A 57,671-nucleotide genomic window follows, 5' to 3' on the forward strand; every position below is an offset into this window, starting at 1 on the left:
GCTCAACGACTCGGCCATCGAGTTCAACCTAATTCACCCGTACGCTTGGTTCGCGAGCGACATAGCTGCGGGAGGATGGGGTGATCTCATCGATCCCGCCTTCGTTGATGCCCACGGAGGAGTTCAGGCCAACCAGCCCAACTCCTACATCAACACCAACGGGGCCATAGGCAGCGGCCCATACGTCATATCCTCGGTTGGCTCAGAGATGTCAAGCATAACCCTCAAGGCAAACCCCAACTACTGGGCAGCCAAGGCCTCAAACGTACCATCAGTCATAGCTCCGGCTAAGATCGAGAACGTGATCATAGAGTACGGTGCCTCTCACTCCGATAGGCTGGAAGAGTTCGACACGAATCAGGCCCAGCTCAGCTACGTCTCCATTCCCTACTTCGGCGACATATATGACGGTTACCAGTACGCGCACGAGGTGCCGTTCAGCGCCATAATAAACAACAAGGGGCTGACGCCGGGAGTTGGATACATAGCGCTTAACAACCAGGTGTTCCCGACTAACATAACGGACTTCAGGCTTGCCCTCGTCCACGCCGTGAACTATACCGACATAATCAATACCATATTGACATTCAATGGAACTGCGTACGGTGCAATGTACGTTGGCCCCATATCGCCTGGCATGCCGTTCTACGATCCAGAAAACTACAAGCCGTATTCCTATAACGTCACGCTGGCTGAGCAGTACCTAAACGAGGCCGGACAGCAGGGCGACTTCTACGTGACCTTGCCAAACGGCTCGACCCTTGGTAACTCTAACGGCAAGGCACTTCAGCCGCTCACCATATACACGCTGACGCCGGTAACCCCCACCGAGGAGACGGAGTTCGAGATAATACAGAAGGACCTATCTCAGATAGGCCTGAGCGTCTCGCTGTATCCGGTGGAGGCGTCCGTAACCGATACCTGGACTACGGCAAGCGGGACCCCAGCGCTGGTCATGCTCGGATGGTTCCCAGACTGGCCTGACTCCGTGTATCAGCAGCTCATCGTTCAGACCAGCCCAGAGTACGGCGGCTTGGCCGGAAACCTCGCTTGGATGAACAACACCCAGCTCAACACGCTTTACAACACCCTGCCGTGGGAAACCAACAAGGCTGAGCAGCAGCAGGGGGTGGCCCAAGCCTACAGCATAATCTACAACCAGGCGCCATACGTCTGGCTCCCAGAGGGATACACTTACTGGTTCCAGCAGCCGTACCTACACGGTGTTGTATACAACCCGTTCGTTGGGTATAGGTACAACACCATGTACTACTCTAACTACACCATAACATACAACGTGACAACATCGTAGGAGGTAATGAAACGCATGCAGTCTAACTTCATTTTTTTCCTCATTAGAAGAATCATCAATGCCTTGGTTACCTTGGTGCTCCTTGTGCTTCTCGTGTTCGTCATAATACACGTAATCCTTCCCACGCCGCAGGCGATGGCCAAGGTTTACATAGGAAGTCAGCACTACACAACGGCTGAGCTCAACTCCGTCATCGAAAGGTACGGGCTGAATGAGCCGCTTTACGTTCAATTCTTCAAGTACGTGATCGACGTGTTCACCGGTAACTTTGGACTTGATAGCCTATACAAGGTTCCTGAGATGCAGCTGCTCGATAAGTTCATACCAATTACTTTGGAATTTGTTCTCATAGCGATCGCGCTACAGGTGGTCATAGGAGTGTTTGCGGGTGGTTTTGCGGCCATGTACAGGGGACAGGTGCCGGACTGGATAATAAAGGTGCTTTACCTCGTAGCGTGGGCTGCCCCCGTTTTCCTCCTAGCCACCTTAATGCAGTTCGCTTTCGCCTACGACCTGAAGGTCCTTCCGGCGCTGAACATGGCGAACCCCGTTCTAGTACCTCCAAAGCCCATAACCGGATATCCACTCATTGATGCCGCCATCGAGGGCGATTGGACTTACTTTGACTCGCTGCTTACCCACATGGTTCTTCCGGTGCTTGCCATAGCCATAGCGGGCTTCGGCCTAACGACTAGGATCATGAGGAGTAGTGCGGTGGAGGTTTTCGACAAGGACTACGTGAAACTTGCGTACATGAAGGGCCTAAGCAACGGGAAGGTGCTCTTCGGAACCGTTTTCAGGAACGCACTCATACCCATAGTGACGCTGACAGCCATTCAGTTCGGCTTCGCGGTCTCTGGAGCTGTGGTCATAGAGGACGTTTTCCTGTACAAGGGCATGGGCTTCTTCCTTTACCAGTCCGTCACGAGCATGGACTACGTGGCGATAATAGCTACCACCATAATAGTGGGCATATCGGTGATAATAGCGAACTTCGCGGCCGACCTCCTTTATGCCGTGGTCGACCCGAGGGTAAAGCTGGAATGAGGTGACGAGATTGAAGACAATGGACATAATAAAGAAGGCGCTTGGCTTCAGGGGCGACGTTGATGCGCAGGCTTCAACTAACAGGAGTTCGCAGAACCTCTCGACGTTTTACTACCTTAGGCACAAGAAGGAAGCAATTGTGGGGATGACGATAATAACGGTGTTCGTGGTCTGGTCCGTAATAGAGGGTTCCCTTCAGCTCATAGGGGATTACCTGAGGAAGCCTTCACTGGGCTGGGTGCTGCTTCCTCACGATCCCATAGCCTCTCCAAATATAGCGACGAGCCTCTTGCCTCCATCGCTCAGTTACCCACTCGGCACGAACTTTGAGGGACAGGATATACTTTCGAGGCTTATGTATGCGGCTCCAAAGGACGCCATGGCCGCCTTCCTGGTAGTGGTCTCAGCGGTGATAGTGGGAGGATTGCTCGGAATTGCGGCTGGCTACTACGGCGGGTGGATAGACGAGATACTCATGAGGCTTACCGACGCGTTCCTTGCCATCCCTGGGCTCATACTGGCCATAGCGCTTAGCATACTCATAGGCCCGGGCTTTAACTCGGTGCTTATCTCGCTTACCATAATATGGTGGCCCGTTTACGCTAGGCTGTTCAGGGGGCAGACGTTGACGCTGAAGTACAGGGGATTCGTGGAGATTTCCAGGCTGTTTGGGGTCAGCGAGTTCAAAGTGTTGTTCAAGCACATCTTCATGAACGCAGTAGACCCAATAATAGCTTACATGGCCCTCGACTTCGGTACCGTTATACTCACTTACTCGACCCTTGCGTTCTTGGGAATAGGTGTTCAGCCTCCCTATCCCGAATGGGGATCGATGGCATCCAATGGTCTTAGCTTCTTCCCTAGGGCATGGTGGTACACGTTCTTCCCTAGCCTCACGATACTTCTTGTGGTGATAGGCTTCATACTCTTCGGAGACAGCTTCCAGGACGTGATATCAGGGAGGGTTGTGGATTGAACGCTCTCGAGATAAGGGACCTATCCGTTTACTATAGAACGCCACTGGGAAAAGTCAAGGTGCTTGATTCTCTGGATGCCGACTTTCCTGAGTCGAAGACGACGGGCATAGTGGGCGAGAGCGGTTCGGGTAAATCTACGCTCGGCTTCGCCATCACGCGGCTCCTGCCTCCTACCGCGGTAGTGGAGGGAAGCATCAAGTACTACGGAGACGACCTCATGAAATTGCCAGCGAAGAAAATGAGGGAGGTCAGGGGTACTGGAGTTTTCATGATAATGCAAGACCCGTTCAGCAGCCTTAACCCGGTGAAGAGGGTTGGCGATCAGTTGCTTGAGGCCTTACAGGTCAGATACGAAAGAAGGGGAGAGGGCTTCGACTACGCAACCGCTAGAAAGGAAGCCCTAAAGAGGCTCAGCGACGTGAAACTCCCGGATCCCGATCTCGTGATGAGCAAGTACCCATATCAGCTATCTGGAGGGCAGATCCAAAGGGTTGTCATAGCTATGGGTCTGCTTCTGGAGCCCAAGGTAATAATAGCCGATGAGCCAACTTCCGCTCTTGACGTAAGCATACAGGCCCAAGTCATCTCGTTGCTCAGGGAGTTGCAGGAGAGCTATGGGATGACGCTGCTCTTCATAACGCATGATTTGGCCGTTGCCACCGCGGTTTCCGATAACGTTATCATACTTTATGCCGGAAGGATAATGGAGCAGGGCAGCATGGCGGACGCCATAAGGAAGCCATTGCATCCTTACACTCAAGGATTACTTAAGAGCTTCCCATCTGGAAACTACAAGGAAGGCAAGCTTTACTCGCTAAAAGGCCTGCCCCCATCGTTCTTCGACCTGCCGTCTGGATGCAGGTTTTCCGACAGGTGCCCGTATGCCTTTGACAGGTGCTATAAAGAAGAACCGCAAGTTTATCGGGTGGAAGATAGAAATGTGAGGTGTTTCCTGTATGACAAGCGTTGAGAAAGAAGAGGCAACTGAGGAGTACATGGTACGCGCTGTGGACCTTACTAAGTACTTCCCGGCGGAGAAGGTAGGTCTGCTGGAAAGGCTAACCGGGAAGAAAGAGAGATACGTGAGGGCCGTAGATCATGTGGACATGCTGCTAAGAAAGGGGCTCACGACAGCCCTTGTAGGGGAGAGCGGATCCGGCAAAACGACCATAGGTAGAATGCTGGCTACGCTGGAAACCCCTACCTCAGGTACCGTTTACTATGGCGATCTAGTCTTGAGTAAACAAACGTTATCCCAGATACGCAAGAGAGTTCAGATCGTATTTCAAAACCCATATGAAAGCCTAGATCCTAGGATGTCGATAAAGGAGATCGTCGAAGAACCGTTGGTGAAAATAAAATCGGAAGAAAAGGAGAAGCGGGTCAAGGAGGTGCTATCGGCAGTGGGCCTTAACTACGATGACATATACTACAGAAAGGCGAGAGACCTCTCCGGAGGCCAAAGGCAAAGGGTTGCGGTGGCCCGTGCCATGGCCGCGGATCCCGAGTTCATAGTGCTTGACGAGCCCACGTCAGCGCTCGATGCAAGCGTTCAGTCCCAAGTCCTAAACCTATTGGTTGACCTTAGAGAGGAGTTTGGGTACACTTACCTGTTCATAACTCACAACATGATGGTTGCACGTTACATCTCAGACTACATATACGTTATGTACGCAGGAAAGATCGTCGAGACGGGTAAGACGGAAGAGGTGTTCGAGAATCCGCTCCATCCATACACGAAGCTTCTGCTTAAGTCGGTGCCGCACCTAGAGCCCGGAGCCAGGTTAGAACCCATGAGCGGGGAAGCACCAAGCCTGCTCAATCCTCCTTCTGGGTGTAGGTTTAACCCGCGTTGCCCCTTCGCGACCGAGAAGTGCAGGCAACAGGAGCCGCCACTAGTAGACGTGCAAGGGCACAGAGTTGCGTGCCATCTTTACGATAAGTGACTTTTCCTTTCGCGAAATCCCTTTTATGCCGCTGCGCTTTTTTCCTTTGATATGGAAAACAGGTACATGGGGGTTTCTTCCCTCAGCTGGGCGCAATACCTGATGGAGGATGTGGAAGTTACGCCCAAGAAAAGCGGCACGTTCAGCCTTTCCAGCGGCCAATCTATCACGCTGGAAGAAGGGAAGAAGACTACCATAAAGAGATGGGCGGCTCGTGAACTTGCCGAGTTTCTGGAGGTTCATGAGGAGGCGCTGTCGCCCAAAGAAGTGGCGCTCAGCGCATGGAAGGAAGAAAACGATGCCAGGAATCTGAAAAAGATAGATCCACTTTTCTACTCGAGGGCTTCAGATAGCATGACTAGAGGGGGCGAAAAGGAGCTAAGGGCATCCATAAGCGAGCTCCTGTCGGTTCGCAAGCGGAAGATCATGGAAGCGGCTGTCACGGGAAGAGATGATGCCGAGTTTTACGACTCTATGACGGCCGAGGAGCGCAAGTTCTACGATGACTTGAAAAGATGCGTTGATGGTTGGCAGGAATTCCTGGTTTTGGTTCTCTCGGGGATTTCTCCCGTTGAAGGAGGTGGCAAAGTCGGCCGAGAAGCAACAGCAAATCGACGTTGAGGAGGCATTTGGAAACTTCTTGAGGGAATTTTCTGAGCCTGATCCAAAGGACCCGCAGAAAAACGTGGAAAAGTACAGGGATCTTGTGAGGGGCGTTGTCGCCAATAAGTCGAAGAGCCTTGTGGTCGAGTTCAAGGATCTGGTGGCCTTTGATCGCTCGTTGGCATCCGTCATAACTTCAGAGTACGATGCTCACGGTGAGGAGATTGATGCGGCTGCGACGAATTTGCTGGCAGTCGAAAGCCCTGATTACGCGAGCGCATTAAGAACGCTCAAAGTCAGGTTCAGAGACCTACCTGAAAAGACACCCATGCGGCGCCTCAGAAGTGACGTGCTTGGGAAGCTCGTTGAGTTTAAGGGCGTGGTCGTAAGAGCGTCAAGGGTTTCTCCATACGTTCAGAAGGCCGTTTATCAGTGCATGAGCTGCGGGACCACCGTTGAAATAACGGAGGGAAGGCGCATGAGGCCACCGGCTGTTTGCCCCAACCCCTCATGCCCTAGCCATCAGACAGGCATAACGCGCTTCAGGTTCCTTCTGAAGGAGAGCGTTCTGGTTGACAGGCAGAGGATAAGGGTTCAAGAAGAACAAGAGGAGGTCCCACCAGGCCAGTTGCCCACGTACGTGGACGTGGAGCTCTTCGATGACGTGGTTGACGTGGCTAGACCTGGGGACAGAGTTGACATAGTTGGCGTGCTGGAGGGAGAGCCAAGCCCCACGGATCCGCAAGATCGCATATTGGACACTTACTTTGTGGCCAATTACATAGAAGTTGTAGATAAGGGTTTTGAGGAAGTCCAGATAACCGATGAGGACGTAAAGCGCATAAAAGAGCTGGCGGCACTTCCCGACGTAAAGGAGAGGATATTATCTTCTATTGCCCCTCAGATATACGGCTTAGGCTACGTTAAGGAGGCCATAGCTCTCTCAATGTTTGGTTCTCAGCCCGTTTACGCTCCCGATGGTACTAGAATAAGGGGAGATATCCACATATTGCTGATAGGCGATCCGGGTGTGGGAAAGAGCCAGCTTCTTCAGTTTGCCGCAAAGCTCGCCCCAAGGGGTATATACACTTCAGGAAAGGGAAGTAGCGCTGCTGGATTAACCGCGGCCGTGGTCAAGGACCAAAAGGGCGAATTCATGCTTGAAGCTGGGGCCATGGTCCTCGCTGACGGTGGGATAGCTTGCCTGGATGAGGTTGACAAGATGGACGAAAACGACAGGGTGGCCATACACCAAGCCATGGAGCAGCAGGTCACTTCCATAGCCAAGGCGGGCATAGTGGCCTCTTTGAACACGAGGGCCTCGGTGATAGCTGCAGCAAACCCCAAGCTTGGGCGCTACATGGATGACAGGACGGTAGGGGATAACGTGAACTTGCCGGTTACGATCCTCTCGCGTTTCGACCTTATATATATAATCAAGGACAAGCCTGACTCGCTCACGGATAAGATGCTCTCAGATCACATACTCAAGGTGCACATGGTGACCGAGCAAAAACCAGCCATACCACCTCAGCTTCTGAGGAAATACATAAGCTACGCGAGAAGGTACGTGGCCCCTACCTTAAGCGAGGAAGCTGCGAACGCGCTGCAGGAGTTCTTCCTTAAGATGAGGGAGAGAAGTGTCTCATCAGATTCTCCTGTGGCCATAACTCCGAGGCAGTTGGAAGGGCTGATAAGGCTTACGAAAGCCGAAGCCAGGCTCAGGCTTAGGGACATGGCCACCGTTGAGGATGCCCAGGAAGCCATAAACCTGACCAAGATGTACCTGAGCCAGGTCGGTATCGATCCCGAAACCGGCATGCCGGATATAGGCCCGGTGACCACTGGCATGACGCACACCCAGCAGAACAGGGCATCCCTGTTCTTGAAGACTCTTGAGGAAATGCTTGACGAAAGCAAGGGCGAGGACGTTGAGCTTGAGAAATTCAAGGAGGAATTGGCCGAAAAGGGAATGGGAGAGGCCGAGTTCGAGAGGCTTTACAGGTCTTTCCTAAGGGATGGCGAGATCTTTGAGCCGAGTCCTGGAAAGGTTAATTACGTAGGGAGGAGAAAGAAGTATGAGCGAAGGTCTCTGGGTAGAGAAGTACAGGCCAAGAAAGCTCGCCGATATGGTTGATCAGGAAGAGGTAGTAAGGCGCCTTCAGATGTTCGTGAAGGAAAAAAACATGCCGCACTGCCTTTTTGTGGGTCCTCCCGGCACAGGAAAGACTACGGCAGCGCTTTGCCTAATAAACGAGCTTTTCGGCGATTCCGTTCGCGAGAATACTCTGGAAATGAACGCGAGCGATGAAAGGGGAATAAAGGTTATACAAGACCGCGTCAAGGAGTTCGCTCGCTCGGTTTCACTCGGGGAGATCCCGTTCAAGGTCATGATACTTGATGAGGCAGATAACATGACCACCGATGCCCAGGAGGCGCTGAGGCGCACCATGGAGTTATACTCCGTGTCTTGTAGGTTCATACTCATCGGCAATTACTCGAGCAAGATAATCGAGCCTATACAGTCCCGCTGCGCAATATTCAGGTTCGGTTCGATTCCCGAGAGCGCCTTTGAGGCGCGGCTTGCAGATATAGCAAAGAAGGAGGGAAGGGAACTCGATCAGGAGGCTGCTAAGCTCATATATGATTTTGCAGAAGGCGATATGAGGAAGGGAATAAACATCCTTCAGGCGGCTGCGGTTTCAAAGAAAATAGGTGTTGAGCAAGTTAGGCAAGTCGTAGGGGCGCTTGAATCTGGAGGTGCGTCGGACGCGCTTAAGCTGGCCATAGCTGGTGAGTTCTTAAAGGCGAGGTCGAGGCTCAGAGATTGGATGGCTTCCCAAGGCCTATCTGGAGTGGACGCGGCCAGGCAAATACACGATTCGTTGATAAGGATGCAGCTTGGAGAGGAGCTAAAGGCCCAAATACTCGAAGCGCTAGGTGATGCCGAGTTCAGGATAATAGAAGGCGGAGATGATCAGATACAAATGGACGCCTTCCTCGCGAAGGTGAGTGGCCTTGCCTGGAAGAAAAGGGCCGCGACTGGGACTCGAACCCAGAAAGTCGGCTCCACAGGCCGACGTGTTGCCCTTACACCACCGCGGCCACTATAACCTTGTTTCAGGGAAAAAAGTTTATCGGTTCCGCTGATTACCGGGGAGTAACAGCTTTTCTATCTCCCCTATTATTTCATCTGGATCAAGATCCTTAAGCGAGATTATGGTGGTCTTTCCGCGCCTTCCCTTCCCGCTCTTTGCCTTGTTTATGAGGCCTATGGAAGCCAAGGAGTTCATCGTTCCCCACACGGTCGTGTGGCGTTTTGGTATCTCGTTGTAGCGGTTGCATAGAATCTTGTACATGTTTTCGGCCTCGCTTGTGGAAGTGATCTTCTCTCCCCTGACTTTTATGGCCTTAGCAACGGCCAAGAGGAACAGCTTTTCGTGCTTGGATATGTTGTTCAGCGTGTTGTGATAGGCCACGTTTGCGGTTGATATCACGTTTTCCGCAAAGCCAAGGTCGACCCTTTCGATCCTGGCCCTTTCGGCTTGTCTGAATATCTCTCCAAGCAGCGTTATGGCTTTTTTCAAGTTTCCAGCCCCGTACTCAGCGACTTTGTCGAGAATGGCATCGTCATATGATCCCGGCCTCACTCCCTGCTCGCACCTATGCGCGAGTATTTTGACGGTTTCCTCGCGAGTGTAAGGTGGAAGCTGGAGCGACATCATGTAGTCTGCGTCCTTCAGAAGAGGGGCCCTACTATTGATTATCATGTTGAAGCTCGCCCCAGGACCATCCGAGGGACCAAAGATGTCCTCTATTAGATCGTTGAAGTCACGCGATTTGGCCAGCGGTGCGCTGAAAAAGGCCTCGCCGTGTTCCACGTGGATCAGGACTTGCGAGTTGGTTTCTGCTAGGTACCTTATGAGCTCGGCCTGCATGTTCCTTCTTGAGGCGAGCCGGTTACCACCGAACACAATCACCTGCCCGTAAATGTCTTTTATTATGGAATACGGGCTCCTATCGTTTGCTAGGTCGATGTTGGCGGTTATAACGCGTCTGTTTCCCTCCACTTTTGACCTTACGTTCAGGTGCCTGCTGAAGAGGACCGATAGCGCGGTCTTTCCAACGCCGGCCGAGCCCGTGAGAAGCAGCCTGAAAGAGCGCTGGTAGTCGTCCTCCTCTCTCGACTTCCACGTCTTTACAAGCCGACCAAGGTAATCCTCCCTTCCCAGCAGCCTGAGAGGTACATATGACTGATCGAATACCTCCGGCCTTATCAGTATGTTACCGCCGACTTGCGTGCCGGCGTATTCTTCGACATGGACACCTTCATCAGAGGAAGTTTGGGAGGCCACAGACTAACCTGCTGCTTCGCCATTAAATTTTATCCCCCGAAAGTATAACCGTTGCTCTCATGGAGATAGACCTGAAAGTTGCAGCTCCATCCGCAATGGTGGTATTTCCGGAGGGGACGACCGCGCGTTTAATAAGTTTTCGGAGCCTATGGTGAAAGTATGCTAGAAATCCATATAGCTGTGGAAGATCATCTCTTGTGGTAGAAGGGCTTCATCCTTTAGTTGAAAAGCTTTTCAGGGAGAGGTTTGGCCAGTTTACTCCCCCTCAGCTCGCTGCCATGCCTAAGATATTGGCTGGCGAGAACGTTTTGCTCATAGCCCCAACTGGAAGCGGCAAGACCGAGGCAGCTCTCATACCTGTCCTCTCGGGCATCGTTGGCATGGGAAGAGGAAAGAAAGGGATCAAGGCGCTTTACATAACCCCTTTGAGGGCGCTCAACAGGGACATGCTGGAGAGGATATCCTGGTGGTCTGCGAGGCTTGACATAAGGGTCGCCGTGAGGCATGGAGACACGTCACAGGCGGACAGAAAGCGTATAGAGAGAGAACCCCCAGATCTCCTCATAACCACGCCCGAGACCCTTCAGGCCATACTCACAGGTAAGGTTCTGATGGCGGCCATGGCATCCCTCAGGTGGGTTGTGGTTGACGAGGTCCACGAGCTTGCTTCCTCGAAACGCGGGGCTCAGCTGGCGGTTGCGCTCGAGAGGCTTAGGGCGGCCGTTGGGGACTTCCAAGTCATAGGGCTTTCCGCTACAGTTGGTACCCCTGAAGAGGTTGGTAAGTACGTTTTTTCAAGGAATATTGATGTGATAACATGGGCTTACGATCGCGAGAGGGATTATCGCGTTACGTATTACGACGGGCTTGAGGCAGCAAGCAAGCGCATGAAGAGGATACGCGAGGCGGTAAAGGATCATAGAGTTATCGTGTTTGTAAATAGTAGGACGATTGCGGAGGAGCTCGGGTACGGGCTTAGTGATGTCGTAGGTCTTGCCGTGCACCATGGCTCGCTTTCGCGTATAGAGAGGGAAGATACCGAGAGGGCGTTCAAGAGTGGTTCGCTTAGGGCTGTTGTTGCCACATCAACGCTTGAGCTTGGGATAGACGTGGGAGAAGTTGACTACGTGATTCAGTACATGTCTCCAAGGCGTGTTATCGATCTGATTCAGCGCATGGGAAGGGGTGGACACAGGCTTGGGACGGCCTCGAAGGGGGAGATCATCGCGGTTTCTGTTGAAGACGCGCTTGAGTCGCTTTCTTGTATATCGCTTATGTCGAAGGGCTATTTGGAACCTCCTGTTTTGCCTCGGGGGCCGCTGGATGTCGCTGCTCACCAGTTGCTCGGCATAGCGCTTGATCGCGGAGGAACGTCAGAAAAGGACTACGCGTTTGGCCTTCTTCTTCGCACGGGTCCTTTTAGGGAACTGCCACACGACAGGTTCGAAGAGCTGCTGAAGTTCATGGAAAAGATGAGGCTGGTAAGGCTTGACGAGAAGGCTTACACCGTAACTGGAAGGGGTAGGATAAACTACCTGAAGAACCTTTCCATGATAAATGACGAGAAACTCTATTCGGTCATTGACGTGTCGACTGGAAAGAGGATAGCTTCCGTTGGGATGGAGTTTGTTGTGACGCGCATGTACGTTGGCATGGATATAATACTGAAGGGAAGAGCTTGGAGGATATTGAGAGGGCCGCTCAACGATGATGACCGGATAATGGTTGAGCCATCGTCGGGTCAGGCGGCAGTTCCCGGATGGGATGGGGAGATGGCACCTGTGTCAAAGGAGGTGGCAGCGGAGGCGCTGAGGCTCAGGAAGGAGATTAGCGCGAGCTCTGGAGTTCCTGAGTCGTTGCGCCGCTCCCTTAACGAGGAAAACGAGGCAATGAGTTCTATGGGAATGGAACTACCAGATTTCTTCGTCCTGGTTTTGGAGGCATGGCAAAATTATCTGATAGTTCATTACCCGCTTGGGGACATGGGTGCGAGGGCTCTGGGTTTTTACTTGGAGTCGGTACTGGGGAAGTACGTTAGATATTGGTGGTCTAATGCCTACAGGGTGGTCTTAGAGCTGGCTGTCCAAGGAGAAGAACTGATGGAGGACGCGGCTGAGGCGCTGAAAGCTGGCGAAGATGAAGGCGAGCGCGTGCTCATGAGTTACTTTAAGGTGAGGTTTCCCTTTGCGTATCAGATGAAGTTCATCGCTGAAAGGTTTGGAGCGCTTGAGAAGAGAACCCCTCGCGAAAATCAGGTGTCGATGTTTCCTGCGATCTACGCAGGAACGCCAATATATGATGAAGCCTTGAGGGAAGGGTTGGAAACGAGGATTTCTGTATCGGATTTCAAGCAGTTAATGAGGGCTATCAGAAGGGGTACCGTTAGGGTGAGCATTAAGAGAGGAGAGGCGCTTAGCCCGTTGGCGTCTGCTTCGGTTCGCGCTATATCGCTTTCGGAGCTTCCCTCAGCGGGGACTCCGATTAGCGTGTTCAAGGCGTCTCTTGACGCTACTCAGATGGCATTGGTATGTCTTGGATGCGGACGCAAGGTGTTGGAATGCAAGGTAGGGGAGTACAGGCCAACCACGTGCCCTAGTTGCGGGTCGCCGTTTCTTGCACCTGTTTTTGGATCAACGAGGCTTGAAATGGCCACAGCGATCTCGTCCAAGAGGGCGAGGGGTGAAAAGCTCAGCGAAGATGAATCAAGGGCTTTTGCGGAACTTAAGAGGGCAGCCGATATACTCGTTATATATGGGATTAGGGGTGCTAGGGCGTTATCGGTGTATGGGATAGGGCCTGAGACGGCTTCAAGGATACTCTCTAGGTTACCAGATGAGGAGACCTTTTTGAAAAGCCTTATGGACGCTAGGCAGAAGTACCTGGAGACGAAGCCATATTGGTAGAAGGGCTTCATCCTTTAGTTGAAAAGCTTTTCAGGGAGAGGTTTGGCCAGTTTACTCCCCCTCAGCTCGCTGCCATGCCTAAGATATTGGCTGGCGAGAACGTTTTGCTCATAGCCCCAACTGGAAGCGGCAAGACCGAGGCAGCTCTCATACCTGTCCTCTCGGGCATCGTTGGCATGGGAAGAGGAAAGAAAGGGATCAAGGCGCTTTACATAACCCCTTTGAGGGCGCTCAACAGGGACATGCTGGAGAGGATATCCTGGTGGTCTGCGAGGCTTGACATAAGGGTCGCCGTGAGGCATGGAGACACGTCACAGGCGGACAGAAAGCGTATAGAGAGAGAACCCCCAGATCTCCTCATAACCACGCCCGAGACCCTTCAGGCCATACTCACAGGTAAGGTTCTGATGGCGGCCATGGCATCCCTCAGGTGGGTTGTGGTTGACGAGGTCCACGAGCTTGCTTCCTCGAAACGCGGGGCTCAGCTGGCGGTTGCGCTCGAGAGGCTTAGGGCGGCCGTTGGGGACTTCCAAGTCATAGGGCTTTCCGCTACAGTTGGTACCCCTGAAGAGGTTGGTAAGTACTTAGTCGGCTCTCGCCAAATAAGCGTGATAAGGGCGGATACCGATAAAAGATACGACATAAAAGTGGCTTATCCCATACCTGGCCCCGAAGACGAGGAACTCGCGTCGAAACTCTTTACCCTTCCAGACGTAGCGGCACGGCTTAGGTTTATGAGAGAGATCATGGAAACTGCTTCAACGGTCCTTCTATTTACCAACACGAGGTCGGTTGCTGAAACGCTCACAAACAGGTTTCGCATGTGGGATCAGGCGCTTCCAATAGGCGTCCACCACGGTTCTCTTGCAAGGTCGTCAAGGCTGGGCGTGGAAAAAGCCATGAAGGAGGGAAGCCTTCGTGGCATAATATGCACATCATCGCTTGAGCTTGGAATTGACGTTGGTTCGGTTGACCTAGTCATACAATACAACAGCCCGAGGCAGGTTACGAGGCTAGTTCAAAGGGTTGGGAGGGCAGGCCACTCCCTCGGAGCGGTATCTCGTGGGTACGTCGTAACAATGGATGAGGACGATACACTTGAAGCGGTCGTCATAACAAGAAGGCTCATGCATGGGGAACTTGAGCCAGTTAGGGTGCTTGACGCCCCTTTGGACGTCCTGATGCATCAGCTTGCCGGATTGCTCATATGGAGGAGGAAGTGGAAGATTAAGGACGTGCTAGACTTTCTGAGAGCGAGTTATCCCTTCAAAGACCTAAAAGAGGAGGATCTGAGGGCGGTTGTAGACTACATGAGCACGAGGCGCCCACGCTTGGCATATTACTCAAGCTCGGATGACAGCGTGGTTAAGCCGGCTAATAGAAGCGCTTTCTACTCCTATTATTTTGACAACCTCTCCATGATACCAGAGGAGAAGCAGTATCTAGTAGTTGATGAAAGCGGGGGGAAGGAGGAGCCCGTGGGCGTCCTCGACGAGGCATTTGTAGGAGAGAACGGCGTGCCTGGCGTGAAGTTTGTCGAGGTGGGGTCGGTTTGGGAGATAACGCAGGTTTATAACGATAAAGTATACGTTAAGAAGGCAAGCGATCCCCTTGGGGCAATCCCAAGCTGGGAGGGCGAGGAAATACCCGTTCCCCAGGAGATAGCGCAGGAAGTGGGGTCCGTCAGGAGGGCAGTTGAAGAGGGGATCAAGAACGGTAAGAAGCTTGAGGTGATAGTCGATGAGCTGTCGCGGATCTATCCCTACGCCGAAAAGGATGTCCTGATAAGGGCCGTTTCGGACGTGGTAGATCAGGTCGCCCAGGGATTGCCAGTTGCTACCGACAGGCGGGTACTCGTGGAGGTCTGGAAGGACTACGCGGTGATTCATACTCACGCGGGTCTTTTGGAGAATCGCTGCTTAGCGAGGGGGTTTGCATACCTGTTCTCCAAGAGGACTGGGTTAACTGTCCAGGTAGCACAAGACGCTTACAGGTGGGCCATAAGGGCGCCCGAAGGAGCGTTGGAGCCTGAGGAAACGTTGAAAATGTGCAAGGACGTAATACGCGACTTGGCTGGGCTTGAAAAAGCTCCTTTCATGGACCTAGCAAAGGATGCGCTTGCGTCTACAGGCCTATATAAGAGGAGACTGGTTAACGCTGGGAGAAAGATGGCGGCCATAGCGAAGGACGCCGACCTGAGCTCCGTTGGTTTGGACGAGATAGTTGCTCAGCTCAAGGGAACCGTCGTGGACGTTCAGGCCACGAGGGATGTGTTTACCTTTGACGTCAGCGTTGACGGAGCGCTGGATTTCCTGAAAGGCGTTAAAGACGGCGAGAGGGAGGTTGTAGGTGTTATCGTGAGCGAGCCCACGCGGCAGGGTCTCAACTTTCTTGAGCAGGGGATGAGGAAGGAGGACGTGGTTGCCCCGGAAAGGCTCAAGAGATTGCTGGAAGCAAGCGTGCGCCAAAGGCTCAACTTTGAGCCCGTAACCCTTGCGTGCACTTCTTGTGGTCAGTACGTAGAGACCAAAGCGGTTGCTGATCTGCCCGAATTTCCCTCCTGCCCCTATTGCGGCTCAAAAAGGATCGGAGTGAGCAAGGCCGGGGAGGACGCCGTCTGGAAGGCCATAACGGGTGCAGGCGAACGCAGGGTTTACGCGGAATTGAGAGCAAGTGCAGACCTAGTGGAAAAATACGGTAAGAAAGCGGTGATGGTTTTGGCAGGAAAAGGCGTTGGCGCAGCCGAGGCACAGAAGATCCTATCTTCAGCACAAACCGAGGAAGAGATCGTTAGAGGTGTTATGGAGGCTGAGAGGGATTCTCTGAAGAGGCGGTTCTTGGCGCAGAGGAGATAATCCTTCTAGCAAGCTCTGCTAAATCTATCTCTGCTTTGGTTCTCCATCCAATCTCGTAAGCTCCGCCCTTTCCCAGCTCCAGGTAACCCTCTTCTAGAAATCCCGTTAACAGGGACCTGGCTCTACGTTTAGGAAACTTGCTCTCAAGAAAGGATTCAACTTCGGCAGGAGGTGCTCTGCCCCCGTGGGCCGTTAGGAAAGCCAAAGCCATGGCCAAACCCGCGAGCGAGTCAATCCTCATCCATCCGAGGCTTGGCTCAAGCTCGAGAGGGGGATTTCCCTTGATTGTTACGAGGAAGCGAGGCTTTCCCTCATGTTCTACTTCCTTCACTGTGAGCCCCAGCGAGTCCAGTTTTTCGTCAAGGGCCTTTAACACTGCCCTATAATCTGATCCGATAACCCTCCTTAATTCCCACTCTCCGATGCCCGGGTTCCTATGCCTTCTTAGGAACAGCAGTTGAGATGCCCTCTTAATTTTTTCCTCGAGCTTTGCCTTATCTTCGCTCAACTGGCAACTCCTCCAAGGCGATCACTACCGAAGCGTTCGTCTTAGCACGACGTTCCGATGGCTTGATAGTTATTTTTCCAGATATGGGATCGATGTTGAGAAGTACTCTCCCATCTGTTATGGCAAATGAAAGCAGGTAAGCCCTTTCAACGGGATCACCTTTCTTTATGAAGCTGACGTAGTCTGTTTCTCCATTTTTCGCTGTAGCTTTGAGCTCGTTGATTATAGCGTCGATTCTTGGGCCAAATTCGTCCCCTTTTTTGACCTCAGCCTTAGATAGAGGCGTGTTGGAGCGTTTGGACCAGCTAATCCTCTTTCTGATTGGGCTCCAGGCGCTTGATGCGATAAGTACGTCAATTGTGACCTGAAGTATGTCGACTGATGGTGAAATCGATTGCCATAGCGCCCTCGCTAGCGCCTCTACATTTGAGCGATCAACGGACTTCTCGAGCATGAAAGGGTTTAAAACAGATGAGGTAGCCATGAACTCTACCTCTCTTCCTTGCGCGCCAACTATCCCTGAGAGCGCGTCTACGGCCTTGGCATCTTCTATGAGGTCTTCGTCATCTGGAGTTGGCCCAAGCTCTTCCCTTAGCGCTTGAGCTGATGCTTTGACGTCCCACGAGAAGGGGCTTGCCTCTCCGGCTTCTACCCTCTTGAAAGCGTCTACAACCCTATCTCTCATGGTCGTTGTGGGCAAGTCAGGCTGCCTCCATAACGTTAGACTTCCCCTCAACTTTTTGGACCAATAGGACGTGAACGGTCCCCGGCAGTGGCGGCAGGGGACCAGGAGTTATATATATGTATTCAACGTCTCCTTTTTTTGACAGCTCCTCCATGAGCACTCTAGATATGGCTTCCTTGTTAGCGGGGTCCATGTGGACGTCGAACTCGTCAACAGCCCTTATGGGTGATAGCACGTGCTGCTGTAATGATATTAAAAAAGCCATGATTGTGACGCTTCTCTCTCCACCACTGTGTGTTAAAGGGTCAAGCCTCACCGGGTTTGTACCTCTAAAACCCGCGTAGAGCTCGAGCCCTGCTTCGTTGGGATCGCCCCCCTCCTTGTAGCCTACCAGCTTTAGGTAGCCTGCCCCGCCCACGCTTGACAGTACCCGCTTGTATCCATCGCCCACTGCGTCGATCAGTTTCCTTAGGTTCTCCATCCAGAGCTTCTCCCTGTAAGCGACTTCCTGCATAAGCGATTTTCTGTTTTCCTCTACCAGCTTGGCCTTCTCTACTAGATCGGAAAGCTCTTTGCTCATTTTGTTGTAAGTTTCTTCGGTGGCATCATTAACATCATTAAGAGTGGCGATAACGGCCTTTAGCTCCTGCTGTTCCTTTATCACATCGCTTTCCTCTCTGAGCTGTGCGGGCCTTTGGTATCCGGCCACTTGGGCTTCGAGCTCTTCCGCTTCCGCTTCCAACTTCAAAAGCCTAGATTTTACCTCTGATATGGTTTCCTTGACCTGTCTCATCATTTCGGTCTTTCTGCCTTCGTCGTAGGCTATCGATATGGCTTTCTCCAGAAGGTCCCTAAATTCTGTCTCATTTGGCTTCAGGCCCCTTATGTCTTCTAACGCCTTTTCCAAACCCTCCCTTTCCTGCTCTAGCTTGCCCAGTTGTTGCTGGAGTAGGTCAAGCCTTTGCTTCTGAGATTTGATCGTGTTTTGTTCTTCTTCTAGCCTTACCCAGGCGAGCTCTCCTTCAAGCTGTGCGAGCCTCTTTGATAGTTCCAGCTTTCTTTGATACTTCTCATGAAGGGCTGCCCAGTACGCGAGGTTCTGCTTACCGCTTTCTATTTCCTCAGGTGTTGGCCCCTTTATGCTCTCCAATCTCTTTTTCGCTTCCATGAGGCTCTGGCGAAGAGGATATATGCCGACAGCGTCCTCGAATAAGGTCAGTATCTCCTGTGGTGAAAACGCGCTGAAGTTCTCTATCATGTTTTGATGCATTATTATTAGGCTGTCATTTGGGTTTATGCCAAACCTTCCTAGGATCGAGGAAAGTTGAAGCTTGCTTACTTCCCTTCCCTCAGCCTCAAACCAGTTAGTGCCATCTGCCTTTATGTACCTCGAAACTATGTAGTCGTCAGCCCTTCCGCTTGGCACTGGCCGCCTCCCGTTCTTAGGCGAGTTGTCGAAAACGATGCTCACTCTCGCCGCTGATGCGCCCCTGCGTATGAGGTCGGCGAGCTTTTTTGATCTTTCGGTATAGGTTTGTCCTAGCGCGACCGAGATCCCAATTAGGATTGACGACTTCCCAGAACCGTTCGGGCCGGTTATGACGTTGAGACCTGGCCTAAGCGGTATCCTAGCGTACTCATATGACATGAAGTCCTCAAGTATTACCTCTTTCACGAGGATGTGCGGGGCTTCCTTGTTGGCCTGCAACTCATGTGAGAGTGGTTTGACCGATTTAACCCTATCGGGGGCTAAGGGTAGGCGATTTCTAGGAAAATCCAAGTAATGAGAAAAATAAGTCCAAGAAATAGGCAGGATCACGCCTCTGCGATAGCGTGCTGAGGGTCTATCTGCGTTGCGCCAGTAGGGCAGGCATTGCTGTGAACGGAGAAGCCCGCTTGTAAGGGCAGGGTATTTTCCTGCATCATTTGCTTGAACTTGGCGGTGTTCTTTTTCGGTCCTCTTTAATTCAAATAAAAGATTCCTCATTTGATACAAAAAAGGTTAAAAGGATGATTGCGGCTAAAACGCGGTGATAACTTACGTCTACGACGCTCATTAGCGAAGAAGACATGAAAACCTTGGAAAACATATTCAAGGAGAAACTCAAGGGTCCAGTTGTACTGATGGTATTCGTTAAGGATAACGATTGTGAGTATTGCGGCGAGGAGGCCGAGCTGGCCAAGGAGCTTTCCAATGCCAGCCCCCAAATAAAGGTCGAGGTTGTTAACGTTGACCATGACCAGAAGACCGCAGCGAAGTTTGGGGTCGATAAGGCTCCTGCCGTGATCATACTTGGCGATGGGTACAAGGATTATCACGTTCGTTATTTCGGACTTCCCGCTGGTCATGAGTTTTCAGCTTTTATAGATGATATAATCGACGTTTCCAGCGGCAAGTCCAGGCTGAGCCCGGCCGGAAAAGCCAGGGTGAAGGCTATAGATAAGCCAGTGCACATAGAGGTTTACGTGACGCCGACTTGCCCGTACTGCCCCAGGGCTGTGAGAATGGCACATCAAATGGCCATAGAAAACCCCCTCATAACATCTGACATGGTGGAGGCCATGGAGTTTCCCGACTTAGCCGACAAGTACGGCGTGATGTCCGTTCCAAAGATGATAGTCAACGAGAACTACCACTTCGTTGGAGCTCTTCCTGAGCCTCAGTTTATAGAGCAAATCGAGCTAGCGCTCAAAGGCGCCCCTCCTCCCGAGGACGAGTAAGGAGGGCAACTGACTTACCTTTCCGAGATACGTTCCATCTAGCATGAATACCTCGGCTTCATCTATCTGAAGTGCTTTTTCCTTTATGAGAGGGCCGAGCCCGTAATCCGTGCCGTTAAATGGGTTCAGTGGTCTTCCCCTCAAAAATGGGTTGAAAGCGGGCATTGAGATGACGGTTGGATCGTTCGGAGTTTCTCCGAAAAGCTCTTGGAACTTCCTCATAGGATCGTCGAACTGAATGGAGGAAAATTGGAGGAAAGAGCTCACCATTTGTTCCCTGTTGACCTTTGACACTACCCAGACGGGTGCCCTTGCCCTAGCGCCGAGCTGGTCTTTTAGTTCCACTGCCCAGTGGTTATGCCCTATTACCAAGAAGTCCGCTGAGAAGAGGTCCGGAGCGGGCCAAGCATGGCCGTGAAATAGCCCTATCCTGGATCCATCCTCAACCTTTATGATCATTCCCCTTGGAGAGTGAAAGTTCACGCCCGATGGAAGCATGAGTTCTAGCCCTCCATCGTGGTTTCCCGGTATGACGTCAACGGAAAATCCTTCTGATAATAGGCTATCGAAGAACGTTGGCACGTCCTGCCACTCTTCTGCATAGCTCTTTGCCTCGCTCGCCTTAACGTCGCCGACAAATATTAGTCTTGAGGCTTTTTGGTCCTTTGCAACCGATAAAACAGACCTTAGAAGGTTTTGCGTCTGAGGGGGCACGGTAACCCCCTTCTCAGCGAGCTGGCTTTCAAATCCTATGTGGAGATCAGATATTACGATGGCCTTTTCGCGCCCTTCAAGGCGCAAGCCAAGTGCTGGTTTATCCTTGACCGGATATATCGGCGCCTGCAACTTGCTCTCCCAACGACGGGATGACTTCGTCCTCCACGTAGTCGAAGAACTTGTCTACCTCCTTAAGGCTAAAAGCCACAACGACACCATTTCTGCCGAGCCCGACAATTTGCCCATAGCGCTTTGAACGAGCTACCGTGTACCATATGCCGCCGCTCTTGTAATAGTTTTCGTATAGAGCCGATTCGGAGAGGGATTCCCCATAAAGGGAGAGTTTGTCTACGGATTGTATCCCATCGAAGAACGTCACGACTTGGTCTTCGGTCTTCTGAGCTATCATTGATGCCATTAACCTTGGTGGGACTGACATCGGAACCACGTTCTTTTCCACAAAGATTATGTCGTTGATCTTTTTTGCTATGGCGTTAGCTCTCCACTTTTTCGCGACGACCGTTAAGTACATCCTAGATGAGTACGGAGTAAAAAGAAACGGCGCTTCGTAAGTTTTCGGTACTTTAATGACTTGGCCGTGTTGGTTTACGTCTATTACAGAATCATAAGATATCACACCGGTCAGGCTTGCTCCCCTTCTTGAGAGCGCCTTTACCTCGGTGACGAACTTGAAGTCCTGAGGAGCGCCTGGCGGTGGTTCTTGGGATACACGGTATCCACTGAGCCGCCTGGCTATCTCGTCTATGGGCATCGGTTTGATGATAAGGAACAGCTTACCAGAGACTACCATACTATAAGCTTGGCATGATATAATAGGGTTACGAGTCCGTCTTCATCTTCCGTTCCGCTTAAAAGCAGAGCAACCGACTTCGTATGATTTACAAGAGCAGCGAAGCATGGGAGGATGACGTAAGGCGTGCTCTTCGCGAGGGCAAACTCGTAATTTATCCTACTGACACCGTATATGGCATGGGAGGTGATGCTACCCTTCGTCAGGCGGTGGAGGCCACTAACAGGGCCAAGGGAGAAAGAGAAATGAAGCCGTATCCTGTGCTGACGTACTCTAGAGAAAAAGCCTTCGAAGTAGGGGTCTTCAACGACATGGCCATTACGGTTGCCAAAAAGTACTGGCCTGGTGCGGTTACCATAGTTGTTCCGAGGCGGGATGAGAGGCTTCGGGATGCCACTTTTGGTTCGTTGACGATAGGCTTGAGGGTTCCAGCCGACCCAATCGCGAGGAGGGTGGCGGAACTTTCGCCATCGGGTTTCATAATAGGCACAAGCGCTAATAGATCCGGTGCGTCCGCTCCTTCCTCGGTAGAAGAAGTCGATCCGGGTGTTCTTCGCGAGGCGGAGGTAACCATAGATGGCGGAAGGCGCAGCGTTTTGCCATCAACGGTGGTATCGATCGGAGATGATGGTTTACGCGTCGTCAGAGAAGGAGCCATTAAGACGGGAGAAATAAAGCGGCTTTTGGGGCTTGAATAAGTGGATTGGAGAAGGCGTAAATACGTTTACCAGTGATAAATCATGAGCTACAAGCGGGAAGCGCTTGAGATTGCGGTGCCTATTCTCATAATAGTTGCCCTCTACGCTGGCTTTGCTCTTTACATGGGTAACTGGAGCCCTTTCATGGTCGTTATGTCGGGTAGTATGGTTCCTGCCCTTAGGGTAGGCTGGATCATCGTCGTGAGGTCGGTTCCTCCTGCCCAGATTAAGGTGGGAAACATAATCGTTTATCATAGCACTGATCCCATGATACCTGATCCCATAGTGCATAGGGTCATAAAGATAAACGACGTTAATGGGTCGCTTTACTTCCTAACTAAGGGCGATGCTAACCCGATTAACGATGCGCAGGCTGGATTTGAACCAGCTGAGGGAATACCGCAAGCTCGCGTTGTGGGAAAGGTAGTCTACGTCATACCTTACCTTGGATACGCTGTCTTGTTCCTCAAGCAGCCTCCCGTTTACGTACTTTTGGTAACGCTTTTAATAGCTCTTATCATAGCCGATTTCATAAGCGATACAGCTCATGAAAAGAAACGTGAAGGGGGGCAAAACGAATCTCAACATGCGTGAACTGTTCTGCCTTTTCGGGTTTTCGCAGGCACGGTGAACTACCCTGACCTTACGGTCAGGGCTTCCCGGTTCATCGCCGCGCTTGCTTTCACATGAGGAATACTTTGCAAGTATTCCATCATGCTACTTGTGGAGGCGCGCTTATCCCCGGGCGTCTCGCCTATGTTCCGTAGGCAGAGCCCCCTTATCTTTATATTGCCAAAGCCGAATCTTTTATCACCAAAGCCGATGCAACATCCCTGTTAAACCAGGAACCGCACGAGGGGCACGTGAATTCCCGATCTGACGGCTTCAGCTCAACCTTGGTTCCGCACACCAAGCACACTCTAGTTCGCAAGTAATTATCGTGTTGCTAGGTAACTTTGTCTAAGTACAGAGACGTTTTTATAAGGGGCCAGCTATCCTCTTTCACGAAGAAGGGCTCTCGCCCCCTAAGCCCCGATAAGGTTAAATTAAAATAAAAGTTATTAATTGCGGAAGTGCCCGAGCCTGGTCCAAGGGGGCGGACTTAGGGCCTCAGGGTAAGAAATCCGTTGCCGTTGGCCGCGGGGGTTCGAATCCCCCCTTCCGCATTGTAGAAATGCTCTTAAACTCAGAAACTCGTAATGTGACCCCATGAAAGGCGAGTTGAACGTGGAAAACATTGTGGCATCAGTCTCGCTTGGCCAGCCCATTGATTTGTACGCGCTGGTCAATAAAAATCCTTATCTCCGTTATCAACCCGAGAAGTTTCCTGCAATCCAGCTTAGGTTTGTAAACCCTCGGGTGACCATATTGATCTTTTCGTCTGGTAAAGCTGTTATAGTTGGCGCTAGAAGCGAGGAAGACGTAAAAAGGTCGTCAAGAAACTTGGCTTCGTTTCTAAAAAAGAATGGGGTTGGACTCAAGCGCGAGCCAAAGGTCGCTATCAATAACGTGGTTACATCTTTTTCTCTCGGCGAGCGCATAGACTTAGAAAGGCTTGGGATGGCACTCAAGGGAGCTGTATATGAACCCGAGGAGTTTCCCGGTCTAATCTACAGGAATTACGGCGTTGTCTTCATCGTGTTCAGCTCAGGTAAGGCGATATGTACTGGCTCAAAAAACGAGGCTCAAGCTGTACAGGCCGTCAAAGAGGCAATAAGAGAAATATGCGGTCTGCTGACTTGATCTGATGTTCTTCAGATTACTATTGCTGTCAAGAGTATGACCGCGAGGATCAGAAGCAGTGATGACTTCCTTCCTTTGCTGAGGGGCGTCACCTCTTCTAGAGCGCCGGGATCTGGGAAGAACGCCATGAGCAGTACCAGCAAGGCCATTAGCCAATAACCTATGAAAAACATGAGTATGGTCACCATGACGGAGACGGCCATCATTTGCCTTTGGGTTAAAAAGCTTCTGAAAACGTGTCCTCCATCGAGCTGGGCGGCTGGAAGCAGGTTCAGGAAGGTCACTAGCATGCCGATCCAGCTGGCTATGAGGATTGGATTAAGTGCGGAGTAGTAGGGCGATTGTCCCTTTAACGCGAAAAAGATCTGGATCAGTAGGGGAACCCTATAAAATATGGCGTAATCTTGACCTAACCTCTGAAGTGCAGAGGGCATTGCCAAGGGAGGGGAAAGCGCGACTCCTATGGCTGCAGCTACAACCGAAGCTACGAACCCGGCCATGGGTCCGCTTGCGCCTAGGTCGAACAGGTGGTCCCTGTTGAGAGGTGGTTCCTCTGCCATTATGACGGCCCCGAAAGTCCCTATGCCCAGGAAGCCGGCTCCCAGCAGGTAAGGCGGCCCCGGTATGAAGTAAGGCCATGACGCTCTTTCTCCGGACCTCTCGGTCACGAACTTATGTCCCATTTCGTGTATGCCAAGAATGGCGAGAAGGCTTATCACGAACTCCGCAGTTGTGAGCGCAACCGATGCTGAAGAAGCTTTTACACCAAGCGCCATATAGTATGCGATCGAAAGCTCATATCCAGAAACCGCCACGCTAGCAAGCGTTACCGCAAGGAGTCCAATGTATATCCAGGGATTTCTTTTTTTATGAGGAGTTGCCTTTACTATGCTTATTAGAACAAGGTCTTGTTGTTTGCGCGCAAAGGCCCAAAAGCCTAACTCTCTAAGGCTGAAGTAGAGGTCCTTGAACCGAAGCTTGAAATCATCCGTTTTCTCGACCAGAAACTGCCATCCTGATGAACCTATATATTCTTCGCGAACCGAGAACCTTGAGAATACTTCCTTTTCCACCGACGGCTGCGAGCTAAATGAAAGCATGAATAAGCCATCTAGAGCCGTTTAATGCTTGCGGCATTTATACCCTAAAAAAATTACTTTGCCTTGTTTAGTTCAGAAAGGCTTAGGACTTGCGTCTCCCCGTTTGGTTTCTTTCTGTATATGAGCATCGGTAGCACGCCGTTGTCAAGCTCGGCCTCAGCTATCTGAAGTTCGTTCATACCTTTTAGTTTTTCCTTTGGAAGAAGCGGAGGCGCACCAAGACTTAGTTGGAGCGCCCTTGCACCTATTATCCTGGTTCTTTCGTATTTTGTCAACCACGGAGGCCCTATTTTAATACTCCTCTCCACCCATGCCTCCCTCTCCCGACTTAGGAGGAGCTGGAGGTGGAGCAGCGGCTGCTATTACGTCATCTATCCTAAGTATCATTACGGCGGCCTCGGTAGCTGATTTGATCACTTGTGCCTTTACCTTGGTTGGATCTATTATCTTCCTCTCTACCATGTCAGCTAGTTCTCCTTTAATGACGTCAACGCCGTAGTTCACCTTTCCCTCCATGTGAAGCGCTCTGAGCTTGACCATGGCGTCGAGAGGGGACAGGCCAGCGGTCTCAGCCAGCACCGTGGGGATGACCTCAAAGGCTTCCGCGTATTTCATGACTGCGAGCTGCTCCTTACCGCTTAGTGCTTTTGCTCTTTCCTTGAGCCTTGTGCTGAGCTCGACTTCGGGGGCTCCGCCTCCAGCAACTATCTTACCGTCCTCGAGCACGTTCTTTATAACAAACAGCGCATCGTGTATTGATCTTTCTGCCTCATCAAGTAGCATGTCACTACCCCCTCTTAAGAGGATGGTAACGGCCTTGGGATTTGCGCATCCCTCTATGAATACCATTTTCTCGGTTCCAACCTTGCGTTCTTCGACTATTTCGGCGCTGCCCAGGTCGGCGCTTGTGAGCTCGTTGAAGCTCGTGACGACTCTTGCGTTGGTTGCCTTTGCGAGCTTGTCCATGTCACTCTCTTTTGCCCTTCTCACGGCGAGGATACCGGCCTTAGCCAAGAAGTGCTGGGCGATGTCGTCAATACCCTTCTGGCATATTAGCACGTTCGCGCCGGTGGCCGCGACCTTGTTGACCATCTCCTTTAACATGTTCGTTTGCTCGTCAAGGAACGACTTGAGCTGAGTTGGAGAAGTTATCTGTATCTTAGCGGTCGTCTCAGGCTTCTCAACTTCCATGGCAGCGTTAACTATGGCTATCTTAGCCCCTTTTACGAGCCTCGGCATGCCCGGATGGACGACCTCTTTATCAAGCACTATCCCCTTTATGAGCTTAGAGTCTTCAAGGGACTCTCCTTTCTTTTTCTCTACCTTTATGTCGTCTAAGTCCACGTAGTACTTGCCATTAACTTGGCGTGCGACCTGAAGTACAGCGTCAACTGCCAAGGAGCTCAGGTAGTCTAATCCCTTCCCACCCGCAACGACCTTGCTGGAGAGGGAAGTCTCTGCCAGTTCCATGAGCTTTTCCCTGTCCTGGGGATCTATCTTCGTAGATATCCTGTCAAGTTCCTCAAGAGCCCAATAGCTGGCCTTTTGGTAGCCGCTTATTATCAAAGAGGGATGGACGTTGTCATCCAGCAGGTCCTCTGCCTTGCTGAGAAGCTCCCCAGAGAGGACAACTGCGGTCGTCGTGCCGTCGCCAACTTCAAGGTCCTGAGCCTTGGCCACCTCGACGAGCATCTTAGCCACCGGATGCTGCACCTCCATGTCCTTAACGATGGTGTGGCCATCGTTAGTTATGGTAACATCACCAAAACTGTCGACTAGCATCTTGTCAAGGCCCTTAGGGCCGAGCGAAGTCTTCAGGGTTTCCTCAACGGTCTTAGCAACCGCTATATTGGAGCGCAGCGCTTCGGCACCTGACGTCCTCTTGGTACCCTCCTTCAAAATTAGAAGGGGTACCTCACCCTCTTTAGAAGTCTGCAAAGCCAAACCTTTCACCGATTGATACGCTTTACACGCTTATAAACAATGCGTCCGCGCGTTGGGATGCAAGTCTTCGAGATTTAGCTGCTTGTTTTAACTTCTTTTTTAGAAGCTTGGCCGCGGTCGCATCTACGCCGTTATCGTTAAGTTTTGATCCGTATTTTTGCTCAAGAAGGTAGCGCAGTTTCCATATAAGCGAATATATCTTGTTCTTGGTGTATTTCCACATGGTTTTTTTCTCAAATATGGCAGGGTCCCTTGAGAGAGCGATGTCTGACACGCTTTGGTTCTCTACGAAGAATTTGTAAAGATACTCAAGCTCATCCTCGCTGAACCTAGCAAGCGGATCCCTTGTCCTCTGCTTTTTACGCTGCCTCTCCCTCTTTGCCATTGGGTCTAAATATTTTCTGCTACTCGTTTTAACGTTTTCGGCGACTGATTTAATCTATTGAGTTGAAGCCAGGCGAGAAGCCCAAGCATGGTAAGGTCAGCTTAGCCGGCGGTTTGATCGCCGAGCGAATCGAATCCATGAGAACGGGTAACCCACTAGCGCTCCATGGTTTGGTATTACGATCTGTATCGATTCTTGAGGAATCTTTAAACCGTAAGGCCCTATCATATTGTTTTTTCTTGTAAGGATCGAAATACTTTTAAGCCTTGAGCCAAGCCTTTGTAAAATGCAGAAAATCTACTCTTTATTAATAGCAGCAATATTCCTCGTAAGCGCGATAGCTCCGGCTGCGGCTTCAAGCGCGGTTTTGCAGCCGAACCAAGTGAGCACTTATGGCCCGCTCATAAATAAGCTAGTTTATGAACAGATGAGCGATTCAAGTGCTTTCCTGGCGTTAGAATCGGGGAAGGTCCAGGCCATGGAGTGGCCGCTCACGATCTCCGAATACAAGTCGGCAGAAGGAATTTCAAGCCTTTACACCAACAGCACACCTAGCTATACGTTTGAAGGAATTGCCTTCAATTTCCTTCAACCCCCCATGAACAACGTGCACTTCAGGAGGGCAATGGCATATCTTACTGATTACAGCGCGTTCCAGAGCGATCTCGGCGCCGAGGTTCTGGCCGGGCCGCAGCTTTATAACCCAACGCTTTATTCAAAACCATTCTCGGCAGTTAACTGGTATGACCCGAGCCTTCCGTACCCTTACAAGTACAACCTCACGGCTGCCATGGACGAGCTTCTGAAGGTTCCTGGCATAACTTATAACAAGGCAGCCGGGCAGTGGTATTACAATGGTTCTCCGTTCTCGCCGACCCTCTATTACAGGAGCGACGATCCGATCAGGACTGAGGCAGCTCAAGACTTTGCAAAGGCCGCCGCGCAGATCAACCTCACCATAGACCTCGTGGGCGTCACCGACGAGACGGCTAGCGGGGAGATATATAGCCCTGCAGACTCCGCCGTGATATCGCCAGGAGTTATGGGCGCAAACCTCTCCACGGTGAAGCCTCCTGTCTTTAATTACACTTACGCAAAGACCAACGACAAGTGGGACATGTACACGTTTGGATGGATCGTGTCTGCGAACCCGAACTGGCCTGACTTCTTCTTCACCAGCGAGTACGCGGGTGTGGTCGACTTTGGCAACTACTACAACCCTGAAATGGACTACTGGGGCAACGTCCTTTACTATGGGGCAGCAAACATCTCCATAGCGCAGGAAGCCGCGTGGAACGTGCAAAAGATATTCTACCAAGACCTTCCATACATAGTGTGGTTCTACGAGCCAGAGTTGTACTCCGTCTCGACAAATGGATGGTCGGGATATGCGCTTATTCCAACTACCGGGCCTTCGACTTCAACTGGCCTTTACTATACTTCGCTGAACGTGCATCCCAGTGGGCAAGCGTACGGTGGCACGTTTACCGAGGCCCTGCACGGGGTTCCAACATCGCTTAATCCGCTATACCAGACCAACTGGGTTTGGCAAGTAGATGTCTGGCAGGAGGTCTACGATAGCCCGCTGGGCACGCCGCCGACCGGCGTTACCTCGTTGGCCATAATTCCTTGGATGGCAACCTATTCGGTCCAGAACGAGACCACAGTAGCGCTTGGCAAAGGAAACGGCTGGTGGAACCCGTTTAATGCGAGCGAGATAGTCAAGGGCCAGGTGATAACCCTTAACTTCTTCCATAACCTCACGTGGCAGGACGGTGTTCCGATAACGGCGAAGGACTACAACTTCTCGCTGTACTACTGGGACTTTCAGGGGCTGAGCGGCGCATCCACTCCAAACTCATATGCTTCGACGCCGCCTTACGGCCTGCTGGCCACATATATACCTCCTAACAACCCGTACGAGATCAAGCTCTACGTTAACTCGACTAACCTGTGGAACATATACACGCTTGACACCGCTTTGATACCAGAACACATATTCAAGTACTTCAACCCGTCCGCGGTTGCGAGCAGCACTGGTGCCATGGACACGACGCTTCCGGCGAACCAGATATCCGGTCTATCTGGATATTTGGCATCTGGCGTAACGAAGCTTCCTCAGTTCATACTCTGGTTGCCGAACCTGGAAGTTGGCAGCGGCCCGTTCACGTTCGTTAGCTGGAATAAGGTCTCCAACGTGATAACTCTCGTTAGGAACATACACTATTACAGGACAGCATGGTGGGCCTTCCAGCAGGGCGCGATAGCCGGTAAGCCTTTCACCTACACTACGAACATAAATGAGACGATATACAACCCGACGTCTTCGACCTTTGAAGGTGTAGCCCCTGGCAGCACTGGGACCATTCCAATAACCAATGCCACGGGTTATGTTGAAGTGCTGTCCAATTCGAGCCAAGTTCTCGCCAAAGCGCCGCTACAGGGAGGTTCAAACGGCGTCTATACGGCTACCATCAATACTTCCTCGCTTGCTCCAGGACTTTACGAGGTGTTTACGAACGCGACTTACACGAGCTTTGGCCTGCAAAGGTACTGGTACACCTTCACCGCGATTAACGTGAAGACCAGTGTGGCTAAGATAACCGCTCCGACGCTATCCTCCAGCTCGGTCACGAAGGGCCAGCCGGTTACAATAAGCACGCAGGCTTTGTCGTACACGGGAGCTCCTTTGGCCGGACAAACCATAGTTTTCTTGGTCAATGGTACTCAGATAGGAACGAACGTCACCAATAGCGATGGAATAGCCATGTACAAGTACACGCCATCGGCCACAGGTGTGCTTTCCGTAAGCGCCTATGCGGCTAGCAATTCATCTGTGTCATCGCCCTCGGCGAAGCTTACAGTTTCATCTCCGACTAACTACGCGCTGTACGCCATAGTAGCTGTAGTCATCATCGTGATCGTGGTCGTGGCTGTTGTGTTGCTTACGCGTAAGCCTTCTAATAAGGGAGGATCGCAACCTCAACCAGCTCAACAACAGCAAGCTCAACAATAAAAATATATTTTTTGAATAGTTTGATTTTAACAAGTTGCTTTAGGTTCGCGAGTTTCCCTTGGTGCGCTTTTGTTTTGCGCTTTTCAGTTAGTTGCATTCTTCACAAGAGGTCAGCTGTCCTCTTCACGAAATTTTTAAGGCGATCAGGGACCGATAAAACAAAGTGCAAAAATCGATCTTTTGAATGAACTACCGCCCAAAACGCTTAAAGCAGAGGTTCATTAACTTTCAATATTGAGCCTGAGAGGATTCATACTAAGGCGCCTAGGTACCATGATAGTGGTTTTAGTAGTGGTTGCTGCAATAAACTTTTTCTTGTTCCAGATACTGCCTTTTTACGTTCTGCACGTTAACCCAGAACAGTGGTTTGTGCCCTTACCGTCGGGGAGCGTACATAACGTGGCGTACATAGAGAAGATAAGGGCGCAGGTTATCGCAGCCATGGGCTTCAACCTGCCCGTGTATGAAAGGTTCTTTGTCTATCTCAGGTCGATGTTTACCTTCAACTTCGGTTATAACGTGGGAGGAGCCCTATCAGGTCCCGTCATAGTTACCATAGAACGCTTCGCACCTTATACGATCCTTCTCCTGGGTTCCTCTACGGTGGCGGCTTACATAGTGGGTATTTACCTCGGTGTCGTTTCTGCGGCTAAGAGGGGGCAAGTAGCCGACGTCGCCTCGTTTACCACACTTCTGTTCCTATATGCTATGCCATCTTTCTGGATTGGCACCCTCCTGCTGATCTTTTTCGCCTTTTCGATGAAGCTGTTTCCGATCGACGCGGAAGCGTACTTTTCGTCTTTCCATGGGATAGCCTTTGTGGGAGCTCTGCTTAAAGCGATGGTACTCCCATTTACCTCCCTTCTTCTCGTAAGCATAGGCGGCGTCTACTTAATAATGCGCAGTACAACAATAGACGTATTGAGCGAAGACTACATAATGATGGCTAGGGCCAAGGGCCTTTCAAACTCTGCAATCCTATACAAGCACGCGCTGAGAAATGCCATACTTCCAATTATAACGCTGTTCGCGATATCCATGGGTTTCATCTTGTCAGGAGCCGTCATCACAGAGACCATATTCTCTTGGCCTGGGCTGGGATATTGGACCTTTGTGGCTATTGAGACGCTTGACTTTCCCTTGGAGCAAGCGATCTTCTTTGTGATATCCATAATGGTTGTAGCCGCAAACTTCATTGCCGATCTGCTGTACGGTTTCCTTGATCCAAGGATTAGAGCGGGGTGAAGCCAATGAGCTGGTCGTCTAAGCACCAGGGGATAAGCGAGTTCTTCCACAACAAGTTGGGCATAACTGGGTTAGCTATAATTGTGTTCTTCACGTTCACGGCCCTTTGCGCGCCGCTTTTGACCTCGAATTCACCGAATCAGATTTACGTAACGGGTCCATGGGCTGTTCCACAGTGGGCGACCGCGTTCCCGCAGTACTCTGACCTTCCATCGAACATGCTTGTTACGAGCGCCGACCTAGCGAACTGGCGTATTACCACAGCCAGCTCGACGCAGGCCACGCCTCAGCAGGTCGCCTTACCGGCCTCCGCGCTTAATGGGCTCGGCTTCAAGTTCGATCCGAGAGAGGCGCTCCTGATAAGCAGCGCTGTGCCGTACTCCGCGAAAACTTTCTCGGGAGAAACCGTGGCAAGCCTTTCGTATAATTTCACTTACGAATACAAGCCTCCGTATGACTTTACTTTTGGCGATATAATATACGTTGCCAACGTGAGTAACGTTGCCGACTTCTACTTCAGGTTCATATTGAGTGGCCCAAGTGGGACGTACAAGCTCACCAGTTACGCTATTATGTCGAATTCGCCGGTTGAGGTCATAAGCTACAGAAACGGAATCCCGGTAGGAAGATGGTACGATATATCCCTATCAAACGTGTTGCCTGATGTTAACACGGCCGCTTTGGGACCTTCTGGGTCTACTGCAGTCGATAGCGGTCAGATATTCTTAGCTAAGAAGGGGATTTACAACTATACGGTCCAGCTGGTAATTATACCGCAACAGGGGGAGACGGCCTTTGTTAAGGTTTACATGGAGCCAGCTTACTTCCACGTGCTTGGCAGAGCCTACGGCCTACTGGGCAGCGACGACAAGGGGAGGGACCTTTGGTCGCAGTTCGTCTATGGGTCGCGGATCTCCATCGAAGTGGGCCTGCTTGCTTCAGCGGCTACCGTGGTGATTGGGACCTTCCTCGGGTTGTTTTCCGCCATAGAGGGTGGTGTGCTGGACGAGTTTTGGATGAGGGTAGCTGACGTGATACTGGTGCTGCCTTTCCTGCCGCTGGCAATCGTTATCCTGTTCGTGTTTACTCAAAGCCCCGTGGTTCAGAAAGATCCGTCGATACTTTACATATGGCTGGTGGTTCTCTTCTCAGTCCTTTCATGGCCAGGGTTGGCAAGGGTAATTAGGTCACAGGCTTTATCGCTTAAGGAGAGAGGATACGTGGAAGCAGCCAGGGCTTTGGGTGCTGGGAAGCTCTACATAATGAACAAGCATTTGCTTCCTAACATAATGGGTCTGGTGTACGCGAACTTAGCGTTAAGTGTTCCTGGTTTTATATTAACTGAGGCATCTCTCGATTTCCTGTTTCCAAATGCCTCCACAATACCCACTTGGGGAAGGATGATAGCAAAAGCGTACGAGCATGCCGCGTCAGCTACCGCGTATGGGTTCGGTTGGTGGTGGTTCCTGTTCCCTGGCCTGGCCATCGTGCTTCTCTCGCTGGCATTTGTGTTGCTGGGATACGCGCTAGACGAGATATTCAACCCACGGCTGAGGAAGCGGTAAATCGCACTGGTCCTAGGTAATCGAGATGAAAAAGAGGCTCTTTTTGGAATCTTGTGTGGTGCTTTTGATGGTCTTAGCAGGTGTTTCATTTTATCTGTTTTATCCTAAAAGCTACGTGAGGCCAGGTTTATCGCTTCAATACAATGAAACCGTTGGGCTAAAGAACAGTCCCACTAATGTTGAGTTTAACATAAGCGTCACAAGAGTGAAGGGACAACTCATATACTTCAATTACACGGTCATGGGGGCTCTAAATGCCACTTTCAGTCATCCCGTGACGACGCAAAACATCACCGCTTTCTTTGACCCTTTTTACAACTATACCTACGTAGCCATCGAGTACTTCGGGCTACCCTTGTTCGTTTCTGGGCTTCACGATGGTATGGGATCAACCATAGTGAAGCTTTCAGGGATCCCTTTCAACGCATCATATTCGGTTATCGGCACTTACGTTAGCGTCAACCTCACGTCCCTGATCAAGAAAGAGGGCATACCCGTGATCACGATGGTTTTCGCTGGCAATTATAATTCACATGGGATCCTTGTGGACTGCAACGTGACTAGCGTTTCCGAAGGGATATCGGTTTACGAGACCGTGAAGCTGATAAGTGAATTCATGAAATGAACGATTAGCTCGGCAGCTGACGACAGGGCCTATTCGCGCATTTTCTCCGGTGGATCTGAAGTTTGGGAAAGTTTATAAGTGGTCAATTGCGTTACAAAAAGTTCGGTGTAAAACATGCCTTTACTTGAAGTCTCCGACCTAAGGATGTATTATGTCACGAAGGCGGGGTACGTTAAGGCAGTTGATGGCCTCTCGTTTTCCGTTGAAAAAGAAAGGACGGTTGGAATAGCGGGCGAGTCGGGAAGCGGAAAGACGAGCGTGGCCACGACCATATTGAAGCTCTTACCCTCAAATGCCCGCATAATTTCGGGTTCAGTAAAGCTTCAGGGAAAAGACTTAGTGACGGCGAGCGAAGAAGAAATGAGGGAGATCAGGTGGAAACAGGTTTCCATGGTTCCCCAAGCCTCTATGAACGCGTTAAATCCAGTATTTAGGGTGGGAGATCAGATCGCCGAGGCCATATTGGCGCACGAAAACGTTTCTCAGGCGGAGGCATATCAAAGGGCTGAAGACCTGCTGGAGATGGTGGGCATTCACGCCGATAGGGCAAAGAGCTATCCTCATGAGTTCAGCGGAGGGATGAAACAGAGGGCGGCCATAGCAATGGCGTTGGCTCTTAGGCCTCCGCTCATAATCGCGGATGAGCCGACGACGGCGCTTGATGTCATAGTTCAAGCGGAGATCTTGGAGCTGTTAGAAGATGTTAAGAAGAAGTTCTCAACTTCCTTGATTCTGATCACCCACGACCTTTCGATAATATCGGAGCTAGCAGATGAAGTAATCATAATGTACGCGGGGAAAATCGTTGAGAAGGCGGATGTGTATTCGCTTTACAAGACACCTATGCATCCGTACACGCAAGGCCTGTTGGGGGCTTTTCCGGATATAAGGGCGCCCAGGAGGCGCCTTGCGTCGGTGCCGGGGTCACCGCCAGATCTTTCCTCTTTACCTCCGGGCTGCAGCTTCAACCCGCGTTGCCCGTACGCCACCGATAAGTGCAGAACGGAGGAGCCAAAGTTGAGGGAGGTATCGCCAGGACACTGGGTGGCCTGCCATTACGCAGAAGAAATAGCTGAGGGAAGAGTCAAACCCAATGGGTGAATCGAAATGGAAGCAGGAGAAAAGAAGGAAGTGATTATCAGCGTTAGGGATCTTAAGAAATATTACGAGCCCAAGCTCTCTTTCTCGCAAAGTATTCACGGCGTTAAGAAGCAGGTGAAGGCGGTTGATGGCGTAACGTTTGACGTTTACAAGGGAGAAGTGCTGGGCTTAGTGGGCGAGTCGGGAAGCGGAAAGACCACGGTGGGAAGGACGCTTCTCCGTCTTGTGGAGCCGTCTGGCGGCGAGGTCCTCTACAGGGGTAGGGATATCTTTAAAGTTAGCCATGACGAGTTAGCTTCTATAAGGAAGAGCATACAGATCATATTTCAGGATCCTTACGATTCCATAAATCCCCGGTTTAGGATAAGGGATGTGGTGGCCGAGGGGCTGAGGATCAATAAGCTCTATAAAGACGAAGCGGATCTCGACAGGAAAGTGAGAGACGCGCTGGTGGCGGTTAAGCTTACGCCACCCGAGCAGTTCATGGATAGGTATCCTCACGAGTTATCAGGAGGCCAGAGGCAGAGGGTTGCCATAGCTAGAGCGCTTGCGTTGGGGCCTGAGTTCATCGTGGCAGACGAGCCGGTATCTATGCTTGACGTATCCATTAGGGCTGAGGTCTTGAACGTGATGCTTGATCTAAAAGACCAGTACGGCTTGTCGTTCTTGTTCATAACGCATGATCTGGCACTGGCGAAGCATGTATGCGATAGGATTGCCGTTATGTACTTGGGAAGGCTAGTTGAGCTTGCAACCTCAGAGGAGCTCATAGAGAATCCCATGCATCCTTATACGCGTGCCCTAATTGATGCCATACCTGTTCCGGATCCGACGGCTCCTAAGCTCAGGGTTGCCATAAAAGGGGAGATACCAAATGCCATGGACGTGCCTCCGGGCTGCAGCTTCAACCCGCGTTGCCCGTACGCCACCGATAAGTGCAGAACGGAGGAGCCAAAGTTGAGGGAGGTATCGCCAGGACACTGGGTGGCCTGCCATTACGCAGAAGAAATAGCAAAGGGGAGGAAGGAAACTGCATGAGCTTTGAGAGTGCGTACGTTCCCTCCCTCAAGGGAATGGCCCTCAGCTTGTTCCTTTTTTCGTTGTGCGTCGCGCTAGTGGTTTTCGTCGGAGGCGCGTCAATGCTCTGGTTCTTGGCTTTCTTGGTCGCGATCTACGCGGCCTCGTTTGCGGTGAAAAACGGACAGTTAAACCGCATGATCAATCATCTTTCAAGAGGCGATGTATATGTGGAGCTCAAGTATTACAACAAGAGCTACTTCTTAGGAAGGTTCCTGGCTCTCTTGGCTTACATCATTGTTCCCGTTTTACTGCTCGGGCTTTTGGGTATTTACGTGGGGCTGGGCATGGTATTGGGTTTTTATTCAGGAATTTTGCTTTGGCACTTTTCGCGCGAGCTAAGGCTAAGGCTTTGGATGAGAAGAACGGGAACGAAAATATTCAAGAAAGTGGAAAGCTATAGCCAGGAGGGATCGCTTATGGTTAAGATGACATACAGAAGGCCTCAGTCGCAATCCTAGTAGCATTTATAAGGGTCTAAAGCATTTTACCATCGTTGAGCAGACGCGTCGTGAAAAATAGCTATGATCACGTTGAGGTGGAGAACGCGGTCAGAGACCTGGTGCTGAGCAAGAAATATCCTGTGGGCAAGTTACTGCTTGACGGGCCTCCTTTTGTTTCAGGGATACCACATCCCGGCACTGCTTGGAACAAAGTGATGAAGGACGTTTACATCAGGTATAGGCAATCAAGAGGCGATGAGTTCTCTGCGCAGCCCGGCTACGACTGTCACGGTCTTCCCACGGAGCTAGCTGTCCAAAGAGAGCTTGGAATAATGGGAAAACAGGATATTGCCAACTTTGGGCTAGAGCGCTTTGTCGAGCGGTGCAACGATCTATCTCAAAGAAACATGGAATCAATGACGCGCGTTTTCAAGTTGCTTGGGGTCGCTATGGATTGGGACAGACCGTATTTCACTTCTGATATGAAATACATGGAAGCTGAGTGGAGAGAGTTCAAGGAGCTCTACGAGCAAGGGCTTGTTGAGAAAGGAAAGAGGGTGTTTTACTGGTGTCCTAAAGACGAAACCGTTCTTTCTGACTATGAAGTTAACAATTACGTTGAGCTCGATGAGAAGTCCGTGTACGTTAAGTTTAAGGTCAAGGGTAAGCCAAACGAGTACCTGCTTGCGTGGACCACGACACCTTGGACCTTGCCTGCAAACAGCGCGCTCATGGTCAACCCAGACGTTGATTACGTCGTGGCCAAACTAGGAGGCGAACGGTACATTTTGGCTGAGAACAGGCTTCAGGTTCTCGGGCAAGACTTCGAAGTGGAGTCCGAGTTCAAGGGAAAAGACCTTGATGGGCTTGTCTACGAATACCCTCTTAAATTTCTCAAGTTCCATGACTTTGAGCACAGGGTCGTTCTCAGCTCAGAATACGTGACCGCAAGCGAGGGAACGGGGATAGTCCACGTGGCTCCCGCACATGGGCAAGAGGACTTCGACGTAGGGCAGAAAAACGGCTTGATTATGCTCGACTTGGTCGATGAAAAGGGAAGGTACAGGGGCTTCGTGGATAGGTACGCGGGAAAGTACGTCAGAGAGGCAAACGAAGAAATCTTAAAGGATTTAGGCGCCGTTGGTGCCCTATTCAAGGTTGAGCCCATAAAGCATAGGTATCCCGTGTGTTGGCGGTGCGGTACTCCTCTTATAATGAGGCCTACAGAGCAGTGGCTCATAAAGATATCAAATATAAAGCAGAGGTTGATGTCCTCGGTCGGCGATGTCACCACGATTCCGGATTGGCTCAAGGAGGCAAGGCTCACGCCCTGGCTTAGAGGCCTTGGTGATTGGGTCATATCAAGACAAAGGTATTGGGGTACTCCGATACCCATATGGGTATGCGATAAGTGCGGCGAGGTCAAGGTCGTTGGATCTCTTAAGGAGTTGGAGGAACTCTCCGGTAGTAAGATCTCGGACTCGCTCCAGATGCATAGGCCCCTTATAGATGACGTGACTTTTCCTCATTCGTGCGGAGGTACCATGAGAAGGGTTCAGGATGTCTTCGATGTTTGGTTTGATTCGGGTTCTGCGCCTTACGCGTCTACTGGAATATGGCCGCCGCCGCGCTACGAGCTAGTGCTCGAGGGGCAGGATCAGTTCAGCGGCTGGTTTGCGTCATTAGTTAAGGTGTCCGCTGGTCTCTGGGGTGTAGCTCCTTACAGAAGGGTTATGGCCCATGGCATGGCACTGGATGAAAACGGCAGGGAAATGCACAAATCGCTGGGAAATTACGTTGACGTCGATAAGATCGTGAATAAGTATGGCGCGGACGCGTTTCGCATCTTCTTCATGCAGCATACGCCATGGGAGGACGTCAGATTTAGCGAGAAGGGGCTTCAGGACGCGGTTAAAAAGCTAAACATCATATGGAACCTGTTTTACTTTGCAACGACCTATATGGAACTTGACGATTACCATCCATCTGACGTGCCTGCGTTGCTTCCCGAGGATAGGTGGATCTTGTCGAGGCTCGCAAGAATCGAGAAGGCAGTTCTAGAGCTCATGGACTCCTTTGACTACTCTTCAGCCATAAGGTTAATAATGGACTTTGCCACCGAGGACGTGAGCAGATGGTACGTGAAGCTTGTCAGAAAGAGGACTTGGGTGGAGGAAAAGCACGACCCATCAAAGGAGGCGGCCTATTACGCGCTTTACTGGACGCTTGATGGAATAGCGAGGATGCTTTACCCATTCGCTCCATTTGTGACCACGTACTTGTTGCCCACGCTTCCAGACGAGGACGAAAAAATGGCATGGCCCGCGAAGCAGTTCACGGTTGATGAGGGGTTAGAACGTGACATGGACGTGGCCATGAAGATAGTCGCCGCCGGTTTAGCGGCTAGGAACAAGGCAGGGATAAAGGTCAGGCATCCGTTGAGAGCCCTTTACGCTACTGGCCCGCTTCCCACTGGGTTAGCCCAGTTAATAGCCGAGCAGGTAAACGTTAAGGACGTAAAGCAGGGAAACGAGGAAGAGTTTATCGAGAAAAAATTAAAGGTGAGGTACGACGTTCTTGGTTCAATCTTTAAAGATAAGACAGCTTACGTGGCGGAAAAAGCGAAGCAAGGGGCCAAATCAGTTATGCTAGATGGAAAGGAATACAAGATTCCCGAGGAAGCTGTTGAGGTGGACGCCGTTCCAAGAGATGGTTACGTTGAGGCGGATTACGACGGAGGAAAGGTTTTTTTGGACACAAGAGTTGATACGGAACTTGAGGCCGAGGCGCTGAGAAGAGAACTCATAAGGAGGGTTCAAGAGACCCGGAAGAGAGCCGGTCTCTTCGTTGAAGATAGGATCGACTTGGTGGTTCAGGCCGAGGGCGAAATAAGGGATAGGCTAGCCTCAATTATGGCGGGCGTGGTGACAGATACCAGGGCGGTTTCCGCTATGGTATCGTTGCAACCGCCGAAAGGAGACTGGTTCTCCGAAGAGTGGGATATCGATGGCGATACCATAAGGATCTATATAAGGAAGGCATAGCTCACATTTTTTGAGCCTAGGTTTTTTGATGGTGTAGTGACTTATTTGTCAAGAGGTCATTGCGGCTTCTTTGTTTCCGATGTAATAGGGTATCACGTTTCCCTGGCGGTCAAAGAAGGCAAGATCCTGCTTCCCCTCAAAAGGATAGGCCGCGATGCCCATTATCCTTCCCATATAGGACAAGAGGTCCTGAAGGGAAGGCATAAGGGCTCCGCTGGGATGGCTGTGAATTGTCCCGATAATGGAAGGGGTGAATGGAGTGTAGAACACGTTTATTGAGGCAAAATCGGAACCGTTGTGCTGAAGGGGGGGCGACAAGAGCTCCTCGATATAAAGGTAGCTGCCCACTTTGTCTCCACGCGCTAGCAGCATGATCTCTTTTGGGTACATGCCCCTGGCATACTCTAGGATTTGCTCCAGGAGGTCTTGGCTGAGCATGATACCCTTGAGCGGTTTTTTCATAAGAACATAAAAAACCAGCTTATAAACAATGGGAAAAGGTTTCAAGATAAAGCGCTTTTTGGACTCATGGTGTGGGAATAGAAGGCCTCTGCATGAAAAAGGTTAAACATTCATGCACATAATATAATGTCATGGAATCGTTGGAGGAGTGGGTAGTGCCACAAATAAAGCACATGACTTTCACGGGAATCTGGAGGGTTACCCTGATGCTTTCCAATTACAAGGATTCCGTTTACCTGAGCACAGGCGAGCCGGACTTCGATACGCCGCCTAACGTGATAAAAGCAGCAGAGGATGCCATGAAGAACGGAAAAACTCATTACGTAGATCCATCCGGCCTAAGGGAGCTGCGCGAGGAGATAAGCAAAAAGTTGAAGAGAGATAACTCGATTGAGGTATCTCCCGATCAAGTGATAGTAACCGTTGGTGCAGAGGAGGCTCTGGCCACGGTGTTCCAGGCCTTCGTTAGCGTTGGAGATAAGGTCACCGTCCTCACTCCAGCCTACTCTCTTTACCTTGATTTGATTCAGATGCGGGGAGCGAGGCTGAACGCGGTTAACCTCATAGATGAAGGTGATCGCTTCAGGGTTGACTTGGAGAAGCTGAAGGAGAGCATAACCGGATCAAAGGTCATAATCCTCAACAACCCCTCTAACCCAACGGGCTACGTGATGAATGATGAGGAGATAAGGGCAATCGTTGACTTGGCAGTAGAGCACGGAACTATAATAGTATCTGATGAGATATACGAGAAGATGAACTACAGCGGAAAGAGGCTTTTGAGCCCAGCATCAATAGCGCCAGAGAACACCATAACCATCAACGGTTTTAGCAAGGCATATGCCATGACCGGATGGAGGATCGGTTACTTGGCAGCTCCTAAGGAGGTAATGGAAGCCCTAAAGATAGTTCATCATACGAACGTGATAAGCGCTTCATCGATTTCGCAGTACGCGGCACTTGAGGCGCTTAGGGGTCCTCAAGACAGCGTTAAGAAAATGGTGTCCGAGTACGCTAGGCGCATGGAACTACTTTACGGTGGATTAAAGAGGTTACCAAACGTGAGGGTCGCAAAGCCAGAAGGGGCCATATACGCCTTTCCTGATTTCTCGTTTTATGGAAAAGATGATGATGAGTTCTCCGTGAGGCTCGCTAGAGCAACCCACGTGGCGACGGTTCCTGGTAGTACCTTTGGGGAAGCGGGCAGGGGGCACCTAAGGTTTACTTTCGCGGCATCCCCAGAATCCATCAGAACGGCGCTTTCAAGGATAGAGGAATTTCTTTCATCTAAATCCGATGCGTACTGAGTTTTAATTCGGAGCAAGGCAAAAAAGCGCCGCACGGACCTTAGCCCATGAGCATAACGATATCAGTTAAATTGCTTGAGATTCACGCGGAGAAGCTAGTTGAGGGAGATCTGGTAAAGGTGCAGATGCAGACGCAGCTCAACGCCCCAAGCGGGCCTGTTGAAAGAAGAAGCGCTACCATGTCAGTTATACCGTTCGCTTTCAGCGTGAACTTTGTGCCGGCAAGCGGCACCCTTACTTTCCACGGCCAGATAGTCCTGTCAGGAGGTCAGGAGGACCTGGATAAGATCTCGAAGGACCTCGATGACAAGAAACCATATCTACCAGCGCTCCAGGTCGCGTTGAATCACAGCATAGCAACCTCAATATTGGTGTGCAGGGAGCTGGGCTTGCCCTTCCCGCTTGGGATACCCCAACTGAACCAGAGGAGCGATGAGGAAAAACAGGAACCGCAGCAGCTTCCATCGGCAATGACTATGTGATGTCGAGCTTTGGCCTCGACTCCTTGCGCTTTCCAGTACGATCTTATTTCATCCTTTATTTTGGCAATTGCCTCCCTTGCTGCTGGGTTATTCTCGTCGAACAGGTGCCGGAACCTGGCCTGAAGTCTGAGGTATTCCTCGACCGGGACAAACCTTGGGATGATCGTATGGGTCACCTTTCCATCGACGTACTTCTTTAGCGGCCACACACCAGTGTCAACAGCAAGCTGGGCGACCTTTATTGAAAGAGAAGGATCAAACCCCATTCCCGTAGGGCATGAAGCGTATCCTATAAACATCTTTGGCCCCTTCCTGCGCGTCGCCTCTTCAACTTTTTGCATCAAGTCCAGGGGATGCGAGGGCGAAATCGTGGCTAAGTAAGCCGGATTATGAGCCTTCCATATCTCGAAGAGGTTCTTCTTGCGCTTCTCGGTCCCCACCAGGTTGAGCCTTCCAATTGGGGAGGTGGTTGTGCTCGAGCCATAAGGTGATGCGCCGCTCTGCTGAAATCCGGTATTCCCGTAGGCCTCGTTATCATAGCAGAGATAATAAAAATCGAGATCTCTGTCCATTGCTGCGGACGTAGCCTGAAGCCCTATGTCATAGGCGCCCCCATCACCGGTCAAGACCAATATCTTTATTCCTTCATCTCTTGTTTTCCCTTGACTTATCAGCGAGTCCAGGGCATCCCTTATTCCCTGAGCACCGGCCGGAGCGGATGCGAAGGCCGTGTACAGCCATCCAGACTTTAAGTTAGAATAGGGATACGTCTGAAGTAGGGTCATGCAGCCGGCCGCATTGACAATAAAGGTTTTAGGGCCGAGAACCTTCAGCATTAGCCTTATCATGACCTGTGCCCCGCAGCCAGGACACATCGAAGAACCCGGATGCAAGTACTCTTCGAGAGGCGTTTCACGGATGGTCCTTATGGAGAGATCGCCTGCCAATGACACCACCTCTTAATGCTATGCTTCTTTGCTCATCTAGAATCCTTTGGTCCTTGTCTGTCCAGAGCATGACTGGCCCACGGCGCGTTAGGTCGGGGCTGACCAGTTCTCTTATCATGAATTCGAATTCCTCTGTAGTTGGCTCCTTGCCTCCCAAGCCCCCTATGAAGGAGCCAATGTGAGGAGCATCTGGTGCCCCGTAAAGCGAACTCGCTATCTCGGCATAAAGGGCGCCTCCGAAACCGGGGGAGACATCTTGATCGAAGACGGCTACTCCTCTTTTTCCAGCCAATGCACTTAAGAGATCATCTCTTGGGAAGGGTCTCAAGACCCATGGCCTTATTAAGCCTACCTTAATTCCTTTTTCCCTAATGGATTTTATCGCCTTTCTGGCCATTGTGGCAAAGGAGCTCGTCATGACGATGACGTAATCTGCGTCCTCTGCCATGTATTCGTCAATCAAACTGCGCTTTATGCCAAAGACCTTCTCGTAATCGCTTATGGCCTTTTTTAGCTCATCAAGGGTGCTGATCTGGGCCAGGTGCATCTGGTATTTGAAGTAGGAGTAAACGGAGGGGTCGAGCACCGTTGGGCCCATGGATGGCATGTTGCCAGCGGAAATTGCTGGAATTGGATAAGGCGGAAGAAAGTCTCCTAGCTCATCAGGTATCATGACCTTTTCCCTTGTGAATGATAAGTAAAATCCATCTATGTTGACCATTGACGGGAGCATTACCTTGCGACTCTCGGACACCCGGTATGCTATCAGTACGGAGTCAAGGGCTTCCTGGCATGTTTCCGCGTAGAACTGGAGGAAGCCAGAGTCTCTTGCAGCCAAGGCATCGTTGTGATCTGGTAAAAGGGTAAGTGGCGCGGCCAGTCCTCTTGAGACATTCGCGAGCACGAAAGGAGCACGCCATCCCGAAACGTTGTAGAGCATTTCGAAGGCATAAAGGAGGCCTTGTGAAGAGGTGGCGGTGAAGGTACGCGCGCCTGCGAGCGCTGCAGCGCCAGCTGCAGTTATCATGGAGTGCTCAGATTCCATCTTGGTTATCCTCGCCCTTATGAGCCCGTTGGCAGCCCATTCAGAGAGCTTTTCGACTATTTCGGTCTGTGGAGTTATGGGATATATGGGAACATAATCGACTTGCGCTAGCCGAGCTCCCCAAGCTATCGCTTCATTTCCCGTTATCAGGTCAAGCAATCGGTTGCACCTCGGTTTCAGGGTACTCTTGAATGGCGCCAAAGGGACAGACGCTTTTACATATCATGCACCCCTTGCAATTGTCGTATGATATGGAAGGCATGTGCTTTTCGTCAAGGGTTATAACTGATTCGGGGCAAGCAACGTAGCATAGGAAACATGCCTTACACCTATCGAGCGTGATGACTGGCCTTTTCACTCTCCACGAGCCGGTCTTTCTCATAACAGAAGTGCCGCTTGCTTTTATGATTGGGTTGCTCAATTCCCAGGGCTCTGGGCTTAGTTCCAAAATAGATGCAGAAGACTTTTCTTCGGGCCAAGGCTTAGGTAAGGGCTTGCCCTTTACCTCGTAAAATAAGTCCTCAGCTAAAGCCTGTTCCACTTCAAGTAACGACCTAGGTACCCTTATCTCCTTCTCTATGGCGGTCTTTATGCTGCTCACATCTAGTTTGGCTATGACGGCTGCAGCTGCAGCTGCCGCAGCGATGCTCAGCGCAAAGACGCCAAGCCTGGAGATAGATGACGTCAGGTCGACGCAGAGCATTCCGTTTTCATCCTTTTTTGAATTTACAATCACGATTCCCGAAAGGTGGGCTTGTGAACTCACGCCTCTGTCGACCAAGACCGTTATGTCTGCGTTTGCGGACCCCCTCTCCTCTATGTCGAGAGCCGAAGCGCGGACATAAGAGTAAACGGGCGCTCCCCTGCGCTCCGCGCCATAGAGGGGAAAGTCCTGAACGTTATAGCCATGTATGAAAAGCGCCCTTCCAAGAACCCTCGCTGCGGTCTTGATCCCCTGCCCCCCTCTTCCGAAGAAAGCTACAGTTACTTGTCCATTCCGAGGGTCTAAGTTTACCATATGTATTTAGCGCGTTGGCGTTTAAGGCGTAAGCGTGAAAAATAAGGGAGCTAATAAGGTAGGTTGGCGAAGAATGAATCTGCCCTCTTTCTCCAAGACCAGAAACCGTCAAAGCTGCTTGGATAGGCCGAGTAGATGTCCATGGCAGTCTTTACGTCAGACGCCATCTGCCTGAGCTTTAATAGGATGCTTGGCCTCTTCAATCCTCTTATCATGATTTCGACCTCCTTTCTAAGGTTTATGTTGACTTCTCCTGTGACAGCAGCTTGCGTTACGGTCTTCTCGTCCATTATACCGGATGACATCCCGAAGTTTATGTCATCGTTACTTAACTTGATGAGGAAGCGTCTGAAAACGTCAAGCCCTGCCTGCTTGACACCGTATTCCTTCATGTACGTGACGTTGTAGTTCCAGAGCTCGTTTATGCCTGGAAGATCAGCCTGACTTAGAGCGTTGGCCACAGCTTCAGCGGCAAACTTAGCGCTTAGCATGCCGCTACCTATGCCACCACCTGTAACTGGATTGACGGTGGCAGCAGCGTCGCCTGCTAGCACTATACCGTTCCCTACCATGGTGGCAAATGGCCTCCTGGTTGGAACCGTGTCACCGCTTCCAGCCACGATCTTGCCCTCATATTTTCCCTTGATCCAGTTTTCAGTAGCGATCTTGGGATTAGGGTACTTACCTATCATCGTTACCCCAAGGCCAACGTTAGAGAGGTTTCCCTCGGGAAACAGCCATATGTACCCGCCAGGGGACGTGTTCTGATCAAAGATTAACCTTAGGTAGCCGTGTTCTATTGCTGGTTTCATATCTTCCATTATTATCCTGTAAGCGGCGACTGCGTCTTTTTTCTCAACTACTTTTTCGATCCCCCATTCGTCTGGCAAGGTCCCTCTTAACCTGGTTTTGTTGCCGGACGCGTCCAAAACGACCCTTGCAGTTATCTCATCACTTCCCTTTACACCAATGACGCGCCCATCCCTTATCATAGGGGCATCTACGTGAAAGTTATCCATGAACTTTGCGCCAGCGCTTTCCGCCTCATCCACAAGCGCTGAACCCAACCCAACCCTGTCCACCGTGTATCCGTATCCTTGTATGCGGAAGGCTGTCTTTCCATCAGGGGAGATAAGGTCGGCGCCCAGGATCCTTTCCCGTATAACGTTTGATGGAAGCGTGACGCCCGCTTTTTTCAGGTCTTCCTCTCCTATGGCATCTCCGCAGGCTTTGTCCCCGATCCTACTTTTAGGTTTGGCGTCGAGCAGGAGCACTTTGAAACCTTGGCTCGCTAGCTTTTTCGCAGCCACCGCTCCTGTTGTGGCCGCCCCAACCACGATAACGTCGTAATCCAACTTTTAATAAACAAAAAAGCTGCCCCTTAAGTCTTTTTAGCGTTTTGCAGTTTGTTTTGCGAAAGCCTTGAACCGAGGGTAAGCCGTTTAAGTCATATCAGGCCTGTAATTGGAATGTATTATACAGGAAAAGGCGATAATGGTCAGACCTCGTTTGGACCGGGAAAGCTCCCCAAAGGTGAGCAAATATTTGAGTTGATCGGCGGAATCGACGAGCTTAACTCGGTTGTGGGCTTGACCTTAATACACGTTCCGCTGGAGCCCGTCCGGGAAAAATTGCTTTCAATACAGAACGATCTCTTCGTAATGGGCGCAGATCTGTATTACGCTTTCGAGGGTGGTGAGAAGAAAGTCAGCTTCAACGAAAGTAAAGTCAGGGAACTTGAAAGCGCCATAGATGACATGGCAAAGGCCCTTCCACCTCTGGCGTCGTTCGTGATTCCTGGGGGAAGTGAGGCGGCCGCTTACCTCCACGTGGCGAGGGCGGTGTGCAGAAGGGTTGAGCGTGAAGCGGTGAGGGCATCTTCTGCGCACGGTATTAACCCCGAGATATTGCGCTATCTAAACAGGCTTTCCTCGTACTTTTTCGTTGCTGCGCTCTATTGTAATGCCAAACTAGGCGTCAAGGAAAAGTCGCCTAAGTATTCACGAAGTCTGGGTACCTTCTCCATCGTATACATCGCCGTTAACTGCGTCATTAATTTCTTTGGCAAGGAAGTGGTCTTTTACTTCAACAACGACTTTTTTTACCCCTGGCAGGGCCGATACCTTGTCCTTTATTTGCAAAGCTATGGCATATGCAAACTGCGCTGGGCAGAACGGAGTGGTCAGGTGAAACCTTACCTTGACCTCGTTGTCGCTACTTATGTCTACCTCGTCCACTAGGTTCATTTCAACGATCCCGACTTGGGCCTCGGGATCCACAACGTCTTCGATGCTCTTAAGGACATCTTCCTCTGTTATCAACTCTACATTTTAACTGCAGACCGCAGAAGAAAAAAATTTTGGATGGTTGTTGTACAGGTGGCGAACCCGATTGCTTCATGATCTGTCTACTGTAGAAGGCGCAGGGATCTTTCCCCTATTAAGTGATCTACCAGCTCTAACGGAAGGGTTTTTCCGGTTCATTAGTACGCTTGCTTTAACATGCGAGATATGAGAGAAGTACTCCAGCGTGCTATCCGTGAAGACGCGATCATCCCCGACTGCTTTATCCACGCTCCAGGGGTATGGCCCCATCTGGGCGACGAGCCTGCACGTTTCCAGTTGGGAGTCTATGCATTTTTCCAAAGGGGTTTGTCTAACTCATTAAGCGAACTTCCGCCCCTTGCCTCTCCACGGCATTAAGTCATTCGTGGTATACCAGCAAGTGGGATAAAGCTGAAATAGCCACGCAGGGCTTGCTTATGGCCATCATAATACCAACGTATCCGGGGGCTAGTTACGTGCTTTATGCGAAGATTGTTGTGACCATTGGCTTGTTGGTTGGACTTGTTTACGTCGTCAAAAAGATAAGGTCAGTGCCAAAGGCTTGAAGGGTCCCAATTTATCTGCCGTTAGACGATAAATGCGAGTTCCTCCCGTTTTTGAGAGCTTTTACCAAGCTTAAGGTTAAAATGCGTCCTGCGCGAATATGAATTATGGATGATGAGTTAAGCATGTACCTGTCTAGGGTTGGTCTTACGTTTCCTGGCCTCGAAACGACCATCGATTCCTCTGAGTACGTTTTCTTCGGCGTTCCGTTTGACTCCAGCTCTTCGGCGTTTCCGGGTTCTCGCTACGGCCCTAAGGCGATAAGGGACGTTATACAGGGAATGGAGCTGTGGTCTGAGTACTTCGGCGTGGACCTTGAGGAAATGCGCGTTTACGACGCTGGAGACTTGGCTGTTAGCCATGGCGACGCGGTGGCAACTGCAAACATGCTTAAGCGTGCCGTCCAGAAGATTACCTCGCTTGGCAAGATCCCAATAATGATAGGAGGAGAGCACACGTTCACGCCCTTTGCGGCCCTAGCGGCTGGAGCTGATTCTCTTATAGTGCTCGACGCGCACGCTGATTGCAGAAAGGACTACCTCGGAAATCCCCTATCTCACGCGTGTGCCACGAGAATATGGGTGGATTCTGGAGGTAAGCGCACCTTTCAGATAGGAATTAGGGCTACTTCTAGGGAAGAGCGCGATTACTGTAAAGAAAAAGGGATAATCCAGTTCTCTCCCTTTCAGCTTCAATCAGAATCCTTTATGAAATCGTTGACCGACTTTGTAAGGAAGTCGCGTTCTCTTTATCTCTCAATTGATATGGATGCCTTTGATCCGAGCTATGCTCCGGGAGTTGGTACTCCTGAACCTTTTGGTATCTCTCCTATTGATGTGCTGAGGATCTTTGAAGCTATATCGGGCGCAAATCTGGTTGGTTTTGACGTAATGGAGCTTTGTCCACTCCGTGATCCCTCATATTCTAGCTCGGCCCTGGCAGCCAAGCTGGTCATGGAACTTTACGCGTCCAAGAAGGCGCGTTTGACCCGGTCGGGAGGGGGAGTTCGATCGCATCGCGCACTAAGCCACTGGCAGTAATAACACAGTGATTGCTTTTTGTCACGCAACGTGCGTTATCCTCGACGCCCTGTTGGTCAGTTTAATAAAAACCCGTCCGCCGCAACGCGGGCATTTGAACTTAGATATGAGAAGTCCTGATGCCTTCCAATCCTCGTCCGTCAAGATGTAGCCGCACTTTATGCACTGATAAACTGGGTATTGAGACTCTGACATAGGATAAATCAGAAACCCTTATTAAGGCTTTCATGTAAGTATACTGGGCTTGAACAGCAATATGGACGAGGGTTCTAAGATAATAGGTGCCTCCGACGAAATAGGAATCTGGGAAGACCTTCTTAAGGAACAACAAAAAATCGAAGTACGTGTTGAGAAGAGCAAGTACAAAAAAGAAATCACGGTTGTCAGCGGGTTTACCGACCCCGCTGAAGCGAAGCGGATTGCTAGTCTTCTCAAGACTAAACTGGCATGCGGCGGTACTTATAAGAACGATGAGATTACTCTCCAGGGTAATCACGCGAACAGGGTTAAGGAAATACTTGTTGCTGAGGGATATCAGGAATCGAACATTGTTGTAACGCCTTAAAAATTATATTTAAAAATTTTTTGTTAGCAGATAATCACTGCGTTTTATCTTCCCCTTCCTCTTCATCGCCTAGGCCGGTTATATTGAGTCTAGAAAGCATTTCCTTGTACCTGTTCCTGACGGTTACTTCCGTTACCTGAGCGGCCATGGCTATCTCCTTCTGCGTGCGGCGGGTCTTAGTTAAGAGGCTCGCAATGTAGATTCCCGCTGCGGCCAAGCCTGCTGGGTCCTTGCCCGCTGTTATTCCGCTCTCCTGAGCCTTCTTTATAACCTCGGCCGCTTTCTTTTGCGTCTCCGCACTTAGATGCAGGGGACTGGCTATTTTGGCAACGTAATCAACTGCATCTGGGACCGGGACGCTAACGCTGTTCTCCCTTAAGAGCAGCCTGTAGCAACGCGCTACATCTTTCCTGCTGGCCTGCGTATAGCTGCTTATCTCGTCAAGGGAAACCGGGTTGCGAAGCTTCCTGCATGCGGCGTAGATCGCTGCCGCTATTACCGACTCTATACTCCTTCCCCTTACCATTCCACTAGTAGCTGCCCTGTTATAGATGACGGCTGCCTCATTTCTTATTGAAGTTGGAAGCCCAAGCTGAGAGACGATTCTGTCAAGCTCATTGAGTGCCTGTATAAGGTTTCTGTCATGACTACCCTGAAGCCTTGAACGTACCTGCCACTTTCTTATCCTCTGAAGCTCGATTCTTTTCTTGACTCCCATTTTCCCTCCGAGGTTATATATGTCCTTGGTATCAATGGTAGTTGATAGCTGCGCTGCTCCTATGCCGGGAATAGTGGGTTCACCAACTCTGCTTCTCTGATCCCTCTCTTCTTTTGTGAACGCCCTCCACTCTTGACCGCTGTCCATCGCCTTATCGCTTATGACGGTTCCACAGTCGGCGCATATGGTTTCTCCTCTCTCAGGATCAAATATTATGTTTGTGCTACCGCATACGGGGCAAACCGCGTTTTTTACCTTAATCCTAGATCCTAGTTCCTCATCGCGATCTTCCATTGAGAACACCAACTAAAGATTTATATACGTGATATTTAAGCATTTCTATTTTAGGCTTGGTTCTATCTTCGTGATACTTAAGGAGAAGGGTCAAGTTAACCCTTTAAGTCCAGTAGGTTATTTCGCGGCTTGAGCAGCATCGCCCATCTGCTTCCCCTGACCGAGTTTTTCCTGCTGGCCGTGGCGTATGTCCTTTTCATTCTTTCATCGCTTATTCTTGTATTACCTAAGAAGGTGCGTCACGATTCAGGTACCGATTATAAACCGGTAACCCTATTGATACCTGTGTATAACGAGGGAAAAGTGGCCGCTCGCTCTATTGAGTCAGTCTCGGGGCTGAATTATCCCAAAGAACTCGTCGAAGTATTAGTGCTTGATGACAGCGATGACCCAGAATCCGTGAAGTGCGTTGAAGAAGCGGTGGCGCAGCTAGTCGCTAAAGGATATAGGGCGTCCGTAGAAAGGAGGAAAAATAGGGTTGGTGGTAAGGCCGGCTTTCTAAGGGAAATCCACACGAAGCTAAGGACGCCTTACGCGTTCCTACTGGACTCTGACTTCAGGCTGAATCCCGACGCTTTGTCCAGCGCCGTCTGGGCATGTGAAAGCACGGGGGCGTCTTACTGCCAGTTGGCTTGGTCTCTTGAAGGTAGTGGTCCGGTGGCGAAACTTCAGCAGTCCATGCTGGAATATCACTTGAAGGAGGAGCAAGAGAGAGCTGTTTCACGGGGATTGCCCGTTAAGATAAACGGTAGTTGCGTTCTCATAAATAACAGAGATCTTTCCGATGTTGGGGGATGGAGCGCAGGCACCGTGACGGAAGATCTCGACCTCACCGTGAGATTCGCGCTTTCCGGGAAAAAAGGAACTTATTTACCTCTCGTAGGGGGTACAGGGCTTGCCACGCCAAGCTTTTCCTCGTTATTTAAGCAAATAAAGCGTTGGGTGATCGGCAATGCCCAGTGCATGCTGCGTTACGGAGGTAACGTGCTCAAAGCGGGGAAGAAAATTGACTCGATTATTTCCTTTTCATATTTGTTCAATTACTTTTTTTCAATCTCTTATATGCTTATACTCGCTGCAGTCCTGATTAACTTGGCCACAAAGGGGAACTCATGGTTTTACTTCTTCTCATTATTGCCTGCTGTTCTCCTTCTTGCTGTATCGATATCTAAGAAGTACTTTTACCCTTATCTTACTTCCTTTGCGTACTCAACGTTCATTGCAGTCTTCTTCGTAGAGGGCTTATTTAGGAAGCGGTACGGTTTTGTGCGTACGAAAAAAGTCAGGGAGCAGTCTGACGCGCTGGGAAAAACCCTTGTTATGATTTTTGCACTTGGCTTCTTGGCTGCATTTGCCCTTGCTCTTGTTTTGTCGAAGTTTTGCGATGCGGCCTTGCTGTTGGCGTACGCAATTTCCTTTCTTTTTGTTGCTGCTTTTTGGTAGCGGTCGACTTCCATCTCATATCTGGCATGTTGAATGTAGCTCAACAGGACGATTACGTGTAAAACGCCGGAATGGCTTAATCGCCAGCGCCTAAAGTTCACAAATCCTGCTGAAGCCGAATGCATAACCGCTCCAGCGTAAAAATTTCTATTTACTGGCCTTAACGGATCGCTGAACCCGCACGGATTTGTTATTCTTTTTTGAGTAGATCCTCTCGTAAATGGCTCCCATCATCAATGGGAGGAGAACGGTTATGTCTCCCTCGACGGTCTCATGCTTGGCCTTCTCGTTTACCTTCCCCCAGGATATGGCTTCTCTGAGCCTGGCTCCAGAAAGCGATCCATCCCATTCAGGTGCGGTTGTTATGTACACCGCGAAGTTGAGCCCTTCCTTGAACTGGTTCCACCATATGGTATGGTGCTTGGATATCCCTCCTCCGAGTATCAGAGCGCCGGTCTTCTTGTGCGTGAAGACGATATCAGAGAGCTCCTGCTCATCCAGAAATAGGTTGAGCTTCAAGTCCTTATGGGTTTGCCAAAACGCCCAAAGCTGGTACCCAAAGGCGCCGTCGAATGGGCCAGGTACGTATATGGGGATCTTATTTTTGTAGGCTTGATATACTATGGAGTTTTCTCTCTCTACCTCATTGGAAAGCTTTTCGCCGACTTTCCATATCAGTTCCCTTGTGGAAAGCTCCTTCTTTTCCTCATATATAGACGAGAAAATGGGTTGGAGTCTTTTCTCGAGTATTATTCCGTAGCTTTCGTTGGGAACGAAGACGTTGCCGAGCCTATTTATGCCTTTTTTCCTTAGCTTAACATCATCTGCAAGAAAGTCTCCGTGATAGTAATCTTCCCATGTTCTAGCTATGTCATGGTCGAGAGTGCCACATGTGGTTATGACGGCGTCTACGAGCTTATCCCTGATCATGCCGGCGATAACTCCCCTTACTCCTGTAGCTATTATGTCAGCTGGGAACGAGAGGAATGTGAAGCATTCGTCATCCGTCATCATATCCTCTAGGATGTTAGTTGCTACCGCTAGCTTTCTGGCTGTGAACCCTCCAGCATTTTCAAATGCCTTCATAATGTCATTGGTGGTCATCTGTGGGCTAATCCTGATGTCGCGTACTGGTTTCATAAAAACAGTGCTTGTACGCAATATAACCTTATTCTCTCTGGCTTTCATCGCGAGAGATCTAATGCATTAGGGCAAGAAGGCAAAAGGTGATATACTTTAACTTATGGGTGTTTCAGAGATGCTCAGGAGCCCGAAACCGCGACCTAAACGCGCTCGCAAATGCCAACTCAACCAGGGACGCCAATCGGTTGCGCAAACGAGGGCGCGAGGGGATGTCGCGCTGCGGGAACAAAAGCCGTATCCATGCAGGGGATAGTTTGCACCGCGACGGTTAAGCGTAAAAAGCGTAGCTTGCCAATTGCGCGTTGGTTGAACTGCCGAAAAAAATACTGGTTGGGGTAGATGGTTCAGCTGCTGCCCTGGAGGCTGCCCGGTATGCCGTGAAACTGGCGTCCAAGATCGGGAGTGCTGTCACGTTCTTGGGCGTCGTGGACATCCAAAGCCTTGAAAGCATAGAAAAGCTGGGACTTGTAAAGCGTGCCGCAGCTGAAGCGGCCATGGAAAGGGAGATGAAAAACTTCACTGAGGAGGCAGCTAAGATAGCTGAGGAGATAGGAGTACAGTGCGATCAGCTTGTTGCTACGGGGGATATAGTTCAAACCATAATTGACACGGCGATAAGAGGAGGCTACGGCCTTTTGGTGATAGCCACGAGAAAGAAGGTGAGTTTGGAGAGGATAGCGGCTGGAGAGCATACCGCTCGGCTGGTCGACTTCTCACCGATACCCATATTAATATACAAGCAGGTCTAGCCTAGAATGTCAGAAGAGGATACTCGTTTGGAGAGCTCATACAAGACCGCCGTAATGGAGCTGGAGAATATGGTCTCTGCCATGAAGCAGGAGACGAGGAAAAAGTATTCCAAGGTCGTGTTGCCTGTGGCTTTGCTGGTCGTCGCGCTTGCGGCCTTTGTTCATGGGTCTTATGCGCAAGTTGCAAATTCAACGGCCACCAGTACGGCACTGATGAAGGGCTACATGGCCATAGGCATGGGTTTGGCCGTTGGCCTCGCTGGCATTGGTGCTGGGTACGCAATTGCAGGAGTGGGGGCTTCAACGGTCAGTGCCACCGTCGAGAAGCCTGAGAGCTTCACCAGGGGCTTTATAATTGTAACTTTGGGCGAGGCGCTCGCCATATATGGGCTCATCGTTTCCATACTTATATGGATCTCGTTCTAGGAAAGCTTCGCAAGCTTTTTGCGCTAACGTCGCGTTTTTCGTATTCGAATCCGTTATCCTTTTTAGCTATGTTTTCACTTAACTGATTTGGCGGGTACAAATTTAATTAGGTATGCCATGATGATAGGAATACCCATAGTCTTCGTGGCGCTTTTCGCCTTCAACTTAACATATCTACTCTTACCGGTTATGGTCATATACTTTGTGGGCTTCCTTGGATACTCGATTTACGTGGCCGCCAAAGGACAGCCGTTGCTCGTGGAAAACACAAAGCTTGCCGCTAGTAGCAAGAAGAAAGGCCCCGTGCTTTTCAGAGCCCTCGCTGACGATGTCAAGAAGGCCATGGGAGGAAAAAAGGACAATGAGCAAGAGGAGCTCATGAAGAGGTCCCTCTACATGATGCTTGTTACGCTAGGCGTGTTTTTAGGTGGCATGTACGGAACTGATGAGGCCGCGAACATCTTGGCGTGGACAAAGCAGGGTTGGTACAGGAGCTGGTATGCGTATGCCGTTGGCGTCGCGGTCTCCGTGGTCGTTTCCCTCATATTTCAGTGGAAGTGGAAAACCCTGACTCAGATGACTCCGGCGGCCACGCCAGCGTCTTATGTCGTGACGCCTAACGGCGTCGTTTACGATAATAATGGCATGACAGTTATACTGAAGTTTCCGATCTACAAGATTGAGGATGTGGGCGAGAACTGCATAAGGATCGAGGGAGAAAAAAGCAAGTCCGTTGCCCTTCCATACGCCGTTAAGCTTTACACGACAAGGAAAGAAGAGCTCAAAAAAATTCTATCTCAATATGTTAAACATGAAGAAGAGGCCATAGAAAAAGCGGAGGAAAAAATACTAAAAAAATAGGTTAAAAGGTACTTTTACTTTAAGTACTTCTCCAGCCTTTTCTCTGCGTCGTCCCAGTTAGCGACGTTCCACCAAGCGTCTATGTAAGAGTTTCTGTTGTTCTTGTATTGAAGATAATAGGCGTGCTCGAATTCATCAACTATAACTACTACGGGCAATTCTGCTATGTGGTTCATGAAGTGGTTCTCGAACGTGGTGAATTCAAGGTTGCCGGTTTCTGTGTCATAGTATAGTACTGTCCATCCCGTTCCAGGCAACGACCTCATGGCCTCGGTAAATATCTGTTTGAACTTGTCGAAGCTGCCGTATTGCTTATCTATTAGGTCTGCAAGCTTTCCACCTGGCTTGCCTCCTCCTTTTCCGCTGGGAGCCATGTTCTGCCAGTAAAGTGAGTGTAGCTTATGGCCGTTTACGTTGAAGATCAAGTTCCTTATTATGCCCTGTATGTCGTAGCCCGTTACTTCCCCCTTGATCACTTTTTCCAACTTGTCAAGGGTTGCGTTCGAGTTTGTGACGTAACCCTTGTGATGGCCATTATAGTGGACGTCTATTACTTGGCCGCTTATGTAAGGTTCAAGGGCATCTATCTTGTAAGGCAGCGGAGGTAATTCGTATCTCTTAAAAGACGGAACAGTTGACATTTTTACCCTGTTATAATCCGCTATCGGGATATAAACGTGTTTTCTTCGATAAGAAGCAAATGACGGTGGGCGGTCTGTGGTCAAAGCCCCTTTCAAGAAGTTTCAAGGATCGGACGCTATCCTTATTTGCGTTGGGAAAAATGCTCTCATGGATTACGACGTCATAATTGTGGGTGGTGGGCCAGCAGGTCTGTCTGCGGCCGTATACGCTCGCAGGGCCAACCTAAAGACTGCCGTCATAGAGAAGCTGACGTTTGGTGGAATAATAACGACCACGGATCTGATAGAAAACTACTTAGGCTTTCCCGCCATAAGTGGGGCTGACTTTGGAAAGGCAATCCAAGAGCATGCCATGAAGTATAATCCAGACATGATCCAAGCGGAGGTTAAGCTTGTCAAAGATGTTGAGGGCGGCTATGAGGTTCAAACCGATGCAGGTAACTTCACCACCAAAACGGTCATAGTTGCTTCCGGGGCAGCACCAAAGAAGCTTGGCGTTCCAGGAGAATCTGAGTATTTTGGCAGGGGTGTTTCCACGTGCGCTACTTGCGATGGCCCGTTCTTTGCCAAAAAGGACGTTGCTGTTGTTGGCGGCGGCGACTCAGCGGTGAGCGAGGGTCTCTATTTGGCTAGGCTTGTGAACAGGATTTACTTAATACACAGAAGGGATAAGCTGAGGGCTGAACCGATACTTCAGCAACGCTTTATGTCTCTAAGTAACGTGGAGTTTGTCTGGAACAGCGTTGTGACCAAGATAGAGGGCGACAAGAAGGTAAACGGCGTCATCGTGAAGAACTTGCTAACGGGAGAGGAGAAAGAACTGAAGGTTTCTGCGGTCTTCATATACATAGGAGAGGTGCCGCAAACCGGTTTTGTCGACGTCAAGAAGGATGATCACGGTTACATAATTACTGATGAAAACATGCAGACATCTAAGCCCGGCATTTTCGCCGCTGGTGATTGCAGGCACTCGCTTACCAAGCAGGCCATAATCAGTGCCGGAGAAGGGGCGCTTGCGGCCATTGCCGCCCAAATGTACCTCGAGGGTAGGCTCAAGGCAGCCGAGGAGCTTGCCCAATCCTCTGCGTCAAATTGACCTTCAAACGGCGTTTGGTTCGGGTAAGCCCTTAGAGCTTATGGGAAGGCTTTCGTTTTTTTCGCAGATCGATGCCAGTTCCTTTGCCTTGTCCTCGGGCCAGAAATCGTACGTGTAAACGCCAAATCCCAATTCGGCACCGCTCCAGTGCTTAAGCTTATCAGGAGCCCTCAATGCTGGGTAAAGCTCCACGTGCAGGTGAAGCCTTTCTTTGGAGCTGAGGACAGGAGTTTGATGAAACGCGAGGACGTAAGGCATCTTTACGCCAAAGAGCCGATGGTAGCATCCGACGATCCTTCCAATAGACATGCCTATTTCCCTTAACTCTTTGTCCGTTGCCTCCGCCAGAGAAGTTATGTGCCTGATGGGAATGACGACGGTTTCATAAGGCCACCGCGGCGCGTAAGGGAAAACCGCTTTTACGGAATCGTAGCTGAGCACGGTTCTCCCCTGGGCCTTTACCTCCTCGCAGATTGGACACACCTCTTTCGAAGCGTTGGCCTCCTCATGGATTATTGGAGGAACGTAAGGTATGGCGTAGATCTGCGAGTGAGGATGCTCAATACTTACTCCTATGAGTTTTCCCATGTTCCTAAATATGAGCACAGCGTTAACGCCTTCCTTTGTTGAGAGCTCAACGTAGCGATCCCTATATAGCTTCATGGCACTTTCCAGTTCGTCAGGTGTTAGATCGCAGAGGTCGGCTGAGTGATCGAATGATTCGACAACGACTTCACAGTAGCCCCTGCCTGGCATCCTTTGATACGTGCCGTTCAGTACCGAGGTCCCTTGCTCATCCGGTGAAAGCATCGGGAAGGCGTTGGGAAGCCAGTAGGGGGCTTGCTTTCCCTTGGCCTCAGGGGAGTCCTTACAGAAAGGGCACGACCGCTTTTCCATAACCGTCATTGGGCGCGATGCCCTCTGCGATGAGATAATTATCCACTCTTTCCTGCGGGGATCAAGTCTTATTTCCCTCATTTGATCTTTGACAAGTGCGAACTTAAGAAACTTTCTAGCCCAGGTTTTTGCAAAAAACCTATAACGCATGTCATGTGGATCTCGAGATGGCTCAATCCAATGAAAGAGGTCTTCAGAGCAGCAAGGAGGATTTATCCGACTG

Annotated in this window: 53 protein-coding genes, 2 tRNA genes and 2 pseudogenes (1 of these 57 running past the window's edge); 34 read left to right on the forward strand and 23 right to left on the reverse strand. The window is 50.5% G+C overall.

Translation table 11 applies throughout. The annotated features are described in order from the left end of the window. From PRZ02_RS06270 to PRZ02_RS06305, 8 genes and pseudogenes are all read left to right on the forward strand, one after another. Positions 1-1,312 (forward strand): ABC transporter substrate-binding protein (locus tag PRZ02_RS06270; protein WP_449464982.1); only part of this gene is annotated, 1,312 nt, incomplete at its 5' end. Positions 1,313-1,327: 15 nt separating this feature from the next. Next, on the forward strand, positions 1,328-2,359 hold the full coding sequence (locus PRZ02_RS06275) for an ABC transporter permease (protein ID WP_449464983.1): 1,032 nt from the start codon (positions 1,328-1,330) through the stop codon (positions 2,357-2,359). A 19-nt stretch (positions 2,360-2,378) separates the two neighbouring features. Continuing rightward, positions 2,379-3,335, forward strand: coding sequence for an ABC transporter permease (locus PRZ02_RS06280; RefSeq protein WP_449465034.1), 957 nt, complete (start codon positions 2,379-2,381; stop codon positions 3,333-3,335). After that, on the forward strand, positions 3,332-4,306 hold the full coding sequence (locus PRZ02_RS06285) for an ABC transporter ATP-binding protein (RefSeq protein ID WP_449464984.1): 975 nt from the start codon (positions 3,332-3,334) through the stop codon (positions 4,304-4,306). The genes PRZ02_RS06280 and PRZ02_RS06285 overlap by 4 nt, the downstream gene beginning before the upstream one ends. Beyond that, complete coding sequence (locus PRZ02_RS06290; protein ID WP_449464985.1) at positions 4,293-5,282, forward strand: oligopeptide/dipeptide ABC transporter ATP-binding protein; 990 nt, start codon at positions 4,293-4,295, stop codon at positions 5,280-5,282. The genes PRZ02_RS06285 and PRZ02_RS06290 overlap by 14 nt, the downstream gene beginning before the upstream one ends. A gap of 51 nt (positions 5,283-5,333) precedes the next feature. Continuing rightward, positions 5,334-5,903 (forward strand): hypothetical protein, encoded by a 570-nt coding sequence (locus PRZ02_RS06295; RefSeq protein ID WP_449464986.1) that lies wholly within the window; start codon positions 5,334-5,336, stop codon positions 5,901-5,903. Next, entirely contained in the window at positions 5,863-8,022 is a 2,160-nt protein-coding gene (locus PRZ02_RS06300; protein WP_449465035.1) for a minichromosome maintenance protein MCM, read from the forward strand. Before PRZ02_RS06295 ends, PRZ02_RS06300 begins: the two co-directional genes overlap by 41 nt. Next, positions 7,964-8,920 (forward strand): annotated as a pseudogene (locus PRZ02_RS06305) (replication factor C small subunit); the annotation flags it as partial. The gene PRZ02_RS06300 and the pseudogene PRZ02_RS06305, both read left to right, overlap by 59 nt. Here PRZ02_RS06305 and PRZ02_RS06310 read toward each other — a convergent pair. After that, positions 8,920-8,990, reverse strand: a tRNA-His gene (locus PRZ02_RS06310). The pseudogene PRZ02_RS06305 and the gene PRZ02_RS06310 sit on opposite strands and share 1 nt — an antisense overlap. 29 nt (positions 8,991-9,019) lie before the next feature. Then, complete coding sequence (locus PRZ02_RS06315) at positions 9,020-10,240, reverse strand: Cdc6/Cdc18 family protein (protein WP_449464987.1); 1,221 nt, start codon at positions 10,238-10,240, stop codon at positions 9,020-9,022. A 197-nt stretch (positions 10,241-10,437) separates the two neighbouring features. Between PRZ02_RS06315 and PRZ02_RS06320 the strand changes: the two genes are divergently transcribed. Next, on the forward strand, positions 10,438-13,143 hold the full coding sequence (locus PRZ02_RS06320) for a DEAD/DEAH box helicase (protein WP_449464988.1): 2,706 nt from the start codon (positions 10,438-10,440) through the stop codon (positions 13,141-13,143). Further along, positions 13,137-15,998, forward strand: coding sequence for a DEAD/DEAH box helicase (locus PRZ02_RS06325; protein WP_449464989.1), 2,862 nt, complete (start codon positions 13,137-13,139; stop codon positions 15,996-15,998). Before PRZ02_RS06320 ends, PRZ02_RS06325 begins: the two co-directional genes overlap by 7 nt. Here PRZ02_RS06325 and PRZ02_RS06330 read toward each other — a convergent pair. Genes PRZ02_RS06330 through PRZ02_RS06340 form a run of 3 tightly spaced genes read right to left on the reverse strand, consistent with a single transcriptional unit; the run spans position 15,943 to position 18,899 of the window. Continuing rightward, complete coding sequence (locus PRZ02_RS06330; protein WP_449464990.1) at positions 15,943-16,506, reverse strand: hypothetical protein; 564 nt, start codon at positions 16,504-16,506, stop codon at positions 15,943-15,945. The two genes, PRZ02_RS06325 and PRZ02_RS06330, sit on opposite strands and share 56 nt — an antisense overlap. After that, positions 16,493-17,206 carry a hypothetical protein gene (locus PRZ02_RS06335; RefSeq protein ID WP_449464991.1) on the reverse strand — a complete coding sequence of 238 codons (714 nt, stop codon included), beginning with the start codon at positions 17,204-17,206 and terminating at the stop codon, positions 16,493-16,495. Before PRZ02_RS06335 ends, PRZ02_RS06330 begins: the two co-directional genes overlap by 14 nt. Position 17,207: 1 nt before the next feature. After that, positions 17,208-18,899 carry an AAA family ATPase gene (locus PRZ02_RS06340; protein ID WP_449464992.1) on the reverse strand — a complete coding sequence of 564 codons (1,692 nt, stop codon included), beginning with the start codon at positions 18,897-18,899 and terminating at the stop codon, positions 17,208-17,210. A gap of 362 nt (positions 18,900-19,261) precedes the next feature. On the opposite strand from PRZ02_RS06340, the gene pdo reads away from it, so the two are divergent. Then, positions 19,262-19,912, forward strand: coding sequence for a protein disulfide oxidoreductase (pdo, locus tag PRZ02_RS06345; protein WP_449464993.1), 651 nt, complete (start codon positions 19,262-19,264; stop codon positions 19,910-19,912). On the opposite strand, the gene PRZ02_RS06350 is transcribed toward pdo, so the two are convergent. Further along, the gene (locus PRZ02_RS06350) at positions 19,874-20,758 is read right to left on the reverse strand and encodes a metallophosphoesterase (RefSeq protein ID WP_449464995.1); all 885 of its coding nucleotides are present in this window, start codon (positions 20,756-20,758) and stop codon (positions 19,874-19,876) included. The two genes, pdo and PRZ02_RS06350, sit on opposite strands and share 39 nt — an antisense overlap. Next, positions 20,727-21,440, reverse strand: coding sequence for a hypothetical protein (locus PRZ02_RS06355; protein ID WP_449464996.1), 714 nt, complete (start codon positions 21,438-21,440; stop codon positions 20,727-20,729). Before PRZ02_RS06355 ends, PRZ02_RS06350 begins: the two co-directional genes overlap by 32 nt. Before the next feature lie 83 nt (positions 21,441-21,523). Here PRZ02_RS06355 and PRZ02_RS06360 point away from each other — a divergent pair, with 83 nt between their 5' ends. Both PRZ02_RS06360 and PRZ02_RS06365 read left to right on the forward strand, forming a co-directional pair. Continuing rightward, complete coding sequence (locus PRZ02_RS06360; RefSeq protein WP_449464997.1) at positions 21,524-22,138, forward strand: L-threonylcarbamoyladenylate synthase; 615 nt, start codon at positions 21,524-21,526, stop codon at positions 22,136-22,138. Positions 22,139-22,180: 42 nt separating this feature from the next. After that, the gene (locus PRZ02_RS06365; RefSeq protein ID WP_449464998.1) at positions 22,181-22,732 is read left to right on the forward strand and encodes a signal peptidase I; all 552 of its coding nucleotides are present in this window, start codon (positions 22,181-22,183) and stop codon (positions 22,730-22,732) included. A gap of 190 nt (positions 22,733-22,922) precedes the next feature. On the opposite strand, the gene PRZ02_RS06370 is transcribed toward PRZ02_RS06365, so the two are convergent. Further along, complete coding sequence (locus tag PRZ02_RS06370) at positions 22,923-23,057, reverse strand: zinc ribbon domain-containing protein (RefSeq protein ID WP_449464999.1); 135 nt, start codon at positions 23,055-23,057, stop codon at positions 22,923-22,925. A gap of 148 nt (positions 23,058-23,205) precedes the next feature. On the opposite strand from PRZ02_RS06370, the gene PRZ02_RS06375 reads away from it, so the two are divergent. Both PRZ02_RS06375 and PRZ02_RS06380 read left to right on the forward strand, forming a co-directional pair. Further along, positions 23,206-23,304, forward strand: a tRNA-Leu gene (locus PRZ02_RS06375). Between the two features lie 43 nt (positions 23,305-23,347). Next, positions 23,348-23,881, forward strand: coding sequence for a TATA-box-binding protein (locus PRZ02_RS06380; protein ID WP_449465000.1), 534 nt, complete (start codon positions 23,348-23,350; stop codon positions 23,879-23,881). 11 nt (positions 23,882-23,892) lie between these two features. Here the strand turns inward: PRZ02_RS06380 and PRZ02_RS06385 are convergent, their stop codons facing one another. From PRZ02_RS06385 to PRZ02_RS06400, 4 genes are read right to left on the reverse strand one after another with little or no spacing between them, the layout of a single operon-like run. Further along, positions 23,893-24,981: a site-2 protease family protein gene (locus PRZ02_RS06385; protein WP_449465001.1), complete on the reverse strand. Its 1,089-nt coding sequence runs from the start codon at positions 24,979-24,981 to the stop codon at positions 23,893-23,895. A 53-nt stretch (positions 24,982-25,034) separates the two neighbouring features. Next, positions 25,035-25,256, reverse strand: coding sequence for a DNA-directed RNA polymerase subunit K (locus tag PRZ02_RS06390; RefSeq protein WP_449465002.1), 222 nt, complete (start codon positions 25,254-25,256; stop codon positions 25,035-25,037). A 16-nt stretch (positions 25,257-25,272) separates the two neighbouring features. Next, positions 25,273-26,925, reverse strand: a complete 1,653-nt coding sequence (gene thsB, locus PRZ02_RS06395; protein ID WP_449465003.1) for a thermosome subunit beta — start codon at positions 26,923-26,925, stop codon at positions 25,273-25,275. 22 nt (positions 26,926-26,947) lie between these two features. Continuing rightward, entirely contained in the window at positions 26,948-27,310 is a 363-nt protein-coding gene (locus PRZ02_RS06400) for a hypothetical protein (protein ID WP_449465004.1), read from the reverse strand. 286 nt (positions 27,311-27,596) lie between these two features. Between PRZ02_RS06400 and PRZ02_RS06405 the strand changes: the two genes are divergently transcribed. The 8 genes from PRZ02_RS06405 to ileS all read left to right on the forward strand — a co-directional run bounded on the left by PRZ02_RS06405 (position 27,597) and on the right by ileS (position 39,426). Beyond that, entirely contained in the window at positions 27,597-30,326 is a 2,730-nt protein-coding gene (locus tag PRZ02_RS06405; RefSeq protein ID WP_449465005.1) for an ABC transporter substrate-binding protein, read from the forward strand. Positions 30,327-30,560: 234 nt separating this feature from the next. Further along, positions 30,561-31,571, forward strand: a complete 1,011-nt coding sequence (locus PRZ02_RS06410; protein ID WP_449465006.1) for an ABC transporter permease — start codon at positions 30,561-30,563, stop codon at positions 31,569-31,571. Between the two features lie 5 nt (positions 31,572-31,576). Next, positions 31,577-33,136, forward strand: a complete 1,560-nt coding sequence (locus PRZ02_RS06415; protein WP_449465007.1) for an ABC transporter permease — start codon at positions 31,577-31,579, stop codon at positions 33,134-33,136. A gap of 25 nt (positions 33,137-33,161) precedes the next feature. Then, on the forward strand, positions 33,162-33,761 hold the full coding sequence (locus tag PRZ02_RS06420; RefSeq protein ID WP_449465008.1) for a hypothetical protein: 600 nt from the start codon (positions 33,162-33,164) through the stop codon (positions 33,759-33,761). 114 nt (positions 33,762-33,875) lie between these two features. Then, positions 33,876-34,862 carry an ABC transporter ATP-binding protein gene (locus PRZ02_RS06425; RefSeq protein WP_449465009.1) on the forward strand — a complete coding sequence of 329 codons (987 nt, stop codon included), beginning with the start codon at positions 33,876-33,878 and terminating at the stop codon, positions 34,860-34,862. Between the two features lie 6 nt (positions 34,863-34,868). Continuing rightward, a complete protein-coding gene (locus PRZ02_RS06430; protein ID WP_449465010.1) occupies positions 34,869-35,900 on the forward strand; it encodes an ABC transporter ATP-binding protein in 1,032 nt (343 codons plus the stop codon). Further along, positions 35,897-36,400, forward strand: a complete 504-nt coding sequence (locus PRZ02_RS06435; protein WP_449465011.1) for a hypothetical protein — start codon at positions 35,897-35,899, stop codon at positions 36,398-36,400. The genes PRZ02_RS06430 and PRZ02_RS06435 overlap by 4 nt, the downstream gene beginning before the upstream one ends. Before the next feature lie 50 nt (positions 36,401-36,450). Then, positions 36,451-39,426 (forward strand): isoleucine--tRNA ligase, encoded by a 2,976-nt coding sequence (gene ileS, locus PRZ02_RS06440; RefSeq protein WP_449465012.1) that lies wholly within the window; start codon positions 36,451-36,453, stop codon positions 39,424-39,426. A 48-nt stretch (positions 39,427-39,474) separates the two neighbouring features. Here ileS and PRZ02_RS06445 read toward each other — a convergent pair whose 3' ends face one another. Further along, positions 39,475-39,888 (reverse strand): hypothetical protein, encoded by a 414-nt coding sequence (locus PRZ02_RS06445; RefSeq protein ID WP_449465013.1) that lies wholly within the window; start codon positions 39,886-39,888, stop codon positions 39,475-39,477. A 131-nt stretch (positions 39,889-40,019) separates the two neighbouring features. Here PRZ02_RS06445 and PRZ02_RS06450 point away from each other — a divergent pair, with 131 nt between their 5' ends. Then, on the forward strand, positions 40,020-41,195 hold the full coding sequence (locus PRZ02_RS06450) for a pyridoxal phosphate-dependent aminotransferase (protein ID WP_449465014.1): 1,176 nt from the start codon (positions 40,020-40,022) through the stop codon (positions 41,193-41,195). A gap of 346 nt (positions 41,196-41,541) precedes the next feature. On the opposite strand, the gene PRZ02_RS06455 is transcribed toward PRZ02_RS06450, so the two are convergent. Genes PRZ02_RS06455 through PRZ02_RS06470 form a run of 4 tightly spaced genes read right to left on the reverse strand, consistent with a single transcriptional unit; the run spans position 41,542 to position 46,042 of the window. Beyond that, complete coding sequence (locus PRZ02_RS06455) at positions 41,542-42,630, reverse strand: thiamine pyrophosphate-dependent enzyme (protein WP_449465015.1); 1,089 nt, start codon at positions 42,628-42,630, stop codon at positions 41,542-41,544. Then, positions 42,590-43,828: a transketolase C-terminal domain-containing protein gene (locus PRZ02_RS06460; RefSeq protein ID WP_449465016.1), complete on the reverse strand. Its 1,239-nt coding sequence runs from the start codon at positions 43,826-43,828 to the stop codon at positions 42,590-42,592. Before PRZ02_RS06460 ends, PRZ02_RS06455 begins: the two co-directional genes overlap by 41 nt. Then, entirely contained in the window at positions 43,821-44,687 is an 867-nt protein-coding gene (locus tag PRZ02_RS06465) for a 2-oxoacid:acceptor oxidoreductase family protein (protein ID WP_449465017.1), read from the reverse strand. The genes PRZ02_RS06460 and PRZ02_RS06465 overlap by 8 nt, the downstream gene beginning before the upstream one ends. Before the next feature lie 50 nt (positions 44,688-44,737). Further along, a complete protein-coding gene (locus tag PRZ02_RS06470) occupies positions 44,738-46,042 on the reverse strand; it encodes an NAD(P)/FAD-dependent oxidoreductase (protein WP_449465018.1) in 1,305 nt (434 codons plus the stop codon). Positions 46,043-46,156: 114 nt separating this feature from the next. On the opposite strand from PRZ02_RS06470, the pseudogene PRZ02_RS06475 reads away from it, so the two are divergent. Then, positions 46,157-46,663, forward strand: a pseudogene (locus tag PRZ02_RS06475) (cob(I)yrinic acid a,c-diamide adenosyltransferase); the annotation flags it as partial. 24 nt (positions 46,664-46,687) lie between these two features. Here PRZ02_RS06475 and PRZ02_RS06480 read toward each other — a convergent pair. Then, positions 46,688-46,966 (reverse strand): metal-sulfur cluster assembly factor, encoded by a 279-nt coding sequence (locus PRZ02_RS06480; protein ID WP_449465036.1) that lies wholly within the window; start codon positions 46,964-46,966, stop codon positions 46,688-46,690. A gap of 482 nt (positions 46,967-47,448) precedes the next feature. On the opposite strand from PRZ02_RS06480, the gene PRZ02_RS06485 reads away from it, so the two are divergent. Beyond that, positions 47,449-47,577 (forward strand): hypothetical protein, encoded by a 129-nt coding sequence (locus tag PRZ02_RS06485; protein ID WP_449465019.1) that lies wholly within the window; start codon positions 47,449-47,451, stop codon positions 47,575-47,577. 105 nt (positions 47,578-47,682) lie between these two features. Beyond that, positions 47,683-48,615, forward strand: a complete 933-nt coding sequence (gene speB / locus PRZ02_RS06490; protein WP_449465020.1) for an agmatinase — start codon at positions 47,683-47,685, stop codon at positions 48,613-48,615. Between the two features lie 21 nt (positions 48,616-48,636). Here speB and PRZ02_RS06495 read toward each other — a convergent pair whose 3' ends face one another. Beyond that, positions 48,637-48,810, reverse strand: a complete 174-nt coding sequence (locus tag PRZ02_RS06495; protein WP_449461917.1) for a hypothetical protein — start codon at positions 48,808-48,810, stop codon at positions 48,637-48,639. A gap of 61 nt (positions 48,811-48,871) precedes the next feature. Here PRZ02_RS06495 and yciH point away from each other — a divergent pair, with 61 nt between their 5' ends. Beyond that, positions 48,872-49,180 carry a stress response translation initiation inhibitor YciH gene (yciH, locus tag PRZ02_RS06500; protein ID WP_449463631.1) on the forward strand — a complete coding sequence of 103 codons (309 nt, stop codon included), beginning with the start codon at positions 48,872-48,874 and terminating at the stop codon, positions 49,178-49,180. Between the two features lie 34 nt (positions 49,181-49,214). Here yciH and PRZ02_RS06505 read toward each other — a convergent pair whose 3' ends face one another. Then, positions 49,215-50,192 (reverse strand): transcription initiation factor IIB, encoded by a 978-nt coding sequence (locus PRZ02_RS06505; protein ID WP_449465037.1) that lies wholly within the window; start codon positions 50,190-50,192, stop codon positions 49,215-49,217. A gap of 129 nt (positions 50,193-50,321) precedes the next feature. On the opposite strand from PRZ02_RS06505, the gene PRZ02_RS06510 reads away from it, so the two are divergent. Continuing rightward, the gene (locus PRZ02_RS06510) at positions 50,322-51,635 is read left to right on the forward strand and encodes a glycosyltransferase family 2 protein (RefSeq protein ID WP_449465021.1); all 1,314 of its coding nucleotides are present in this window, start codon (positions 50,322-50,324) and stop codon (positions 51,633-51,635) included. A 147-nt stretch (positions 51,636-51,782) separates the two neighbouring features. On the opposite strand, the gene PRZ02_RS06515 is transcribed toward PRZ02_RS06510, so the two are convergent. Beyond that, complete coding sequence (locus tag PRZ02_RS06515; protein ID WP_449465022.1) at positions 51,783-52,775, reverse strand: deoxyhypusine synthase; 993 nt, start codon at positions 52,773-52,775, stop codon at positions 51,783-51,785. Between the two features lie 305 nt (positions 52,776-53,080). Between PRZ02_RS06515 and PRZ02_RS06520 the strand changes: the two genes are divergently transcribed. From PRZ02_RS06520 to PRZ02_RS06530, 3 genes are all read left to right on the forward strand, one after another. Next, a complete protein-coding gene (locus PRZ02_RS06520) occupies positions 53,081-53,527 on the forward strand; it encodes a universal stress protein (protein ID WP_449465023.1) in 447 nt (148 codons plus the stop codon). Positions 53,528-53,533: 6 nt separating this feature from the next. After that, positions 53,534-53,953: an ATP synthase subunit C gene (locus tag PRZ02_RS06525; protein WP_449465024.1), complete on the forward strand. Its 420-nt coding sequence runs from the start codon at positions 53,534-53,536 to the stop codon at positions 53,951-53,953. Between the two features lie 87 nt (positions 53,954-54,040). Then, positions 54,041-54,814 carry a DUF2208 family protein gene (locus tag PRZ02_RS06530; protein WP_449465025.1) on the forward strand — a complete coding sequence of 258 codons (774 nt, stop codon included), beginning with the start codon at positions 54,041-54,043 and terminating at the stop codon, positions 54,812-54,814. A 14-nt stretch (positions 54,815-54,828) separates the two neighbouring features. Here the strand turns inward: PRZ02_RS06530 and PRZ02_RS06535 are convergent, their stop codons facing one another. Further along, positions 54,829-55,455 (reverse strand): superoxide dismutase, encoded by a 627-nt coding sequence (locus PRZ02_RS06535; protein WP_449465026.1) that lies wholly within the window; start codon positions 55,453-55,455, stop codon positions 54,829-54,831. A gap of 148 nt (positions 55,456-55,603) precedes the next feature. On the opposite strand from PRZ02_RS06535, the gene trxB reads away from it, so the two are divergent. Beyond that, on the forward strand, positions 55,604-56,551 hold the full coding sequence (gene trxB, locus PRZ02_RS06540) for a thioredoxin-disulfide reductase (RefSeq protein ID WP_449465027.1): 948 nt from the start codon (positions 55,604-55,606) through the stop codon (positions 56,549-56,551). Between the two features lie 3 nt (positions 56,552-56,554). On the opposite strand, the gene PRZ02_RS06545 is transcribed toward trxB, so the two are convergent. Further along, positions 56,555-57,529, reverse strand: coding sequence for a galactose-1-phosphate uridylyltransferase (locus PRZ02_RS06545; protein WP_449465028.1), 975 nt, complete (start codon positions 57,527-57,529; stop codon positions 56,555-56,557). Between the two features lie 86 nt (positions 57,530-57,615). Between PRZ02_RS06545 and proS the strand changes: the two genes are divergently transcribed. Beyond that, positions 57,616-57,671: the 5' portion of a proline--tRNA ligase gene (gene proS / locus PRZ02_RS06550; RefSeq protein WP_449465029.1), read on the forward strand. 1,378 nt of this gene lie beyond the right edge of the window; only the first 56 of its 1,434 coding nucleotides appear in the window; its start codon is at positions 57,616-57,618; its stop codon lies off the right edge, out of view.

This window comes from Tardisphaera saccharovorans (assembly GCF_046635845.1).
GTDB lineage: Archaea > Thermoproteota > Thermoprotei_A > Marsarchaeales > UBA168 > UBA168.

Bases quoted from the DNA above. Each gene is read 5' to 3' on its own strand.
- PRZ02_RS06445 (WP_449465013.1), bottom strand. From the start codon at position 39,888: ATGAAAAAACCGCTCAAGGGTATCATGCTCAGCCAAGACCTCCTGGAG.
- trxB (WP_449465027.1), top strand. From the start codon at position 55,604: ATGGATTACGACGTCATAATTGTGGGTGGTGGGCCAGCAGGTCTGTCT.
- PRZ02_RS06505 (WP_449465037.1), bottom strand. From the start codon at position 50,192: ATGGAAGATCGCGATGAGGAACTAGGATCTAGGATTAAGGTAAAAAAC.
- PRZ02_RS06295 (WP_449464986.1), top strand. From the start codon at position 5,334: ATGGAAAACAGGTACATGGGGGTTTCTTCCCTCAGCTGGGCGCAATAC.
- PRZ02_RS06380 (WP_449465000.1), top strand. From the start codon at position 23,348: ATGAAAGGCGAGTTGAACGTGGAAAACATTGTGGCATCAGTCTCGCTT.
- PRZ02_RS06485 (WP_449465019.1), top strand. From the start codon at position 47,449: ATGGCCATCATAATACCAACGTATCCGGGGGCTAGTTACGTGCTTTAT.
- PRZ02_RS06400 (WP_449465004.1), bottom strand. From the start codon at position 27,310: ATGGCAAAGAGGGAGAGGCAGCGTAAAAAGCAGAGGACAAGGGATCCG.
- speB (WP_449465020.1), top strand. From the start codon at position 47,683: ATGGATGATGAGTTAAGCATGTACCTGTCTAGGGTTGGTCTTACGTTT.
- PRZ02_RS06465 (WP_449465017.1), bottom strand. From the start codon at position 44,687: ATGGTAAACTTAGACCCTCGGAATGGACAAGTAACTGTAGCTTTCTTC.
- PRZ02_RS06425 (WP_449465009.1), top strand. From the start codon at position 33,876: ATGCCTTTACTTGAAGTCTCCGACCTAAGGATGTATTATGTCACGAAG.
- PRZ02_RS06495 (WP_449461917.1), bottom strand. From the start codon at position 48,810: ATGTCAGAGTCTCAATACCCAGTTTATCAGTGCATAAAGTGCGGCTAC.
- PRZ02_RS06515 (WP_449465022.1), bottom strand. From the start codon at position 52,775: ATGAAACCAGTACGCGACATCAGGATTAGCCCACAGATGACCACCAAT.
- PRZ02_RS06415 (WP_449465007.1), top strand. From the start codon at position 31,577: ATGAGCTGGTCGTCTAAGCACCAGGGGATAAGCGAGTTCTTCCACAAC.
- yciH (WP_449463631.1), top strand. From the start codon at position 48,872: ATGGACGAGGGTTCTAAGATAATAGGTGCCTCCGACGAAATAGGAATC.
- PRZ02_RS06275 (WP_449464983.1), top strand. From the start codon at position 1,328: ATGCAGTCTAACTTCATTTTTTTCCTCATTAGAAGAATCATCAATGCC.
- PRZ02_RS06280 (WP_449465034.1), top strand. From the start codon at position 2,379: ATGGACATAATAAAGAAGGCGCTTGGCTTCAGGGGCGACGTTGATGCG.
- PRZ02_RS06450 (WP_449465014.1), top strand. From the start codon at position 40,020: ATGGAATCGTTGGAGGAGTGGGTAGTGCCACAAATAAAGCACATGACT.
- PRZ02_RS06435 (WP_449465011.1), top strand. From the start codon at position 35,897: ATGAGCTTTGAGAGTGCGTACGTTCCCTCCCTCAAGGGAATGGCCCTC.
- PRZ02_RS06365 (WP_449464998.1), top strand. From the start codon at position 22,181: ATGAGCTACAAGCGGGAAGCGCTTGAGATTGCGGTGCCTATTCTCATA.
- PRZ02_RS06430 (WP_449465010.1), top strand. From the start codon at position 34,869: ATGGAAGCAGGAGAAAAGAAGGAAGTGATTATCAGCGTTAGGGATCTT.
- PRZ02_RS06525 (WP_449465024.1), top strand. From the start codon at position 53,534: ATGTCAGAAGAGGATACTCGTTTGGAGAGCTCATACAAGACCGCCGTA.
- PRZ02_RS06290 (WP_449464985.1), top strand. From the start codon at position 4,293: ATGACAAGCGTTGAGAAAGAAGAGGCAACTGAGGAGTACATGGTACGC.
- PRZ02_RS06545 (WP_449465028.1), bottom strand. From the start codon at position 57,529: ATGAGGGAAATAAGACTTGATCCCCGCAGGAAAGAGTGGATAATTATC.
- PRZ02_RS06535 (WP_449465026.1), bottom strand. From the start codon at position 55,455: ATGTCAACTGTTCCGTCTTTTAAGAGATACGAATTACCTCCGCTGCCT.
- PRZ02_RS06405 (WP_449465005.1), top strand. From the start codon at position 27,597: ATGCAGAAAATCTACTCTTTATTAATAGCAGCAATATTCCTCGTAAGC.
- PRZ02_RS06355 (WP_449464996.1), bottom strand. From the start codon at position 21,440: ATGGTAGTCTCTGGTAAGCTGTTCCTTATCATCAAACCGATGCCCATA.
- pdo (WP_449464993.1), top strand. From the start codon at position 19,262: ATGAAAACCTTGGAAAACATATTCAAGGAGAAACTCAAGGGTCCAGTT.
- PRZ02_RS06360 (WP_449464997.1), top strand. From the start codon at position 21,524: ATGATTTACAAGAGCAGCGAAGCATGGGAGGATGACGTAAGGCGTGCT.
- PRZ02_RS06385 (WP_449465001.1), bottom strand. From the start codon at position 24,981: ATGCTTTCATTTAGCTCGCAGCCGTCGGTGGAAAAGGAAGTATTCTCA.
- PRZ02_RS06420 (WP_449465008.1), top strand. From the start codon at position 33,162: ATGAAAAAGAGGCTCTTTTTGGAATCTTGTGTGGTGCTTTTGATGGTC.